General features: G+C 68.7%; 54 protein-coding genes (1 of these 54 only partly in view). 29 read left to right on the forward strand and 25 right to left on the reverse strand.

Annotated features, from left to right (window positions below):
* Positions 1 to 627 (reverse strand): GtrA family protein (locus ABZ319_RS14000; protein ID WP_354986765.1); only part of this gene is annotated, 627 nt, incomplete at its 3' end.
* Between the two features lie 111 nt (positions 628 to 738).
* Here ABZ319_RS14000 and ABZ319_RS14005 point away from each other — a divergent pair.
* From ABZ319_RS14005 to ABZ319_RS14025, 5 genes are all read left to right on the forward strand, one after another.
* Positions 739 to 1,914, forward strand: a complete 1,176-nt coding sequence (locus tag ABZ319_RS14005) for a 5-(carboxyamino)imidazole ribonucleotide synthase (RefSeq protein WP_354986851.1) — start codon at positions 739 to 741, stop codon at positions 1,912 to 1,914.
* Positions 1,907 to 2,410 carry a 5-(carboxyamino)imidazole ribonucleotide mutase gene (gene purE, locus ABZ319_RS14010; protein ID WP_354986766.1) on the forward strand — a complete coding sequence of 168 codons (504 nt, stop codon included), beginning with the start codon at positions 1,907 to 1,909 and terminating at the stop codon, positions 2,408 to 2,410. Before ABZ319_RS14005 ends, purE begins: the two co-directional genes overlap by 8 nt.
* 232 nt (positions 2,411 to 2,642) lie before the next feature.
* Entirely contained in the window at positions 2,643 to 3,377 is a 735-nt protein-coding gene (locus ABZ319_RS14015; RefSeq protein ID WP_354986767.1) for a TetR family transcriptional regulator, read from the forward strand.
* A gap of 165 nt (positions 3,378 to 3,542) precedes the next feature.
* The gene (locus ABZ319_RS14020; RefSeq protein WP_354986768.1) at positions 3,543 to 4,700 is read left to right on the forward strand and encodes an acyl-CoA dehydrogenase family protein; all 1,158 of its coding nucleotides are present in this window, start codon (positions 3,543 to 3,545) and stop codon (positions 4,698 to 4,700) included.
* A gap of 242 nt (positions 4,701 to 4,942) precedes the next feature.
* Positions 4,943 to 5,623 (forward strand): HAD family hydrolase, encoded by a 681-nt coding sequence (locus ABZ319_RS14025; RefSeq protein WP_354986769.1) that lies wholly within the window; start codon positions 4,943 to 4,945, stop codon positions 5,621 to 5,623.
* Between the two features lie 511 nt (positions 5,624 to 6,134).
* Here ABZ319_RS14025 and ABZ319_RS14030 read toward each other — a convergent pair.
* Complete coding sequence (locus ABZ319_RS14030; protein ID WP_354986770.1) at positions 6,135 to 6,680, reverse strand: hypothetical protein; 546 nt, start codon at positions 6,678 to 6,680, stop codon at positions 6,135 to 6,137.
* Positions 6,681 to 7,102: 422 nt separating this feature from the next.
* Between ABZ319_RS14030 and ABZ319_RS14035 the strand changes: the two genes are divergently transcribed.
* Entirely contained in the window at positions 7,103 to 7,789 is a 687-nt protein-coding gene (locus tag ABZ319_RS14035; RefSeq protein WP_354986771.1) for a YdcF family protein, read from the forward strand.
* 123 nt (positions 7,790 to 7,912) lie between these two features.
* Complete coding sequence (locus ABZ319_RS14040) at positions 7,913 to 9,394, forward strand: DUF222 domain-containing protein (protein WP_354986772.1); 1,482 nt, start codon at positions 7,913 to 7,915, stop codon at positions 9,392 to 9,394.
* A 635-nt stretch (positions 9,395 to 10,029) separates the two neighbouring features.
* Here the strand turns inward: ABZ319_RS14040 and ABZ319_RS14045 are convergent.
* Together ABZ319_RS14045 and ABZ319_RS14050 are read right to left on the reverse strand one after the other, a co-directional pair.
* A complete protein-coding gene (locus ABZ319_RS14045) occupies positions 10,030 to 10,833 on the reverse strand; it encodes an aminotransferase class IV family protein (RefSeq protein WP_354986773.1) in 804 nt (267 codons plus the stop codon).
* Positions 10,834 to 10,925: 92 nt separating this feature from the next.
* The gene (locus ABZ319_RS14050; protein WP_354986774.1) at positions 10,926 to 11,348 is read right to left on the reverse strand and encodes a hypothetical protein; all 423 of its coding nucleotides are present in this window, start codon (positions 11,346 to 11,348) and stop codon (positions 10,926 to 10,928) included.
* 229 nt (positions 11,349 to 11,577) lie between these two features.
* Between ABZ319_RS14050 and ABZ319_RS14055 the strand changes: the two genes are divergently transcribed.
* The 4 genes from ABZ319_RS14055 to ABZ319_RS14070 all read left to right on the forward strand — a co-directional run bounded on the left by ABZ319_RS14055 (position 11,578) and on the right by ABZ319_RS14070 (position 14,669).
* Positions 11,578 to 12,165 carry a TetR family transcriptional regulator gene (locus tag ABZ319_RS14055; protein ID WP_354986775.1) on the forward strand — a complete coding sequence of 196 codons (588 nt, stop codon included), beginning with the start codon at positions 11,578 to 11,580 and terminating at the stop codon, positions 12,163 to 12,165.
* Positions 12,166 to 12,367: 202 nt separating this feature from the next.
* Positions 12,368 to 13,087, forward strand: coding sequence for a carbohydrate-binding protein (locus tag ABZ319_RS14060; RefSeq protein ID WP_354986776.1), 720 nt, complete (start codon positions 12,368 to 12,370; stop codon positions 13,085 to 13,087).
* A 159-nt stretch (positions 13,088 to 13,246) separates the two neighbouring features.
* Complete coding sequence (locus ABZ319_RS14065; RefSeq protein ID WP_354986777.1) at positions 13,247 to 14,005, forward strand: APH(3') family aminoglycoside O-phosphotransferase; 759 nt, start codon at positions 13,247 to 13,249, stop codon at positions 14,003 to 14,005.
* Between the two features lie 328 nt (positions 14,006 to 14,333).
* Positions 14,334 to 14,669 carry a hypothetical protein gene (locus ABZ319_RS14070; protein ID WP_354986778.1) on the forward strand — a complete coding sequence of 112 codons (336 nt, stop codon included), beginning with the start codon at positions 14,334 to 14,336 and terminating at the stop codon, positions 14,667 to 14,669.
* Here the strand turns inward: ABZ319_RS14070 and ABZ319_RS14075 are convergent.
* From ABZ319_RS14075 to ABZ319_RS14085, 3 genes are all read right to left on the reverse strand, one after another.
* Positions 14,666 to 14,956, reverse strand: a complete 291-nt coding sequence (locus ABZ319_RS14075) for a GNAT family N-acetyltransferase (protein WP_354986779.1) — start codon at positions 14,954 to 14,956, stop codon at positions 14,666 to 14,668. The two genes, ABZ319_RS14070 and ABZ319_RS14075, sit on opposite strands and share 4 nt — an antisense overlap.
* 46 nt (positions 14,957 to 15,002) lie before the next feature.
* Positions 15,003 to 16,322, reverse strand: coding sequence for an FAD-linked oxidase C-terminal domain-containing protein (locus ABZ319_RS14080; protein WP_354986852.1), 1,320 nt, complete (start codon positions 16,320 to 16,322; stop codon positions 15,003 to 15,005).
* Between the two features lie 187 nt (positions 16,323 to 16,509).
* Positions 16,510 to 17,025, reverse strand: coding sequence for a DUF1772 domain-containing protein (locus ABZ319_RS14085; RefSeq protein WP_354986780.1), 516 nt, complete (start codon positions 17,023 to 17,025; stop codon positions 16,510 to 16,512).
* 112 nt (positions 17,026 to 17,137) lie between these two features.
* Between ABZ319_RS14085 and ABZ319_RS14090 the strand changes: the two genes are divergently transcribed.
* The gene (locus ABZ319_RS14090) at positions 17,138 to 17,728 is read left to right on the forward strand and encodes a TetR/AcrR family transcriptional regulator (RefSeq protein WP_354986781.1); all 591 of its coding nucleotides are present in this window, start codon (positions 17,138 to 17,140) and stop codon (positions 17,726 to 17,728) included.
* Between the two features lie 97 nt (positions 17,729 to 17,825).
* On the opposite strand, the gene ABZ319_RS14095 is transcribed toward ABZ319_RS14090, so the two are convergent.
* Genes ABZ319_RS14095 through ABZ319_RS14105 form a run of 3 tightly spaced genes read right to left on the reverse strand, consistent with a single transcriptional unit; the run spans position 17,826 to position 20,682 of the window.
* Entirely contained in the window at positions 17,826 to 19,244 is a 1,419-nt protein-coding gene (locus tag ABZ319_RS14095; RefSeq protein ID WP_354986782.1) for an NAD(P)(+) transhydrogenase (Re/Si-specific) subunit beta, read from the reverse strand.
* 2 nt (positions 19,245 to 19,246) lie between these two features.
* Positions 19,247 to 19,564, reverse strand: coding sequence for an NAD(P) transhydrogenase subunit alpha (locus tag ABZ319_RS14100; RefSeq protein WP_354986783.1), 318 nt, complete (start codon positions 19,562 to 19,564; stop codon positions 19,247 to 19,249).
* Entirely contained in the window at positions 19,564 to 20,682 is a 1,119-nt protein-coding gene (locus tag ABZ319_RS14105) for a Re/Si-specific NAD(P)(+) transhydrogenase subunit alpha (protein ID WP_354986784.1), read from the reverse strand. The genes ABZ319_RS14100 and ABZ319_RS14105 overlap by 1 nt, the downstream gene beginning before the upstream one ends.
* 328 nt (positions 20,683 to 21,010) lie before the next feature.
* Here ABZ319_RS14105 and ABZ319_RS14110 point away from each other — a divergent pair, with 328 nt between their 5' ends.
* Genes ABZ319_RS14110 through ABZ319_RS14120 form a run of 3 tightly spaced genes read left to right on the forward strand, consistent with a single transcriptional unit; the run spans position 21,011 to position 22,236 of the window.
* The gene (locus ABZ319_RS14110; protein WP_354986785.1) at positions 21,011 to 21,460 is read left to right on the forward strand and encodes an HIT domain-containing protein; all 450 of its coding nucleotides are present in this window, start codon (positions 21,011 to 21,013) and stop codon (positions 21,458 to 21,460) included.
* The gene (locus ABZ319_RS14115; RefSeq protein WP_354986786.1) at positions 21,457 to 21,591 is read left to right on the forward strand and encodes a hypothetical protein; all 135 of its coding nucleotides are present in this window, start codon (positions 21,457 to 21,459) and stop codon (positions 21,589 to 21,591) included. Before ABZ319_RS14110 ends, ABZ319_RS14115 begins: the two co-directional genes overlap by 4 nt.
* Before the next feature lie 6 nt (positions 21,592 to 21,597).
* On the forward strand, positions 21,598 to 22,236 hold the full coding sequence (locus tag ABZ319_RS14120) for a Type 1 glutamine amidotransferase-like domain-containing protein (protein ID WP_354986787.1): 639 nt from the start codon (positions 21,598 to 21,600) through the stop codon (positions 22,234 to 22,236).
* A 99-nt stretch (positions 22,237 to 22,335) separates the two neighbouring features.
* On the opposite strand, the gene ABZ319_RS14125 is transcribed toward ABZ319_RS14120, so the two are convergent.
* Positions 22,336 to 23,790, reverse strand: coding sequence for an MFS transporter (locus ABZ319_RS14125; RefSeq protein WP_354986788.1), 1,455 nt, complete (start codon positions 23,788 to 23,790; stop codon positions 22,336 to 22,338).
* Positions 23,791 to 23,850: 60 nt separating this feature from the next.
* Between ABZ319_RS14125 and ABZ319_RS14130 the strand changes: the two genes are divergently transcribed.
* Both ABZ319_RS14130 and ABZ319_RS14135 read left to right on the forward strand, forming a co-directional pair.
* Positions 23,851 to 24,372 (forward strand): MarR family transcriptional regulator, encoded by a 522-nt coding sequence (locus tag ABZ319_RS14130; protein WP_354986789.1) that lies wholly within the window; start codon positions 23,851 to 23,853, stop codon positions 24,370 to 24,372.
* A gap of 39 nt (positions 24,373 to 24,411) precedes the next feature.
* Entirely contained in the window at positions 24,412 to 24,693 is a 282-nt protein-coding gene (locus ABZ319_RS14135) for a hypothetical protein (protein WP_354986790.1), read from the forward strand.
* On the opposite strand, the gene ABZ319_RS14140 is transcribed toward ABZ319_RS14135, so the two are convergent.
* Complete coding sequence (locus tag ABZ319_RS14140) at positions 24,649 to 26,022, reverse strand: MFS transporter (protein WP_354986791.1); 1,374 nt, start codon at positions 26,020 to 26,022, stop codon at positions 24,649 to 24,651. The two genes, ABZ319_RS14135 and ABZ319_RS14140, sit on opposite strands and share 45 nt — an antisense overlap.
* Before the next feature lie 134 nt (positions 26,023 to 26,156).
* A complete protein-coding gene (locus ABZ319_RS14145) occupies positions 26,157 to 27,041 on the reverse strand; it encodes an NAD(P)H-binding protein (RefSeq protein ID WP_354986792.1) in 885 nt (294 codons plus the stop codon).
* A 73-nt stretch (positions 27,042 to 27,114) separates the two neighbouring features.
* On the opposite strand from ABZ319_RS14145, the gene ABZ319_RS14150 reads away from it, so the two are divergent.
* Both ABZ319_RS14150 and ABZ319_RS14155 read left to right on the forward strand, forming a co-directional pair.
* Positions 27,115 to 28,071, forward strand: a complete 957-nt coding sequence (locus tag ABZ319_RS14150) for an AraC family transcriptional regulator (protein ID WP_354986793.1) — start codon at positions 27,115 to 27,117, stop codon at positions 28,069 to 28,071.
* 343 nt (positions 28,072 to 28,414) lie between these two features.
* Positions 28,415 to 28,846: a thioesterase family protein gene (locus tag ABZ319_RS14155; RefSeq protein ID WP_354986794.1), complete on the forward strand. Its 432-nt coding sequence runs from the start codon at positions 28,415 to 28,417 to the stop codon at positions 28,844 to 28,846.
* A 251-nt stretch (positions 28,847 to 29,097) separates the two neighbouring features.
* Here the strand turns inward: ABZ319_RS14155 and ABZ319_RS14160 are convergent, their stop codons facing one another.
* Genes ABZ319_RS14160 through pdhA form a run of 3 tightly spaced genes read right to left on the reverse strand, consistent with a single transcriptional unit; the run spans position 29,098 to position 32,604 of the window.
* Complete coding sequence (locus ABZ319_RS14160; RefSeq protein WP_354986853.1) at positions 29,098 to 30,465, reverse strand: dihydrolipoamide acetyltransferase family protein; 1,368 nt, start codon at positions 30,463 to 30,465, stop codon at positions 29,098 to 29,100.
* A gap of 46 nt (positions 30,466 to 30,511) precedes the next feature.
* Positions 30,512 to 31,495 carry an alpha-ketoacid dehydrogenase subunit beta gene (locus tag ABZ319_RS14165; RefSeq protein WP_354986795.1) on the reverse strand — a complete coding sequence of 328 codons (984 nt, stop codon included), beginning with the start codon at positions 31,493 to 31,495 and terminating at the stop codon, positions 30,512 to 30,514.
* A complete protein-coding gene (gene pdhA, locus ABZ319_RS14170; protein WP_354986796.1) occupies positions 31,492 to 32,604 on the reverse strand; it encodes a pyruvate dehydrogenase (acetyl-transferring) E1 component subunit alpha in 1,113 nt (370 codons plus the stop codon). Before pdhA ends, ABZ319_RS14165 begins: the two co-directional genes overlap by 4 nt.
* Positions 32,605 to 32,785: 181 nt before the next feature.
* On the opposite strand from pdhA, the gene ABZ319_RS14175 reads away from it, so the two are divergent.
* From ABZ319_RS14175 to ABZ319_RS14185, 3 genes are all read left to right on the forward strand, one after another.
* The gene (locus ABZ319_RS14175; RefSeq protein WP_354986797.1) at positions 32,786 to 33,304 is read left to right on the forward strand and encodes an Lrp/AsnC family transcriptional regulator; all 519 of its coding nucleotides are present in this window, start codon (positions 32,786 to 32,788) and stop codon (positions 33,302 to 33,304) included.
* A 153-nt stretch (positions 33,305 to 33,457) separates the two neighbouring features.
* Entirely contained in the window at positions 33,458 to 34,957 is a 1,500-nt protein-coding gene (locus ABZ319_RS14180) for a benzoate/H(+) symporter BenE family transporter (protein ID WP_354986798.1), read from the forward strand.
* A gap of 61 nt (positions 34,958 to 35,018) precedes the next feature.
* A complete protein-coding gene (locus tag ABZ319_RS14185; RefSeq protein WP_354986854.1) occupies positions 35,019 to 35,828 on the forward strand; it encodes a sulfurtransferase in 810 nt (269 codons plus the stop codon).
* On the opposite strand, the gene ABZ319_RS14190 is transcribed toward ABZ319_RS14185, so the two are convergent.
* Both ABZ319_RS14190 and ABZ319_RS14195 read right to left on the reverse strand, forming a co-directional pair.
* Positions 35,825 to 36,517, reverse strand: coding sequence for an HNH endonuclease family protein (locus ABZ319_RS14190; RefSeq protein WP_354986799.1), 693 nt, complete (start codon positions 36,515 to 36,517; stop codon positions 35,825 to 35,827). The two genes, ABZ319_RS14185 and ABZ319_RS14190, sit on opposite strands and share 4 nt — an antisense overlap.
* A 112-nt stretch (positions 36,518 to 36,629) precedes the next feature.
* Positions 36,630 to 36,992, reverse strand: coding sequence for a hypothetical protein (locus ABZ319_RS14195; RefSeq protein WP_354986800.1), 363 nt, complete (start codon positions 36,990 to 36,992; stop codon positions 36,630 to 36,632).
* Between the two features lie 242 nt (positions 36,993 to 37,234).
* Here ABZ319_RS14195 and ABZ319_RS14200 point away from each other — a divergent pair, with 242 nt between their 5' ends.
* A complete protein-coding gene (locus ABZ319_RS14200) occupies positions 37,235 to 40,060 on the forward strand; it encodes a DEAD/DEAH box helicase (protein ID WP_354986801.1) in 2,826 nt (941 codons plus the stop codon).
* Positions 40,057 to 40,824, forward strand: a complete 768-nt coding sequence (locus tag ABZ319_RS14205) for an SWIM zinc finger family protein (protein ID WP_354986802.1) — start codon at positions 40,057 to 40,059, stop codon at positions 40,822 to 40,824. Before ABZ319_RS14200 ends, ABZ319_RS14205 begins: the two co-directional genes overlap by 4 nt.
* Positions 40,825 to 40,856: 32 nt before the next feature.
* Here the strand turns inward: ABZ319_RS14205 and ABZ319_RS14210 are convergent, their stop codons facing one another.
* Genes ABZ319_RS14210 through ABZ319_RS14225 form a run of 4 tightly spaced genes read right to left on the reverse strand, consistent with a single transcriptional unit; the run spans position 40,857 to position 44,768 of the window.
* The gene (locus ABZ319_RS14210) at positions 40,857 to 42,392 is read right to left on the reverse strand and encodes an NAD(P)/FAD-dependent oxidoreductase (RefSeq protein WP_354986803.1); all 1,536 of its coding nucleotides are present in this window, start codon (positions 42,390 to 42,392) and stop codon (positions 40,857 to 40,859) included.
* A complete protein-coding gene (locus ABZ319_RS14215; RefSeq protein WP_354986804.1) occupies positions 42,389 to 42,988 on the reverse strand; it encodes a hypothetical protein in 600 nt (199 codons plus the stop codon). Before ABZ319_RS14215 ends, ABZ319_RS14210 begins: the two co-directional genes overlap by 4 nt.
* Complete coding sequence (locus tag ABZ319_RS14220) at positions 42,985 to 43,908, reverse strand: ferritin-like domain-containing protein (RefSeq protein ID WP_354986805.1); 924 nt, start codon at positions 43,906 to 43,908, stop codon at positions 42,985 to 42,987. Before ABZ319_RS14220 ends, ABZ319_RS14215 begins: the two co-directional genes overlap by 4 nt.
* A gap of 23 nt (positions 43,909 to 43,931) precedes the next feature.
* Entirely contained in the window at positions 43,932 to 44,768 is an 837-nt protein-coding gene (locus ABZ319_RS14225; protein WP_354986806.1) for an SDR family NAD(P)-dependent oxidoreductase, read from the reverse strand.
* A 104-nt stretch (positions 44,769 to 44,872) separates the two neighbouring features.
* On the opposite strand from ABZ319_RS14225, the gene ABZ319_RS14230 reads away from it, so the two are divergent.
* Positions 44,873 to 45,508, forward strand: coding sequence for a TetR/AcrR family transcriptional regulator (locus ABZ319_RS14230; RefSeq protein ID WP_354986807.1), 636 nt, complete (start codon positions 44,873 to 44,875; stop codon positions 45,506 to 45,508).
* A 535-nt stretch (positions 45,509 to 46,043) separates the two neighbouring features.
* Positions 46,044 to 47,435 (forward strand): DUF2157 domain-containing protein, encoded by a 1,392-nt coding sequence (locus ABZ319_RS14235; protein WP_354986808.1) that lies wholly within the window; start codon positions 46,044 to 46,046, stop codon positions 47,433 to 47,435.
* Here ABZ319_RS14235 and ABZ319_RS14240 read toward each other — a convergent pair.
* From ABZ319_RS14240 to icmF, 3 genes are all read right to left on the reverse strand, one after another.
* A complete protein-coding gene (locus ABZ319_RS14240) occupies positions 47,432 to 48,493 on the reverse strand; it encodes an amidohydrolase family protein (protein WP_354986809.1) in 1,062 nt (353 codons plus the stop codon). The two genes, ABZ319_RS14235 and ABZ319_RS14240, sit on opposite strands and share 4 nt — an antisense overlap.
* A 119-nt stretch (positions 48,494 to 48,612) precedes the next feature.
* On the reverse strand, positions 48,613 to 49,020 hold the full coding sequence (locus ABZ319_RS14245) for a DUF3224 domain-containing protein (RefSeq protein WP_354986810.1): 408 nt from the start codon (positions 49,018 to 49,020) through the stop codon (positions 48,613 to 48,615).
* A gap of 77 nt (positions 49,021 to 49,097) precedes the next feature.
* Positions 49,098 to 52,361 carry a fused isobutyryl-CoA mutase/GTPase IcmF gene (gene icmF, locus ABZ319_RS14250; RefSeq protein WP_354986811.1) on the reverse strand — a complete coding sequence of 1,088 codons (3,264 nt, stop codon included), beginning with the start codon at positions 52,359 to 52,361 and terminating at the stop codon, positions 49,098 to 49,100.
* A 225-nt stretch (positions 52,362 to 52,586) separates the two neighbouring features.
* Here icmF and ABZ319_RS14255 point away from each other — a divergent pair, with 225 nt between their 5' ends.
* The 3 genes in view from ABZ319_RS14255 to ABZ319_RS14265 are tightly spaced (at most 3 nt apart) and all read left to right on the forward strand, a layout consistent with a single transcriptional unit that may run on beyond the window.
* Complete coding sequence (locus ABZ319_RS14255; RefSeq protein ID WP_354986812.1) at positions 52,587 to 54,086, forward strand: CoA-acylating methylmalonate-semialdehyde dehydrogenase; 1,500 nt, start codon at positions 52,587 to 52,589, stop codon at positions 54,084 to 54,086.
* Positions 54,087 to 54,089: 3 nt separating this feature from the next.
* Positions 54,090 to 55,229, forward strand: a complete 1,140-nt coding sequence (locus ABZ319_RS14260) for an acyl-CoA dehydrogenase family protein (protein WP_354986813.1) — start codon at positions 54,090 to 54,092, stop codon at positions 55,227 to 55,229.
* Positions 55,226 to 55,698, forward strand: partial view of an enoyl-CoA hydratase/isomerase family protein gene (locus ABZ319_RS14265; protein WP_354986814.1) — the 5' end (the start) only. Its footprint extends 634 nt past the window's final position; 473 of the gene's 1,107 nt are visible here — the first part of the coding sequence; its start codon is at positions 55,226 to 55,228; its stop codon lies off the right edge, out of view. Before ABZ319_RS14260 ends, ABZ319_RS14265 begins: the two co-directional genes overlap by 4 nt.

The following is a 55,698-nucleotide window of genomic DNA, read 5'->3' on the forward strand; positions in this document are numbered from 1 at the left end:
GGTCTGCACGAGCGACGGATGCAGCGCGAACGTGCCGTCGAGCCGCGTCGCGGCTGCCGTGTCGATCGCGAGCGGGCCGCGCAGCGACGCATGTCCGAGTTGCTCCTCGTTGATGAGGTCCTCGAGCTCGGATTCCATCTCGGCCATCTCGTCCGGGAAGACCCAGCGCTTCATGGCCCAGAACCGGAACGCCATCTGCAGCAGGTTGCCGATGATGAACGCGCTGATGAAGTCGGTGATGTTCTCGACGGTGAAGCTCACGTGCGGCTGGCGCAGGTCGAGCACATTGTTCGAGAGCCACAGCGGGATGCTGGCCAGCACCACGCCGATCCCGCTCACCGCGAAGAACAGCAGTGCTTCGTGATGCTTCTCTCTGCCGCCGCGTTTGTCGAAGGTCCATTCCCGATTGAGGATGTAGGACACGATGACCGCGACGATGCCCGAGAGCACCCGCGCGATGGTCGGCTTCTCGTCGAGAATCGTCCATTTCAGGACGTAGAAGATGCCGATGTCGATGACGAACGTGGTCGCACCGACAATCGCGAACTTCAACAGTTCGTAATGGCGGTCTGCGAGGTCCCGCAGGGGCTTGGGCAGGACGTTTACCACGTCGTCGACGAATGACACCTCGCGAGTCTACGTCGCCTGCGGAGGCCATGAGCAACCCGCGGCAACTGGGGGGTTGGCCACATGACAACATTTATGAACGTGAACGCACGTTCCTTCGACTCCTCCGCGATGCCCACCGTGACGATGATCGGTGGCGGCCAGCTCGCGCGCATGACCCACCAGGCGGCGATCGCCCTGGGCCAGCGGCTGCGAGTGCTGGCGGAGCGGCCCGATGACCCGGCCGCCCAGGTGACGCCCGATGTGGTGTTCGGCAGCCACGGTGATCTGACTGCCCTGCGCAAGGCCGCGGTCGGTTCGCACGCGGTGACCTTCGACCACGAGGGCGTGCCCACCGAACTGCTCGAGGAGCTGATCGCCGAGGGCGTGAACGTGCAGCCGCCGCCGAGCGCGCTGATCTTCGCTCAGGACAAACTGCGCATGCGCCGCAAACTGGCCGAGCTGGGCGTGCCGATCCCGGAATTCGCGGAGGTGACTTCGATCACCGACGCCGTCGCCTTCGGTGACGCGCACGGCTGGCCGTTCGTGCTCAAGGCGGTGCGCGGCGGCTACGACGGGCGCGGCGTGTGGATGCCCGCGGACGCGGCCGAGGCCGAGACGATCGTGGCCGACCAACTGACGCATGGTGTTTCGCTGCTGGCCGAGACCAAGGTGGAGCTGGCTCGCGAGCTGTCGGCGATGGTGGCGCGGTCCCCGTTCGGGCAGGCCGCGACCTGGCCGGTGGTGGAGACCGTGCAGCGCAACGGTCAGTGCGCGGTGGTCATCGCGCCCGCGCCGGACCTGCCCGAGCAGCGCGGTTCCGAGGCCGAGGGCCTGGCGCTGCGCCTCGCGGCCGAGCTCGGCGTCACCGGTGCGATGGCGGTCGAGTTCTTCGAGACGCGCTCGGGTGAGCTGCTGGTGAACGAGTTGGCCATGCGCCCGCACAATTCCGGGCACTGGGGGATGGACGGGGCCTGCACGGGCCAGTTCGAGCAGCATCTGCGCGCGGTGCTGGACTACCCGCTGGGCAGCACCCGCCCGCTGGCGCCGGTGACGGTGATGGCGAACATCCTCGGCGCCGCGCAGGCCCCGGAGATGTCGATGGACGAGCGGCTGCATCATCTGGCGGCGCGCCTGCCCGAGGCCAAGGTGCACCTGTACGGCAAGGGTGAGCGGCCCGATCGCAAGATCGGCCACATCAACGTGCTCGGCGACGAGGTCGAGGCCACCCGGGAGAAGGCCGAGCGCGCGGCGCACTGGATGTCGCACGCGATTTGGACCGATGGATGGGATCCGCATCATGACTGAGACCGCACAGGTTGGCCTGATCATGGGCAGCGACTCCGATTGGCCGACCATGGTCGCGGCCGCGGAAGCGCTGGCCGAGTTCGGGATTCGCTTCGAGGTCGGCGTGGTCTCGGCGCACCGCACGCCCCAGCGCATGCTCGATTACGCCCGCGAAGCGGCGGGTCGCGGCGTGCAGGTGATCATCGCCGGCGCGGGCGGCGCGGCGCACCTGCCCGGCATGGTCGCCTCGGCGACCCCGCTCCCGGTGATCGGCGTCCCGGTTCCCCTCAAGCACCTGGACGGCATGGATTCGCTGCTGTCGATCGTGCAGATGCCGGCGGGCGTCCCGGTGGCGACCGTGTCGATCGGCGGGGCGCGCAACGCGGGTCTGCTGGCCGTGCGCATTCTCGCGGCCTCGGACACGGCGCTGCGCACGAAGATGGAGCAGTTCCAGACCGACCTGGAGAAGATGGTCCTGGAGAAGGACGCCAAGCTGCGCTCGAGCCTGCTGGGCTGAGCCGGTTCGAGTTGGCCGGGCCGAGCCGGTTCGCGCCGGCCGGTTCGAGTCCGCCGGGCGGTCGTCGCGCACGACGTCCGGTTCGGGCGTTCGGCTCGGCCGAGTCGTTCCCTGGGTCATCGATTCGCCCGGACGCGCGCTGCGGATCCGCAACGCCGCTGCGAACCGCCGAGGATGCGCGCCGCAACGGCTGCATGCCGGGTGTGCGGGTTCCTATGGCTACGGTTGAGCGGTGACCGTTGACCCTTCTCCCGCTGCCCGCTCCGGTGCGGACGCGACCGCGCGGCGGCTGCGCGTCGTCGATCAGGCTCTGCGGCTCTTCTCCGACAAGGGTTACGAGGCAACGACTGTCGATGAGATCGCGGAGGCGGCGGGTATCTCGCGGCGTACCTTCTTCCGGCAGTTCCGGTCGAAGGAGGACGTGGTCTTCGCCGATCACGAGTCCCAGCTGGCGCAGGCGCGGGAGTTCCTCGATACCGCGCAGGGCGATCCGTGGGATGCGGTGTGCGAGGCCGTGATCGGGGTGTTCGAGCGGTTCACGCAGTGGCGAGAGCTGGCGGTGCGCCGGTACGGGGTGGTACGCCAGGTGCCCGCGCTGCGCGAGCGCGAGATCGTGACGGTGTTCCGCTACGAGCGGTTGTTCACCGACTATCTGCGTGAAAAGCTCGCGGGGAGTTCGGATCTGGCGCTGGTGCAGTTCACCGCCGCGGTGACGGCCACGCACAACTATCTGCTGCGGCGCATGGTGCGCGGGCAGTCGGCGGCCGGGTCGGCGGATCTGCGCGCGGCGCTGGCGACGATTCCGCGGGGTGAACGCGGGCCGGTTGCTGTGCGGTCGGAATCGTCCGGTTCCGGGCACGCCGCGAACCGGGCCGCCGATGATCAAATGGTGGTAGCCGTGTTTCCGAGGGACATGCCGCCCCGGCAGGTCGCTGACTTGCTGGCCAGTCGCCTCGATAGGCTGTAACCGGTAAACAGTGGCATATATGACACTGCGTGCCACCCCTTGATGGGGGAGTAAACGCATGTGGTCGCACTATTGCGGCGTACACTATCTCGTGAATGGCACTCAGTGCCGAGGATGCTGGGTAACCAGCGGCGATCCGATCCGACGACCAGGAGACGAACTCCCATGGCGGGCAACCCCGATTTCAATCTGTTCCAGCTCGAGGATTTCCACAATGAGCTGCGCGAGGCCATTCGCGGTCTGTCCGAGAAGGAGATCGCGCCCTACGCCAAGGACGTCGACGGCAAGTCGCGTTTCCCGGAGGAGGCGCTGACCGCGCTCAATGCCGCGGGCTTCAACGCGGTGCACGTGCCGGACGCCTTCGGCGGTCAGGGCGCGGACTCGGTCGCGACCTGCATCGTGATCGAGGAGGTCGCCCGCGTCTGTGGTTCGTCCTCGCTGATCCCGGCCGTGAACAAGCTCGGCACCATGGGCCTGATCCTGAACGGCTCGGACGAGCTCAAGCAGCAGGTGCTGCCGACCATCGTCAACGGCGGGATGGCGTCCTACGCGCTGTCCGAGCGTGAGGCAGGCTCCGACGCCGCCTCGATGCGCACCCGCGCGAAGGCGGACGGCGACGGCTGGATCATCAACGGCTCGAAGTGCTGGATCACCAACGGCGGCAAGTCCGACTGGTACACCGTGATGGCCGTGACCGACGCCGACAAGGGCGCGAACGGCATCTCGGCGTTCATGGTCCACAAGGACGACGAGGGCTTCGTGGTCGGCCCGCTGGAACACAAGCTGGGCATCAAGGGTTCGCCCACCGCCGAGCTGTACTTCGAGAACTGCAAGGTTCCCGGCGACCGGATCATCGGCGAGCCCGGCACCGGCTTCAAGACCGCCCTGCAGACCCTGGATCACACCCGCCCGACGATCGGCGCGCAGGCCGTCGGCATCGCCCAGGGCGCCCTGGATGCCGCGATCGCCTACACCAAGGACCGCAAGCAGTTCGGCAAGACGATCGCGTCGTTCCAGAACACCGAGTTCATGCTGGCCGACATGGCGATGAAGATCGAGGCCGCCCGCCTGATGGTCTACACCTCCGCGGCCCGCGCCGAGCGCGGCGAGAAGAACCTCGGGTTCATCTCCGCCGCCGCGAAGTGCTTCGCCTCCGACGTGGCGATGGAGGTGACGACGAACGCGGTCCAGCTGTTCGGCGGCGCCGGCTACACCACCGACTTCCCCGTGGAGCGGATGATGCGCGACGCCAAGATCACCCAGATCTACGAGGGCACCAACCAGATCCAGCGCGTCGTGATGAGCCGCCAGATCCTGCGCTGATCCCCTTCCGCGGCAGCAAGTTTCCCGAGGGCGGTACCGGATTCGGTACCGCCCTCGGTCTTTGCCTGCCTACCCGGTAGCTTCGAGGTTCTGGATCATTCCAGGTGCTCGGCTACGCTCGGGCACGTGGACGCCCTCGACTCGAACTATCCGCGCCCGGCCTCGGCGCAAATCCAGTTCGTCCCCCGGTCTCGGGCCTGGTTCGACAGCATTTGGAACTCGGTCGCCGAGGACTACCGACCGTGAATGAATTGCTGGATCTGCTCTGGCAACGATCGGTTCTGCTCCTGGACTTCGATGGGTCGGTTTGTTCCGTGTTCTCGGGTCTTTCCGGCCGGGAAGCGGCCGACACCCTCGTCAAAGAGATCAACTTGCCTGTACCGGAAGGCATCGCCAGGACGAGAGACCCCTTCGATGTCCTTCATTACGCGGCCTCGCTCGGACGGGCGACCGGCGAGAGAATCGAACGCCGATTCGCTGAGATCGAGGTCGAGGCTGTCCAATCAGCACAGGCAACACCCTATTTCGGCAATTTCATGCGGCTCGTAGATCAGACCCACTACGAAACTTGCGTGGTCACCAACAACTCTTCGGAAGCCGTCAGCGTGTACATCGCTGCTCACGATGAGTTGCCGGACTACCTCCGGCACAGCATCTTCGGTCGAACGATGATCAATGTCCCGCTGCTGAAACCGAATCCATACCTGCTGACCCGGGCAATCGAGTTCACCCAGGAAACGCCTGACCAATGTGTCTTCATCGGGGATTCGGTCAGCGATATCCAAGCCGCCCGCGCTGCGTCGGTGGCGGTCATCGCTCTCGCGAACAGCCCGGAGAAAATGCAACTCTTCGCCGAGTACGCGCCCGACGCTGTCGTCGCGACCATGCACACCCTCTCCGAGGCAGTGAGCTACATGCTCTGAGCGCCAGCCGGTTCCGGACTCGTCGCCGAGTTTCGCTACATAGGTTCAAGGGCGGCGCGTGCGCGCCGCCACCACGCTGACGCCGCACAACGGCTGGGCTCCGCTCCGCCCGCCGGAGCGTCGGCGCGTCGGCGGCTCGCCCACACCGCCAAACCTAGTGAGCTCACCAGCATCAGACCCGACGTGAAGGGCAGGGCGGACCGAGCATCGACACCGATCGCCGGTCCCGCTCACCGTCGACGAATCGGCCGGCACTCTCACCGCGGACTCCGACATCAAGTGACTCTCGCGCCGGACTCTCGCCATCGAGGTTGGAGCTCCTACGGTTGGTAGCTTCCCGCCTCCTCATCGGCCCGATTGTCTCGCTCCGGAAGGACGAGTCAAGGACCAGCTGCCGCTGTCCGCTACGCGGTGCCTACGGCATCCTTGCCACGCCCTCCCTCCACAGAGGATGGCCTGTATGAGGAAGCGGGGAAAGAGAAGTCCCCGGACACCCGAGCGATCAGCGGCACTACGGGATGTCCGGAAGGTTATAGATGCTGCAGAACCGATTGGCCAGCTGATCCAGCCGGTCCGCCAGTTCCTCTATCTCTGAGACAGCCCATGCCTGTTCCAGCGACCATTTTCTGTACCGACTACCCTCCACGTGACAAACGGGTCCGGCCTGTGCATACGTGTCTGCTGAATGAGGTGTGCACATTAAGGCGGCATCCTCTGGATGCGGGTAGCTGCACTCGGGGTACCACTGGCCATGGATTACCAAGTTGCGCTCAGCCTTCAGGCGTTCAGCCTGCCGAAATAGGTTGGGGAGGTCACCATGGCCGTGCCTGCGAGCTGAATCGAACTCATCGGACACCAACACCTTCCCGTTCTGTATGAGCCAGTCCATCGACTGCCCTTCGAAGACGAGCCATGTCCCGTTGACTGGGTCGGCGTTACAGAGGTCTGCAACGACTCGACGTACGGCACCTTCGAGGTCAGCGCTCGCGATCGCAACAGATCCAACTGCCAGCACAAGAGCTTGAGGAAGCCCTGACCGTTTTGCGCTCGTGTCCATGCACGCAAGTTTGCTGAACATCGTCCGCTGATGCTCTCCAATTTCGTGGTCACTGGTTGCTGGATCGAACCAGCAACCCAGAGAGCCACGGCGAATCCGGCATTCGGTATCAGGATGCCTGAGGGAGCCCTGGCCAGGCCGTCAGGAGCTCCGAACGCCCCAGAACCGGGTAGAACTCACCAGATCTCGTCTCGCAGCTCAGCGCCTCATTCGCTGGCGTTTCCGGAGGTGACCGACACGCGCCGCGAGATCACCCAGATCTACGAGGGCACCAACCAGATCCAGCGCGTCGTGATGTCGCGCCAGATCCTGCGCTGAGGTTTCTCGCGTCGACGGATTTCCCGCAGGGCGGCACCGGGTTCGGTGCCGCCCTGCGGCGTTCTGGTAGCTATGAGGTCACGTTTGCCGGTGGAGGAGAGCTCGTGGCGTCGACGGTCATTCCCGTGGAACTCCGTGCGGAGGTCGAGGTGCTGTGGGACCACGCGCAGATGCATCATGAGGCACGGACCGTCGATGCCGGGATCGGGTTGGGGAGCCATGATCTGGACGTGCCGGTATATACGGCGGAGCTCTATCATCGCGGGCTGTTTCCGCGGATCGTATTCTCCGGCGGGAACGCGCCCGGTACGACCGAACTCTTTCCGCGCGGGGAGGCGGTGCATTTCCGGGAGCGGGCAATGGAATCGGGTGTTCCTGGTGATGCGATTCTGGTGGAGCCCGACGCCACGAACACCGGGGAGAACATCGATTTCACCCGTGCTCTCTTCGAAAGTACTGGGACCCTTGGTGATATCCGGTCGGTCACGCTGATTTCCCGGCCGTATCAGCAGCGCCGGGCCTACGCCATCTGCCGGAAGCGGTGGCCGGAGGTCGAGGTGACCTGTGCGTCGCGGGCGGTCCCGCTCGACGACTACGTCGCCGGGATCGGTGACGTCGACCGCGTCATCAACACGCTGGTGGGGGATACGCAGCGGCTTTGGGTCTATCCCGCTTTGGGATGGGCTATCGAGCAGCCGGTACCGGATCGGGTTCGTAAGGCGTTCTCGCGCTTGGTTGATGCGGGATTCGTTCGGCGGCTTCATCCCGAGCAGGTGGGAATGCGGCGGTAGGTTGCCGGCGTAGGGGAAGGGGGCGAGTTTCGTGCGGATCTGAACCGCCGTTTGGTCTGAATAACGTTGTATCACAATGCAATTGGGCTATTGCGGGTGGCTATCGAGGAGTAGAATAGGGGTATGAATTCGGGAGGGGAATCCAGCATCGCGCACCATGTTGAAGGACATGGCGTCGCAGTGGAGGGCCTGCTCGAATCGCCCCTGTTTTCCTCATCCGATGACCAGGTCATCGAGATGATGCACAAGCTCGAAGCGGACTACCGCAAACTCGAAGCGGTGAAGCAACGCTTCGCTCTCGAATGCGCGGCACGAGGACTGCCCGCGCGGGCCGGGATCAAGAGCCCGATCGTGTACCTGCAACAGACCCTGCGGATCTCCCATTTCGACGCCGCTGCTCGGGTGCGGAACGCGGACCGGCTCTCGACCGTGTCCGAAGGCAGTTTCCAGCGGCCACCGGTGTTCCCGCATATCGCCGCCGCTCAGCGCGCGGGAGAGATCTCCGCTGAGCACGTGCAAGCGATCGTGAAGGTCCTGGACCGGATTCCTGCCAGCGTGGAAACGGAACTCCAGGAACTCGCCGAACGCTCCCTGACCGACTTCGCGCGCGCCGGCGACCCCAAAGGCGTGACCCAACTCGGGGTCCGGGTACTGGCCTATGCCGACCCCGATGGGGTGTTGACCGCGGACAAGGACCGGCAGCGGATGCGCGGGATCTGCATCGGACGTCAACGCGCGGATGGCATGTTCCCGATCTCGGGTCTGCTCACTCCGGAGTTGGGTGCGGTGTTCCTGCCGATGTTCGCCAAGTTCGCCCGCCCCGGCATGTGTAACCCCGACGACCCGGACAGCCCGCACACCACCGCAGAACTCGGGATCGACACCGAGTCCGACGCCGATGACAGTGACGCCGATGCTGCGACCGTCGCTGCTCGGAACGTGTTGCGGGCTGCTGCCAAGCGTGATCACCGCAGCGAAGCCCAGCGCAATCATGATGCGTTGCTGCGGTTCCTGCACCCGGATATGGGGCCCACCAAGCTCGGGTACCACCGGGGGCTGCCGGTCTCGACTGTGGTCACCATGCGGTTGACCGACCTGGAGCAGCGTACCGGGCTCGCTACCACGAACACCGGGGGCACGCTCTCGATCACCGAAGCGATCAAGTTGGCCGCGCGTTCCACCCCGTACCTGGTGATCGTGGATGCCACCGGCCGCCCCCTGCACCTCTCCCGTGGTCAACGCCTGGCATCGGCAGAACAGCGCCTCGCACTCACCGCGGTCGAACGCGGCTGCACCCGCCCTGGATGCGACGCCCCCGCCACCCGCTCCGCAGTCCACCACATCAAGGAATGGGCTGATGGTGGCGAAACGGACATCGAGAACCTGACCTTCGCGTGCGATGCCTGCCACGCACAAGTCAATTCTGGTCCGAACGGCTGGAAAACGATCGTGATGCCCGATGATTCGGAGCATCCGGGCAAGACCGGGTGGATACCACCACCGCATATCGACCCCGCTCGCAGACCACGCGTGAATTTCAGTCATCACCCGCGTGTGCGAGGTCCCTCGGGGATTCCGGGTATCCCAGCGCGGCGACTCTGCTAGAGCACTGCCCCGCAGCCGAAACCCCAAAGCCCAACCCCAAAGAGCGGCATCGGTGTTCACGCCAGTGGCCGACGTAGCCGAGACCCACACGCACCCTTCATCTTCCGACGGGGTTCGGGAGAACAAGCAAGAACAACGAGGCAATGCTGGTTACCTCGCCTGCCGTACCCGACCTCGGCTCCCCAGCTGGGAGCCTGTTCACCCTCCCAGCCTGGCTGGATGGCCGTGGGAACCTTCTCGAGCCCTACAGACACAAGATCCGCCATCGCTCCATGCTGGTACTGCTTCAGAGGGTGATTGTGTTGAGCGGTAGTCGATTCGAGGCTTGCTCGTACCCCCGCTGGTGGTGGATCACGTTTTTCGGCCCGGTAGGGCTGGTACCGCCGTCGAGTCTCCCAACCGGTCCACGCTGCTACTCCGTTATCCAGGCTGCTCTTTCTCCGGTAGGCCACCCAACCGCAGCCGAGTTCCCCCACCGCACAACGCTGGTATCTCGTTATCCAGTCGTCCCGAACCGCAACCACCCACCCAACGCTTCGATTCCCGGAGACTCTGCCACGCATACACGGAAGCAGCTCCGGCCTTCGCCTCCGTAGCGATGGAACCGCAACCCCCGCCCCCAAAACCTCAGCCTCCTAAACCAAGACAGCCGGTTCAGCGTCATAGGCCCGCTGCAAAACCTCCGTGAATTCGACAGCCCGAGGAAACGCCGTCCCCCCGATCCGATGAACCGAGATCCCAGGATTCCAGGAGTTCATGACCACCGCGCCGGACAACCCTGGAAGATCAGCGGCGGTGACAACTTTCGTGACCTGCGGAACGCCGAGCCGCTCCAACTGCCGCTGAACAATCCCCATCGTGGTCCCGCGCAACATTTCCGCCTCGGGCCACACCACAGCGGATCCGTCCCAGAACGCCAGATTCCAGATCGTGGCCTCACTGAATCGCCCGTTGCGGTCGATGAACGCCGCATCGTCGAATCCCCGCGCGACGGCTTCGCGAAGGTAATACGTCTTGGCGACTTCACCGACATGCTTGATGGACGGCAACGCGCGTTCGTGTTCGACAACGTCGAGAGCGAGTGGCCCGCTCGGCCCGCTGGCGGGCGGCCCGGTCCGGATCAGAACCTGCGGCTCGATATCGGTTCCGGCCACTGTGAATTCGCCCGCGGGTGAGAACACCGTCGCTGTGAGTGACAGATCAGCGGGCCCATCCGCGAGAGCGGTGCGCAGGTGCTCGCGGATCCGCTGGTCCGGTAGTGCGTGGCCGAACATTCGCATCGAAGCGTTGCGCAGCCGGTCCAGATGAAGGTCCAGTCCGCGAATTCCTTTGTCACGCACCTGCATAGCGGTGAAGTGTGCATAGCCGGCGAAGGCCACCGGAGTCAGATCGGACGCTGTGGCAGGTTGGCCGTTGAGCTGTGCGACGTAGGAGTTCATGCGATCGAGCCTGCCGCCGGGGAAGCCGGCCAACCAGTGCGCGGCTATCCGGGGTGCGCCAACACCACCCTTCTCGATATCCGCCGCATCGACTATTCGGAATCCGGCCCCTGTATCCGCACCGGTACCGCGCACGTCACCGCGCCGACTACGAATGTCACCGTGGTCGGCTCCTCGGATGCCTCCGCATCCGCTGTGATCTCCACGGACAGTTCGGGATTCGCCGATGTGTCCAGCTCGATGCCGTCGAAGCTCAGCACATCCGCACGCGAGTCGGCTCCCGGCTGGTAGCTGACGCCCGTACCACTGGACAGTTCGTGCCGCGTGAAGCTCAGCCCCGAATCGGCGATGACACCGACAACGATGCGCACTTCACCGATGCCGCCCTCGTCGGCCGGCGTGATACGCACTCCCGCTCGAACGGCTCCGCCGCCCGGTGTGACGGTGACGTCCTCCGAGCTGGGTTCGACCGTGAAGGGATGCTCGATATCGCCGGTGAGCCCGATCGCGCTCATGGTCTGCTCCTACCTGCGTCAGCCAATGGGATGCACTGATCGACTACCCGCTGTCGCCGTCGCCATGCGCTCCCCCGCCGAGGTCCCGAGATTCCCCGCACTGCTCGCCCGACACGCCGCACGTCAGCGTGGATCAGCAACCAACTCGGTGACCTGCGCAAACCTCGATACTCTTCGCCGAGGTCATCCGGTAATTAACCGCTTACTTATCTGGAGAGCGCAGGTACTGATGACGAAACCAGCCGAACCACGAGATGCCGATGCGACGCGCCGTCGAATTCTCGACGCTGCCACTATCGAGTTCGCTGCCTTCGGCCTGGCCGGCGCTCGCACCGCTCGCATTGCCGAGGCGGCGCGCTCGAATCCCCGCATGCTCTACGCCTACTACGGCAGCAAGAATGCCCTGTTCACCGCGGTTCTGAATCACCATGCGGCGGCGCACACGACGATCCCCTTCGATGCCGAGGATCTACCCCGCTACGCCCAGCACCTCTTCGATCACTATCGCGGTGCTCCGCACCTGGCACGCCTGCTCCTCTGGCAGTCTCTCGAACGCCCCGACCTCACGAATGCCTCCCCCACTCTCCGGGCCGCTACCGAGCACAGGATCGCCGCGATCGAATACGCACAATCCACCGGCCATGTCACTCTCGCGGTCCCGGCCGCCTCCCTCCTGGATCAGATCCACACCCTCGCCCGCGCCGATGCCACGGACTCCACACTCTCGTCCCGGCGAACAGCCGACCAACGCCACGAATTGGCCCTCGCCGTCGCCGCTCTGATCGACCCGCGCCGTGTTGCGGTCACCACCGCGTGATGTCGCTGGGATTGCGCTGCATCATCACATGTGCCAACCCGTCTGAATGGAATTTCGCTGTGTCGCACTAGAAGTCGATCTTCCACACCCGGCGATTCGGTAGCCGATTCGATGCCCGGTTTTCTGTCGCCCCCGGCTGTTAGCTTTCTGCGTGTTCGCCTCCGCGAACGAATCTTATTGCTGGAACGCAGGAGATCTACGCATGGCATCTGCTCATGTACGCCGGGCGAGCGCCGGAGCCGTCCTCATGGCGGCTATGGCTACGGCGGCCGGTGTCGCCGCCACGCCCGCGACTGCCGGATTGACCACGATCACGGTGTCCGACACCGATATCCGTGTCGGCCGGCCGATTACGGTCACGGTGCACTGTGAGGTTCGCAGCACCGTCGCCGTTGCCATTGATGTCGATCCCTATTCGGCCGAACCGGGTGACATCCTGGAGGGCCGGGCGGTCGCACCGGATGAGAATCTGCTGGCCACCGTGCAGTGGACGCCGGCCACGGCCGGGACCCACACGATTCAGGCCTACGGTTGCGCGCTCGGTTCGCCGCCGGACTACCGCCCGCCGACTTCGACTCTCACCGTGACCGTGCAGGCTGCGCTGCCCACCGTGCCCGCGTGGCAGCAGGGTGCGGTCTACAACGTGGGTGACGTCGTCACTTTCGACGGTGCGCAGTATCGGGCGATTCAGGCGCACACCGCGCACGATGCCGGATGGACTCCCGCCGCGACGCCCGCACTCTGGCAGAAGTTGCCCGCGCCCGGCGGACCGGCCGTCTCGGCCTGGGCTCAGGGGCTGGCGTACAACGCCGGTGATGTGGTCACTTTCGACGGTGCGCAGTATCGATGCCTGCAGGCGCACACCGCTCATGATGCCGGATGGACTCCGGCAGCGACTCCCGCTCTGTGGCAACGACTCTGAGCGCGTCTCGCTGATCCGTGCTCGTCCTCGATGCCCGGGGCCGGGCACGGCTCGAACCCGGGCACTGCACTTTCCCGGAGGGTCGGACCACCCTCGGCGCACTCGTCGCCGCCGAATTGCGGAGGCCCGAGCGGTGTCCCGCCTGGCAGACTCGGGCGCATGGGTGACTGGGAAGTGGTGACCGTCGGGTGTAGTGACGCCGTCGTACGACGCAGTGCCGATGGCAGCCGGTTCGACAAGACGGCTACGACGGCCGCCGCGCGGGCGGAGTTGGTGGATGAGCGGGACCGGCTGCTGTGGCTGGAGAGCATCGGGGTGGGTGCGCCGCGGGTGCTGGACTGGCGTGCGGGGGAGGGTGGGGCGACGCTGGTCAGTTCGACGCTGGCGGGGATTCCGGCGAGCGATGTTCCCGGAGACCGGGCTGCGGCAGTGGTCGAGGCGCTCGTCGAGTTCTCGCGGACGTTGCACGCGTTGCCCATTGGTGAATGCCCGTTCGATCGCACGCTGGCGGTGACCGTTCCGGCCGCGGCGGCGAATGTCGCGGCGGGGCTGGTCGACGAGGACGATTTCGATGGTGAGCGTGCAGGTTTCACCGCGGCAGAGCTATTGGGCGAGTTGGAGGTCGATCGTGCCCGGGCCGAGGTGCTCGAAGCCGCCGATCTCGTGGTCTGCCACGGTGACTTCTGCCTGCCGAACGTTCTCCTCGATCCGCAAACCCTCACGGTGACAGGCATTCTCGACGTCGGCCGGCTGGGGATCGCCGATCGTCACCTGGATCTGGCGCTGCTCACCCGATCGGTGGCGGACCCCGATCTCAATCCCGCCTACGGTGCGGAACTGGCGGAGTGGGTCGCCGATCGCACCGGCGCGGACCCCTGGCGGCTCGACTACTACCGCCTGCTCGACGAGTTCTTCTGAGCGCGGATATCGACCGTCTCCGACTCGGTCGCGCCGATCCCCGGGTCTGCCCCACGCGTTGATCCCGCATCCCCGCTGCGCGAGGATCCCACAGATCCCGGCGCCCACCCACCGGCGACCCCGCTCGCTCGGATTTTGCGGACCCGCATTCCCGCAGTACAACAGCGCCTCCGCGTGTCGCCGCGAAAACCCGTTAATAGCTGACTGATTGCCACAGCCCCTGCGTCCCCGGTCGCCGGGTGAACGGGAAGTTCCCGCCACGGTTTCATCAGGTAAAGCACGGCTTTCGGGACTGTCGGCCCGGGGACGACGGGTGCACTATGGACCCATGGCCGGAGTCGAAATCAACGACACCTTCGTCCGGCGCACGCTGGCCAACGGACGGGTGGAAGAGGTCGCGTGGACCGAGTTGGCCGAGGTGCGCATCATTACGACGGCGGATGGACCGTTCGCCGAAGATGTGTTCTTCGTGCTGATCGGAGCCACGGGTAAGGGCTGTGTCGTGCCGCATTCCGCGGCCGACACCGGCTTCCTCGCGCGACTACAGGCGCTCCCCGGCTTCGACAACGAGAAGGTGATCGAGGCCATGATGAGCGTGGCCGACCGCCAGTTGCTGGTGTGGCGGCGGCCGGAGTCCTCGGGTGGCGGCTATCGCGCGAATTAGCCGACCAGATCGGCGTATTCGGGATGCTCGGCGATGTACTTCTCGACGTACCAGCAGGTGGGGATGACCGAGAAGCCCTCCGCGCGTGCATCGTTCAGCGCGAATTCGACGACCTGTGCGGCGACGCCGCGGCCGCGGAACTCCGGGAAGGTGAGTGTGTGCTGGATATCGCGGACCTTGCGATCGCCGGTGGTGCTCTCCGCGTAGTCGGCGTAGCCCGCGAGGGTGTCGTCGAGGTAGATCTCGTAGCGCGTGGCGTCGGCGTTGTGTTCCAGCCTGGTACTCATAGTCGGTGTGAACTCCCTTGTCGTGCGGATTGTTCCGGCCGGCGGTTCAGAGCACGGCTCCCGGGTTGAGTATCCCGTGCGGATCCAGGGCTTGTTTGATGCGCCGAGTGAGTGCCATCACATCGGGTCCGACCTGATCGGGCAGCCAGTCCTTCTTCAGCCGTCCGACGCCGTGTTCCCCGGTGATGGTGCCGCCCAGCGCGATGGCCAGGTCCATGATCTCGCCGAAGGCCAGTTGGGCGCGCGCGGCTTCGTCGGCGTCGTTGGGGTCGTGCACGATGAGCGGATGGGTGTTGCCGTCGCCCGCGTGCGCGATGACCGAGATGAGCACGCGGCGTTCGCGCGCGATGTCGGCCACGCCGGTGATGAGTTCCCCGAGCCGGGGCAGTGGCACGCCGACGTCCTCGAGCAGTAGCGGTCCCTTGCGCTCCACGGCCGGGATGGCGAAGCGCCGCGCGGCGCAGAAGGCCTCGCCCTCGTCCGGATCGTCGGTGCGGAAAGCCTCGGTGGCACCGGCCTTCTCGCAGGCGGCGAGCATGATGTCCGCTTCGTGTCCGGCGTGTTCACCGGGTGCGTCCGAGCGTGCCACCAGCAATCCCGCCGCGTCCCGGTCCAGGCCCATGCGGAGTTCGTCTTCGACGGCGTTCACCGCGACGGCGTCCATGAATTCGAGCATCGACGGCCGCAGTGCGCCGGTGATGGCGAGAATCGCGTCGGTGGCCGCGGTGAGGGTGGGGAAGGTGGCCACCACCGTCGATTGCGGCGGCTGCGCGGGCAGGAGTCGTAGCGTGAGTTCGGTGATGATGCCGAGTGTGCCCTCGCTGCCCACGAAGAGTTTGGTGAGCGAGAGCCCGGCGGAGTCCTTGAGTCGCGGTCCGCCCAGCCGCACCGCGGTCCCGTCCGCGAGCACCACTTCCATGCCGAGCACGTAATCGGTGGTGACGCCGTACTTCACGCAGCACAGTCCGCCCGCGTTGGTGGCCGCGTTGCCGCCGATCGAGCAGATCTCGAACGAGGACGGGTCCGGCGGATACCACAGTCCGTGCTCGGCCACGGCTCGTTTGACCTCGGCGTTCAGCAGGCCCGGCTGCACGATCGCGGTCCGCGTGACCGCGTCGACGGTGATGTCGCGCATTTTCTCGGTGCTGAGCACGAGCGCCCCGTGCTGCGCGGTGGCTCCGCCGGACAACCCGGTCCCCGCTCCACGCGGCACGATCGGCACGCCCCTTTCCTGCGCCCATCGCACCACGGTCGCAACCTGTTCGGTGGTCAGCGGCCGCACCAGGGCCAGCCCGATCCCGGCGTTCGGGTCGAAGGCCCGGTCCTGCCGGTATCCCGCCAGCACGTCGGGGTCGGTCACGACCATCCCCTCGGGCAGCAGGGATCGCAGCGAATCGAGGTCGACGCCAGAGCTGTTCGGTTCCACCCTCAGAAACTACGTGTATCGCCAGAATCGGGCACCCGATACGGACCGATGTCGCGTTGCGAGTGTCGCTGACCTGCGCGGCGGCGGGCCTGCCACCCGGCCCGATTCGGACATCGGCGCGCCGAGGTCAGGCGGTAACCGGCGCGCGGTGAGCGCCGTCGAGCTGCCGCCCGGCTTTCGCGCTCGCCCGCGGCTGCCACACCGTGAGCGCGGTCATCAGCCCGAACGCCCCGAGTCCGGTCAGCGTGCGCAGCGCGTGGAACAGATCCCAGCGCGCGAGGATCTCGGCGTAGTCGGCGGGCGCACCGGTCAGCGCCCATTCGTTGATCCGGTGATTGATCGGCACATTGCCCAGTCGCGTGATCGCGAACGATGCCGTCACCAGCGCCGTCGCGCTCGCCGCGAGCCGCCGGTCCCGCCCGCGCGCGAGCCATGCGAGCGTGAGACAGCTCAGCGCCGCGGCGGCCATGGTGGCCTGCATGCTGATGCTGTTCATTTTCATGAGTTCGGTGTGGAACTCCAGCCGCATCTGCAGCGGCACCCGGTGGAACGTGGGCGCGAGATTGACCGCGCCGTAGCCGAAAGCCCCGGCGAGCAGTCCGGTGGACAGCAGTGCGACGGTCCGTACGAGTCGATGCGACACGAAATCTCCTGGGGCGCTGACGAAGCGGAGCGCGTGCCGCCGCTGTCGTATAATTCTGACAACGCTGTAAAGGTTAAGCCGCCATCGACAACTTTGACAAGGGTGTAAGAGTTTGTCCGCTGTATCCGAGCCCCGCCGCCGCGCCGATGCCGAGCGCAGTCGCGCCGCCATCCTCGACGCCGCCCTCGCCCTGCTGCCGGATCAGCCCGGCGCGGGCATGTCGGCGATCGCCGCGGCCGCCGGCGTGAGCAGGCAAACCATCTACGCGCACTTCCCCTCTCGCGACGACCTGCGCGTCGCCGTCGCCGATCGCCTCGCCGCCACGACGGCCGCCGCCATGTCCGACGCCGATCTCACCGCGGGCTCGCCCACCGCCGCCCTGCTCCGGGTGCTCGACATCAGCTGGCGCGCTTTCGAAGCCAACACCCCCGTCATGCGCAACCTCGGCCCCGTCGCCCCCAAAGACGGCTACGCCCGCCACATCCCGGTCACCGACCACCTGCTCCCGCTCCTGCGCCGCGGCCTCGACTCCGGCGAATTCACCTGCGCCACAACCCCGGAATGGCTCGCGACCGCCATCGTCTCCGTGGGCGCCGCCGCCAAGCAGGAGGTGAAGACCGGCCGCATGACCCGCCCGGAAGCCGAAGCGGCCCTGCGCGAGAGCGTCCTGCGCCTCGCGGGAGCGCCCGCCCCCGGTACGTGACCCCCACCCGAGTACCAACACCACCCCGCGAACGACGATGGCCCGCACCCCTCATCGGGTGCGGGCCATCGGTTGCCTTGCGGGCGTAGGGAATCCCCTACAGCTGCTTCAGCTCTTCGGTCACCGAGCTGACCGACTTCTTCGCGTCGCCGAACAGCATGGAGGTGGTGTCCGCGTAGAACAGTGGGTTGTCGATGCCGGCGAAGCCGGAGTTCATCGAGCGCTTCAGCACGATGACCGACTTGGCCTTGTCGACGTCCAGCACCGGCATGCCGTAGATCGGCGAGGAGGCGTCCTCGCGCGCAGCCGGGTTGGTGACGTCGTTCGCGCCGATGACCAGGGCGACATCGGTGCGGCTGAACTCGCCGTTGATGTCGTCCATTTCCTTCATGGCGTCGTACGAGACCTCGGCCTCGGCCAGCAGCACGTTCATGTGGCCGGGCATACGACCGGCGACGGGGTGAATCGCGTACTTGACCTCGACGCCCTTGGCCTCGAGCAGCGCCGCCATCTCCTTGACCGCGTGCTGCGCCTGGGCGACGGCCATGCCGTAGCCGGGCACCACGATGACCTGGTTGGCGTAGGCCATCTGGATCGCCGCGTCAGCCGCGGAGGTGGCCTTGGCCTGCTTCTGCTCGCCACCGGCGCCGCTGGGCGCGGTGCCGCCGCCGCCGAAGCCACCGGCCACGATGGCCGGGATCGAGCGGTTCATGGCCTTGGCCATGAGGTTGGTCAGAATGGTGCCGGACGCGCCGACGATCATGCCCGCCACGATCATGGCGGTGTTGTTCAGCGCCAGACCCGCGGCCGCGGCCGACAGGCCGGTGAGCGCGTTGAGCAGCGAGATCACGACCGGCATGTCCGCGCCGCCGATGGGCAGCACGACCATCAGGCCGAGAATGCCCGCGAGCACGAGCACCAGGATCATCCAGTACTGCGGCACACCGTCTTTGGTCGCGCCGATGCCGATGACCACCGCGCCGGCGATAGCGCCGAGCAGCAGCAGCAGGTTCAGCGGCTGCTGCAGCTTGCCGATGCCGATCGGGCGGCCCGGCAGGGTCTCCTGCAGCTTCAGGAACGCGATGATCGAGCCCCAGAAGGAGATCGAGCCGATGATGGCCGCGAAGAGCGAGCCGATCACGATGTGCACGGTCGGCTCTTCGCCGTGCTTGAACGCGGAAAAGCCGGTGGTGTCGATGAATTCGGCCCACGCGATGAGCGCCACGGTGCCACCGCCGACGCCGTTGAACGCGGCGACCAGCTGGGGCATGGCGGTCATCTTGGTGAAGCGGGCCGGGGGCACGCCCAGGCCGATGCCGACCACGAGACCGGCGACGATGATGATCCAGTTGCTGGTGTCGCGAATCGAGATGAAGGTCGCGATGACCGCGATGACCATGCCGATCGCGGCGATCCAGTTGCCGCGCACCGCCGTCTTCGGGCCCGTCAGGCCCATGAGGCCGTAGATGAAGAGCGCGAACGAGACGATGTAGAGAATATTGACGAGATTGTCCATGGCTACTTACCGGCCTTCTCGGTCGCGGCGGGCTTCTTGGCCTTGAACATGCCGAGCATGCGGTCGGTGACCACGAAGCCACCGACCACGTTCAGCGTGCCGAAGACGACCGCGACGAACAGGATGATCTGCATGAGGATCGAGGGGTCCTCGACCTTGCCGAACACCACGAGCGCGCCGAGCACGACGATGCCGTGAATGGCGTTGGTGCCCGACATCAGCGGTGTGTGCAAGGTGTTGGGCACCTTGGAGATGACGGCGAAGCCGACGAACCCGGATAGCACCAGGATCGCGATGTTCGCGAGAAGTTCGGTGTACATCAGGCTTCCTTCTCACGCGTGACGCAGGAGTCGGCCAGCACCTGATCGCTGAAATCGGGGGCCAGGGCGCCGTCCTTCAGCATCAGTTCCAGCAGGGCCGAAATGTTCTTGGAGTACAGCTCCGAGGCGTGCTCGGGCATGGTCGCCGGCAGGTTCAGCGGCGAGCAGATCGTGACGCCGTGGCGCACAACGGTTTTGCCGGGCTCGGTGAGCTCGCAGTTGCCGCCGGTCTCGCCCGCCATGTCGATGATGACGCTGCCGGGCTTCATGCCCTCGACGGCGGCGGCGGTGACCAGGCGCGGTGCGGGACGACCCGGAACGAGCGCGGTGGTGACGACCACGTCGAATCCCTTGATGGCGTTCTCCAGCGCGGCCTGCTGCTGCTCTTTCTCCTCGTCGGTGAGTTCGCGGGCGTACCCGCCCTCACCGGCGGCGTCGATGCCGAGGTCGAGCCACTGCGCGCCGACCGAGCGCACCTGATCGGCGACCTCGGGACGGACGTCGTAGCCGGTGGTCCGGCCGCCGAGGCGCTTGGCGGTGGCCAGGGACTGCAGTCCGGCCACGCCGACGCCGAGCACGAGCACGGTCGCGGGCTTCACGGTGCCCGCGGCGGTGGTGAGCATCGGGAAGAAGCGCGTCGATTCCGACGCGGCCAGCAGCACGGCCTTGTAGCCGGCGACGTTGGCCTGCGAGGACAGCGCGTCCATGACCTGGGCGCGGGAGATACGCGGAATCGCCTCGACGGCGAACGCCTGGACGCCGGCCGCCTTGAGGGCACCGATCTTGGTGTCGGCGTTGCGGGGCGCGAGGAAGCCGATGAGGGTCTGCCCGCTGGAGAGCTTGGCGATCTCGGCGTCGTTCGGCGGCGCGACCTTGACGATCACATCGGCCGACCACGGATCGCCCACGGTGGCGCCCGCTTCGACGTAAGCTTCATCCGGGATGAGCGCGCCCAGTCCGGCCCCGGCCTCGACGATCACTTCCACGCCCTGCTTCAGCAGGGAGGGAATGATCTTCGGCACCAATGCGACGCGGCGTTCGTCCGAGTTCGTCTCTCGAACCACGCCGACGCGTGCACCGCGGGGCGCAGCCGTCTGTGCGCTCTGCGTTGTGTCCACTGTCAATCTTCCTTCTCGATGATGAACCGGGACCATCGTTGTGCAGGTGATGGGCCGGTCACCGGTCCAAACGGTGAGGCCGAACTTACTGACAAGTAAGTTCGTGAGAATTCTCGCAACTGTACCTGGTCCGGCGTGAGCGTAGCGGAGATAGCGATCACATGGTGTTGCTAGAAACGCTCACCCGGCAATCGTCCGCAAGCCCGCTACCGGCCACAAGTACGCACGACGGTGTTTGCTACTTACTGGTAGGTGTGTTTCCAGTTGGGGCGAACGGTGTCTGCGAATGGGGTGTCGCGGCTCACTCGTACGCCGTAATGTCTGGCGGGTGAGTGGCTGTATCTTCTGCCGGATCGTGGCGGGGTCCGATCCCGCGACCAAGATATTCGAAGACGACCTCCTGCTGGCGTTCCTCGACATCCGGCCCATCACGCGGGGGCACACGCTGGTGATCCCCAAGTCGCACGCGACCGACCTGACCGAGCTCGACCCCGCGCTGGGCGCGAAGGTGTTCGAATTCGGGCATCGGCTCGCGAAAGCGGTGCGCCGCAGCGATCTCGGGGCCGACGGCGCCAATCTGGTGCTCAACGACGGCAAGGCCGCCTTCCAGACCGTGCATCACGTGCACCTGCACGTCGTGCCCCGGCGCAAGGGCGACACCCTGACGTTCGCGAAGGGTTTCGTCATGCGCCGCCCGCACGACAGGGAGGCCACCGCCGCGGCCATCCGGGCGGGGCTGGAGCGGCTGACCGCGGAGGAAAGGGAAACCAGCGCATGACCGACACGGTGCCCGACCACACCCTCCGCGCGGCCACCGCGCCCGGCCAGTGGGACGCCGGCACCCGGCCAGTGGACGGGCGCCGCCCGCGGCGCAATGCCCTGGTCCGCGGCCTCGACAGCGCCTGCTGAGGCCCGGTGCGACTCTTTCTGTCCAGCTATCGGTTCGGCGCGCACGCCGATCGGCTGCTCGCCATGATCGGTGAGCCCGGCCGGGTGGCGGTCATCGCCAATGCCTGCGACGCCTGGCCCTCGGCCTGGCAGAGCGCGGTCACGAGTGATCTGTTTCCGTTGCGCCGCATGGGCTTCGCGCCCGAGGTGGTGGACCTGCGCGAATACGTCGGCCGAGCCGCGGCCCTGGAGCGCACGCTGACCGGGTTCCCCCTGGTGTGGGTGCGTGGCGGCAACACTTTCGTGCTGCGCGCCCAATTCGCCCGCAGCGGAGCCGATGTCGTCCTGACCCGCCTGCTCGAGCGCGACGCGCTGGTCTACGCCGGCTACAGCGCGGGCGCGTGCGTCATGACCCCGGACCTGCACGGCCTGGAGTCCATGGACGATCCGGGGGAGGTGCGCACGGCCTGCGGGGTGGAGCCGCGCTGGGACGGACTGGGCCTGGTGGACCGGCCGATCGTTCCGCACCTGGATTCGCCCACGGATCCGGACGGGCTGTCCCGCAAGCTGGTTCGCGACTATCTGGCCGCCGGCACACCGCACTGGGCGCTGACCGACGATCACGTGGTCGTGGTGGACGGTGAACGCACCGAGGTGCTGACCTAGATCGCATCGGAGTCTCGGTCCGGGCCGGCGGCGCGGGTTCGGCCCGGCCCGGACGAATGGGCGCGTGCCCGGTCGATGACCGCGCACGCACCGTGACCGCTACTCGCCCTTGTGCCGCAGTCCGTGTCCGAGCGCCACGGCCGAGGCCGCGAACGCGCCGATCGACAGCACCGCGAAGCTCGCCACGTAGGCGCCGACGCTGGGCGCGTGGGTGCCCGCCATGACGTGCGCGGAAAGGATGGACGCGGTGACCGCGCCCGCGATGCTGCCGCCGGCGGTGCGCACCAGGGAGTTGATGCCCGAGGCGATGCCGCTCTCGCTCATGGCCACGTGCTGCACCGCGAGGGTGCCCAGGGCCGCGTACCCGATGCCGAACCCGGTGCCCTGCAGGACATTCGCGATGATCATGTCGTAGCCGTGATCGTGCGAGAAGGTCAGCCAGCCCATCGAGAGTCCGGCGAAGGCCGAGCCGATGGCCAGGGTGTACGCCGGGCCGATCTTGGCGGCGATGCGGCCGGTGCGGAAGGAGAAGAAGGTCATCAGCGCCGAGCTGGGGATGCCGTACAGGCCCACCGCGAGCACGGAACCGGACAGGCCGTAGCCGACCTTGTCGGCGGGGGTCTGGATGAAATTCGAGATGAGCGTGAAGGATCCGAACATCGAGAAGCCCAGCAGCGCCGAGGCCAGGTTCGCCGAGAGCGACTGCGGGCCGACCAGCAGTTGCAGGCGCACCAGCGGCTGCTCCACCTTCAACTCGACGAACACCCAGATCACCGCGAGCACGATGGCCGCGCCGAACAGTGCCAGCACCGAGCCCGAACCCCAGCCCCAGCGCGGGCCCTCGCTGATCGCGAGCAGCAGCGAGACGAGCAGTCCGGCGAGCAGGGCCGCGCCGATGTAGTCGGGCTTGCCGCCGTGTCGCACGCCGTTGTTCTTGGCGCTCACCTGGATCAGGACGGTGGCGACCACGCCGAGGGCGGCGGTCAGCCAGAACACCGGGTGCGGATCGGTGGTGTGATCGGCGATGACGCCGGTGATGAGCAGGCCGACGGTGCCGCCGACGCCCATGGTGCCGGACACGACGCCGATCGCGCCGACCAGTCGCTCCCGCGGGAACGTGTCGCGAATGATGCCGATGGCCAGCGGGATCATGGCCGCCGAGATGCCCTGGAGTGACCGGCCGACGATGTAGACGCCGAGCGTCGTGGCGAAGGCGCAGATCACCGACCCCGCGATGAGCACGCCCATCGTGATCATGACCATGGGCTTCTTGCCGTACATGTCGCCGAAGCGCGCGAGCAGGGGAGTGGCGACCGCGCCGGTGAGCAGCGAGGCGGTGAACAGCCACGTGACGCCGGCGACGTCGGTGTTCAGCTGCACGATCATGCGCGGCAGCAGCGGGATGACCACGGTCTGCTGCAGCGAGACGACCAGACCGGCCGCGCACAGCGCGAGCAGGGTCAGGCCGAGATGCGCCGGCTGCTTGTCCGGGACGGGGTTCGTCGCGGCAGCGGGGATGCTCCCACCGCCCTGACCGACTGCGGTCGAAGTCATGCCTGATCCTTTTTGTATTACTTACCAAAATTAAGTAAATGGGTTTCGTAAGATAACCACATGCCGCCGCCGGAAGCCATCTCCCCCCACGAGGTTGACGAGGGTCACATCGTGGAACTCGAGCGTGCGCTGGCCCGCGTCGCCTATCTGCTGACCCGGGTCCGCCGCCACGACCGGGCCATGCACGAGTGCGGCCTCACCATGGATCGCGCCAGCGTCCCGCTGCTGCGCGTGCTCGTCGACGCCGAGGAGCCCATGCGCCTGGGTGAACTCGCCACCCGCCTGGATGTGGAGGCTCCGCACGTGAGCCGCCAGATCCAGCGCCTGGAGAAGTCCGGCCACGTAGAACGGGTCCCCGATCCGGACGACCGCCGCGCCCAGCGCGTACGCCCCACCCCCAAGGCCCGCGAGGCCGTGGAGGCGATCCGCGTGGTCCTGCGCGGCTGGATGCGAGAAGCCCTGTCCGACTGGACTTCCGAGGATCTGAAGGCCCTGGCCGTTCTCAACCACCGGATGGTCGACGACTTCCTCGACCACGCGGAACAGATCGGCGACCTGACCCCGGCCGTCCGCCCCCGCTGACCCGCTCCACCGCGGGGCGAGTGCGGCTACGGTCGGATCGTGAGAAGTGCGCCGCGCGTGGCCGATCGGATCGTGCCGACGCTGGTGATCGTGGTCGGCGTCGCGGTGTTCGCGGTGTTTCTCGTGGCGAGCCTGGGCATCCTCGGGCTGATCGTCGGCCCCTCGCACCCGGATTGCGCGAGGCTGCCCACCGAGGTGGGGCCCTGTGGGATAGGGGAGAAGTTCCGGGTCTTCAGCTATCTGGCGGTGCCGATCTGGTTGCTCACAGCCGTGTCCCTACTTCTGCTCCTGTCCGGAATTCGACTGATTCGCCGGCGCTGATCCGGCGACCGCGCGAGCGCCCCAGCCGCACAGCAGTAGTGCGAGCAGCGGGACGACCATCGCGGTGGTGAGGGGCACCAGCTGGGTGAGCCAGCCGATGATCGCGGGGCCGGCGAGCAGGCCCACGTAGCCGAGGCCGAAGACGCGGGACATGTCGGTCGCGGATGTGGACGAGCCGAGATTGCCCGCGGCGGTGAAGACCTGGGGGACGCCGCCCGCGAGGCCGATGCCGCACAGGGCCCAGCCGAGGATGGTCAGGGGGAGCCAGCCGGACAGGGTGATCAGCGCGAATCCTGCTGCGGCCAGCAGGGTTCCCCAGCGCAGGACCGCCACCGGGCCGAACCGGCCGGCGACCCGGTCCGCGCCGAAACGGCCCGCGGTCATGGTCGCGGAGAAGGCGGCGAAGGCCAGGCCCGCCGTGCCGACCTCCACGTCGAGGCGGTCCCGCAATTGCAGCGCGCTCCAATCCGCCGCCACCCCTTCGGCCATGAGCAGCACGAAGGCTATGCCGCCCAGCGCCAGTACCTTGCGGGTCGCGCTCGCGCGCCCGGCCGAAGCGCGGCCGCCGGGCCCGGCCGAGGCGTGCTCGACCTGCCCACCCGCCGCGATCCCCGGGCCGTCCGGGTCCGTGCCGTCCCGCGTCGTCGCGTCCGCCGCCCCCGCGGTGTCCAGGGTGGCCCCGGCCGCCGCGGAGCCGGGCGGGATGTCCGGTACGGGCTCGGTCCGCTGTGCGCCAGGGGAATTCGACGCGGCGGGGGTGCCGGCCAGCAGGCGCGGCGCGCACACCGCGACCATGACGAGGCCGAACCCCGACGCCGCCAGGAACGTGGTGTGGATGTTCCAATCGGCTCGCTGTGCGGCAGCCCCCGCGAGCGAGCCCGCCAGCCCGCCGAGCGAGAACAGGGCGTGGAACGCCGCCATGATCGGGCGGGAGTAGGCGCGTTCCACCTGCACGGCCTGCGCGTTCATCGACACGTCGAGCATGCCGTTGCCGAAACCGTAGGCCACCAGGGCGAGTGCGAGGGTCAGCGGTGAGGTGGCGAACGCCAGGCCGGGCAGGGTCAGGGACAGCAGGGTGGCCGCGGTGGCGGTGAGGGTGCGGCTGCCCAGTCGGTCGGCGAGTGGTCCGGCGGTCTGCATGCCCACGATGGCGCTGGCGGCCATCAGCAGGATGAGCATGCCCAGCAGGCTGTGCGAGACGCCCGTGCGTTCGGAGACCGCCGGAATGTGCACGATCCAGATGGCCGAGAGCAGACCGTTCAGCCCGAACACCACGAACAGCGCGGCGCGTGCGATTCGAATCGGGGGAGCGGGCGACGCAGCGACCATTGGTACGACGCTACCGGCACAACCGGCAGCTCCCCGTGACCCCGGCGATCGCGGCTTCGTCGACACTCCCGGCCGGGCTTCGAATCAGGACCGGATCCGGGTTCCGAATCCGATGAACTACAACCTGTTTCGTCTCAATTGTAGGCCCGGGCACCGACAGATCTACCCCGCTCTGTGACCGAGAAGACACCGGAAACCGCCACGTCGCGGGCATACTCGGCGAAATCCCGCGGTTCGCGGCCCAGCGCCCGGCGCACCCCGTCCGCGGGCCGGGAGTTCCGCCCGTCCAGCAGCACCCCGAACAGATAGTCCAGCAGGCTGATCTCCGCGCCCGGCACGCCGCGCATGCTCAGCGCCGCAATGTAATCCAGGCGCGAGACGGAGGTGAACGACAACTCTCGCCCGCATGCCGCGCCGAGCTCGGCCACCGCCTCGGCGAAGGACAGCGCGCGCGGGCCGGTCAGCTCGTACACCTGCCCCCCGTGCCCGGCCGCGGTCAGCGCCGCCACCGCCACGTCGGCGATGTCGTCCGCGTGCACGAAGGGTTCGGGCACCGGCCCCGCGGGCAACGTCAGTGTCCCGGTGCGCAATTCGCCGGCGAAGATGCCCTCGCTGAAGTTCTGGGCGAAGAACGCGCAGCGCGCGATGGTCCACTCCGGACCCGAATCGCGCACGATCTCTTCGCATTCCAGCGCCTCGGGTTCGGCCCGCCCGGACAGCATGACCACCCGCCGCACCCCGGCCGCGGCGGCTCGCGCGGTGAACGTCTCGAGCGCCGCGGTCGCGCCCGGCATCGCCAGGTCCGGTGCGTAGGCGAGGTAGACAGCGTGCATCCCGTCCAGCGCCGCCGCCCAGGTGCCCCGGTCGTTCCAGTCGAAGGGCGGCTCGCCGTGGCGCGACCCCGCGCGCACCGGAACCCCGAGCGCGGTCAGCCGGGTGCGCACCCGGCTCCCGGTCTTGCCGTTCGCGCCCAGCACGAGAACGGCATTCGTGCTGCTGGGGGAGTCTTTATCGGTCATGGCACCAGTACATCGAGAAGCCCTGAGACTGAACATGGTTGAGAAGCGCCCGCACATTTGCCATCGTCTTGGTATGGATGCGTTGGCCAGCTTGCTCGAAGGACCACGCGCGCGGGCCGCGTTCGTCATGCGATCGTCCTTCGACCCGCCCTGGTCCCTGCGGATCCGGGACGAAGCCCCGCTCACCCTGGTGGCCATGGTGCGCGGCGGCGGCTGGATCGTGCCGGATTCCAAGGGCGGCAAGCAGATCGCGCCCCGCCGGTTGCGCGAGGGCGACATCGCGATCTTCCGCGGTCCGGACCACTACACCGTCGCCGACGACCCGGAGACCGAGCCGCAGGTGATCATTCACCCCGGTCAGATCACCACCACCCCCGACGGCGAGGTGCTCTGCGAGACCCTGAGCCTGGGCATGCGCAGCTGGGGAACCAGCGCCACCGCCGCGAACGTGCTGGTCACCGGCACCTACGAACAGGAGTCCGCGGCCAGTCGCCGGCTGCTGCGCGCGTTGCCGCCCATCGCGGTGCTGGGCCGCGACGAGGTCGACACCCGGGTGCTGGACCTGCTGGTGGAGGAGGCCGCCAAGGATCTGCCCGCCCAGGGGGCCATGCTGGACCGCCTGCTCGACCTGCTGCTCATCGCCACACTGCGGGCCTGGTTCTCCCGGGCCGACGCCCCCGCCTGGTATCACGCCTACGCCGATCCGCTGGTGGGCAAGGCGCTGCGGCTCATGCAGCACAATCCCGCCCACGGCTGGACCGTGGCGTCGCTGGCCGCCGAGGTGGGCGTCTCCCGCGCGGCCCTGGCGCGCCGCTTCACCGAATTGGTCGGCGAGCCCCCGATGGCCTTCCTGACCGATTGGCGCCTGGCGCTGGCCGCGGATCTACTGCACGAATCCGACGCCACCCTGGAATCGATTGCCCGCCGGGTCGGCTACGGCAGCGCCTTCGCCCTCAGCACCGCCTTCAAACGCCACCACGGCATCAGCCCGCGCGATCACCGCAACGCCACCGATCAGCGCACCGCCTGAGTGTCCGACTGTCTGCCCGGATCGTGCCGCGGTTCGCCACGACTCGGGAGCGGGTCGGTGACGACTCGGCCCCGAGCGTGATTCAGCGCGTCGAGCAGGGCCGATCCCGGCGGTTTCGGCCGGGATCCCGGCGGTGCGCGGCAGGATCTCTCCTGTTCACCGTCGGTGGCCGTGAGGCTCTGGCCGAGCCGGCCGTCTGATCTCGCAGCACCGCGCGGCCGCGAAGCCGCGCCGACTTCGGCGAGGTCGGGGCCGGCCCGTCGGCCCGGCACACCGTGAGGGGCGCGCCTCGGCCCGAACCCCGCCGTATCGCCCGGCGCGGAAATCCCCTACCGTCCGTGGGGTGACGGATGAGCGATACCCGGTGCTCTGGCCGGTGCCGACCCGCTGGGCGGACAACGACCACTACGGCCACGTGAACAACGTGACCTACTACAGCTACTTCGATACCGCGGTGAACGCGTGGCTCATCCACGCGACCGGAACCGATATCCGGGATCTGCCCGCCATCGGCGTGGTGGCGCAGACCTCGTGCAAGTTCGTCGGATCGATCAGCTTCCCGGATCAGCTCCGCGTGGGCATTCGCATCGCGCGCCTGGGCAATTCGAGCATCAATTACGACCTGGCCATCTTCCGGGAGGCTGGCGGGACGCTGGAGCTCGCGGCCACCGGCACCTTCGTGCACGTCTACGTCGACGAGGTCACTCGCAAGCCGGTGCCGATCCCCGCGGTCATCCGCGAAGCCGCCGAACCCCTCGTGGTCACCTACTCCTAGCCCGGCTCGGCACGCCCGGCGGCTGCGTCGGGCCGGTAGTCGAGTCGCCACGCATCCTGCGAGTCGCGCGTTCGCCGGGGCATCGGCGGCCTGCCTGCCGCCGAGACCTCGGATGCCGGGACGGGCGCGCTGCCCACGTCCTCGCGGTTGCCCGAGCGGATGACCCGCTCGAATCGGCTGCTCGTCCGGTCGTGGATCCGGCGGTGGCGGCTACGCAGCCGCCGCCACCGCCGTGCCCCCGGGTCGCGCGTCTACACGCGACCCAGCAGCGTGAGCGGATCCTCCAGCAGCGCGGCGACGGCCGCCAGGAACCGCGACCCCTGTTCGCCGTCGATCATGCGGTGGTCGAAGCTCATGCCGAGCGTGGTCACCCAGCGCACGGCGAGCTCGTCCCGGTGCACCCAGGCCCGTTTGCGGATGGAACCCAGGCACAGGATCGCCGCCTCGCCCGGATTGACCAGCGGCACACCGGCATCCACACCGAACACCCCGACATTCGAGATCGTGAAGGTGCCCCCGGTGAGATCGGCCGGGGTGGCCGTACCGGACCGCGCCAGCTCCGCGACCCGGCCGATGTCCTGGCACAGATCCCGCAGGCTCAGGGCCTGTGCCTCTTTGAGATTGGGCACCAGCAGCCCGCGCGCGGTGGCCACCGCGATGCCGAGATTGACGTAGTGCTTGGTGACGATCTCCTGATCGCCCTCGTTCCAGGTGGCGTTCAGCTCCGGGAATTCGCTCAGCGCGACCAGCGTCGCCTTGGCGACCAGCGCCAGGGGGGTGAGAGTGAGCCCGGCGAAGGTGGGGGTCGCGCGCAGGTGATCGAGCAATTCCATCGACCCGGTGAAATCGGTGGTGACGAAGGCGCTGGCCTGTGGAATGTGCTGTGCGCTGGCCACCATGGCCGCCGCCGTGCGCTTGCGGACACCGGTGATGGGGGTGCGGGTTTCGCGCTCGCTGGGCTGCCTGCCCGGGCCCGCGTCCGGGTTGGGCGGCGTGCCGGGCGGCGCGGTGTGGATCGGAATATGTTCCGCGCCGGGGCTTTGCGCGCGACCGCCGCGCAGATCCCGCGCGGTCACCGCGCCCCCGGGACCGCTCCCGGCGACCGCGCCCAGATCGACCCCGGATTCGCGGGCCAGCCGGCGCGCGCCGGGGGTGGCCGCGGGCCGGCGGCGGGCCAGACCCTCGTGACCGGTGTCCGGGCCGGAAGCGCCGGTCCCGGTCGCGGCGGTACGGCCCCGGCGCGAGACGGGTTCGCTGTCGGGTCCGTAGCCGACCAGCACGGCCTGGCGGCCGCTCGCCTGTTGCGGCGCAGCGGAATCCGGGACTCCCGCGTCGGCGGCCCCGGAATCCGCGGGGGTCCCGGTCGCCGGCGAGGCCCCGGCTTCGACCGCCGTCCCGATCCGGATCAACCCGGCCCCCACCGGCACGGTCTCACCGGGCTGCGCGAGCAGCTCCAGCACCGTGCCGGCGTACGGACTCGGTAGCGCCACCTGAGCTTTCGCCGTCTCGACCTCGGCGATGACCTGGTTCAGTTCCACCGCGTCGCCGACTCGCACCGCCCACGACACCAATTCGGCATCGGCCAATCCCTCACCGAGATCGGGCAATTGGAATTCCATGACCTGACGCTGTTCTTCCACCGAGCTTCCTCCGAAGGCATGACCGTTAGGCGGCGAGCGTGCGATCGACCGCGGCGAGAATGCGGTCGGGGTCGGGCAGGTGGTGCCGTTCGAGCTTAGCGGGGGGATAGGGGATGTCGAAGCCGCCGACCCGCATAACCGGAGCTTCCAATTCATAGAAGCAGCTTTCGGTCACGCGCGCCGCGATTTCCGCGCCGAGACCGCCGAATACCGGCGCTTCGTGGACCACGACCAAACGACCGGTTTTGCGGACGGAGGTCTCGATGGTGTCGAAATCGATCGGCGACAGGCTGCGCAGATCGATCACCTCGAGCGAATGTCCCTCCGCCGCCGCGATATCGGCCGCGCTCAGCGCCGTGGCGACGGTGCCGCCGTAGGCGACCACCGTGGCATCGTCCCCGGTGACGCAGACGCGGGCCCGGTCCAGGGCCAATCCGCCGTCGCGATCGAGCTGCGCGAAGTCGACCTCGGCCTTGTCCCAGTACCGCCGTTTCGGCTCGAAGAACACCACCGGATCGTCCAGTGCGATCGCCTGGCGGATCATCAGGTACGCGTCGGCTGGATTGCTCGGCGACACCACCCGTAATCCAGCGGTGTGCGCGAAATAGGCTTCGGGAGATTCGGAATGGTGTTCGACCGACCCGATGCCGCCGCCGAACGGAATGCGAATGGTGATGGGCGCGGTCACTTTTCCCCGTGTGCGATAGTGGATTTTCGCCACCTGGCACACGATCTGGTCGAAAGCCGGATACACGAATCCGTCGAACTGTATTTCGCACACCGGGCGCAGCCCGCGCAGCGCCATTCCGAAAGCTGTTCCGATGATGCCGGATTCGGCCAGCGGCGTATCGATCACCCGGTTGTTGCCGAAGTCCTTCTGCAAGGTGTCGGTGACCCGGAAGACACCGCCCAGCCTGCCGATGTCCTCGCCCATGAGCAGGACCTTCGGATCGTCCTCGAGTGCCCGGCGCATTCCGAGGTTGATCGCTCCCGCGAAGGTGGTCTTCATGACCGGACTCCCTCCAGATAGGCAGCGTACTCGGCACTTTCGCGTTCGATCAGGGGGTGCGGGGTGGCGTACACGTGCTCGAACAGCGCACTCGGCTCCGGATCCGCCATGCCGAGGGTGGCGCTGCGCAGGCGGGCGGCCACCGCGTCGGCGGTCACCGTGACCTCCTGTGCGAAATCGCTGTCCCACAGCCCTTCTCGCTCCAGCAGCCGGTGCATCCGGTCGATCGGGTCGCGCCGGCGCCACAGCTCGATCTCCGCGGCCGCGCGGTAGCGGGTCGGATCGTCGGCGGTGGTGTGCGGGCCCATGCGATAGGTGATGGCCTCGATGAACGACGGGCCGCCGCCCGAACGCGCGCGCACGATCGCCTGCCGCGTCACGGCCAGGACCGCGAGGGCGTCGTTGCCGTCCACCTGCACCGCGGGAATCCCGTAGCCGGCGGCGCGGCGGGCGATCGGGGTGGCGCTCTGCACCCGCACCGGCGCGCTGATGGCCCAGTGATTGTTCTGGCAGAAGAACACCACCGGCGCGCCCCAGGACGCGGCGAAGCCGAGCGCCTCGGCGATGTCGCCCTGACTGGTCGCGCCGTCTCCGAAGTAGGCGATGGTGGCGATCTCCGCGCCCTCGAGCTGCGCGGCGTAGGCGTAGCCGGTGGCATGCAGGCCCTGCGCGCCGACCACGATGGCCGGATTGGTGATCTTGACCGCGTCCGGGTCCCAGCAGGAGTGCGCCACCCCGCGCCACAGGGTGGTCATCTCCTCGGGCGGTACACCGCGGCAGTAGGCGACCCCGGCCTCGCGGTAGCTGCAGAACGCGTAGTCGTCCGGGTGCAGGGCGTGCGCGGAGCCGATCTGGGCGGCTTCCTGGCCGAGCAGCGGGGGCCACAGGCCCAACTGGCCCTGTCGTTGCAGGGCGGTGGCCTCGGTGTCGATCCGCCGGGCGACGACCATGTCGGTGTACAGCGCGCGCAGGCGGTCACCGCCGATGTCGGCGACGAGCGGGGCGTGTACCCGGTCGTGGACGCGGCGTCCGTCGGGCTGGACGAGCTGCACCGGGTAGGGGATCTTCTCGACGTCGGCTCGTGTGGCAGGGATGCGCTGTTCGGGCATCGATATCGCCTCCTCGGAACACCGGGTACACCGTGGGCGCCGGGGGATCGTGTCCGGATCGGCGGCGGTGTGTGGCCTGTACCACACAGCATCCTCCGCTTGGCGATATGCGCAAGTACCAAGGTCAAAACTGAGCAGAATGCGCGGTTGTGACCCCAACCGGCGTGTCATACTGCCTCCCATGAGCAGCAGGGAACCCTTCACCGGCCCGCTCGACGCCACCGACGCCCGGCTGTTGCTGGAGCTGGTGGGCAACCCGCGCGCCACCGGCGTGGAACTCGCGGCCAGACTGGGGATGTCCCGGAACACCGTGCAGGCCAGGCTGACTCGCTGGGAAGCGGCGGGCGTCCTGGCCAGCGTCGAACGCCGCGTCGAGCCCCGCGCCCTCGGCTACCCCCTGGCGGCCTTCGTCGCCGTGGTGGCCGATCAGCACCGCCTGGACCCGCTCGTCGCCGCCCTGTCCGAGATCCCCGAGGTCACCGAGGTCTGCGGAACCACGGGCGCGACCGACCTGATCGTCCGCGTGGTGGCGGCGGACGCCGACGACCTCTACCGCATCGCCGGCCGGATCCTGGAGATCCCCGGCGTGGAACGCACCACCATGTCCCTGGTCATCCGCTCCCTGGTCGGCCCCCGCACCACCCCGCTGCTCGAACGCCTCGCCGGCGCCAACGGCGTCGCCGGGTTCGAATCCGACTGAACCCCGGACGAATTCGAACCCGATACCGGATCGCGGGGTCTCTCGGCTCCGACCGTGTCCTTCCGTGGCCGACGCGCGCCACCTCGGGATTTCAGTCCAGTTTCGGTCGATTGGCCACTGACCACGCCCCGACTGGACCGGGACTATGACCTGATGGGCACTTCCACCGGAACCGGCAGACCGTCCGACCGCACCGGGTCGGACGGCGCCGGGCCCGATGGCGTCGCGGCCCCGGGCACCACCGGTGACCTCGCCGTAGTCGGCGCACCCGGTGCGGAGAACTCGCCGGCCGGTTCGGTCGTGCGTGCCGCGGATTCCGGGCAGGCCGCGGCTGGGCCGCCGCTCTCCGATGCCGATGTGCCCGCGGTGTCCGGCGCTACAGCAGCAGCGGACCCGGCCGCCCGGCCCGGAGCACTGCCGCACGACCCCGGCCGGGTTCCGGCGGCCGACCCCGGGGTGGGGCAGCCGATCGGGGCCGGAATCGTCACCGCCCTGGTGGGATTCACGAGTTCGTTCGCGGTGGTGCTGGCCGGGTTGACGGCCATGGGAGCCACCGCGGCGCAAGCGGCGTCGGGGTTGCTGGCGGTGTCGGTGACGATGGGCGCGGGAATCCTCGTGCTGAGTCTGCGGTTTCGGATGCCCATCACCCTCGCCTGGTCGACGCCCGGGGCCGCGCTGCTGGCGAGCACCGGGGCGGTGACGGGCGGGTGGCCCGCGGCCGTGGGCGCGTTCGTGGTGACGGGATTGCTGATCGTGCTGACCGGATTCTGGCAGCGCCTGGGCGCGCTCATCGCCGCCATCCCGGTCGAGATCGCGCAGGCCATGCTCGCGGGCGTGCTGCTGCCGCTGTGCATCGCGCCGATGAAGGCCCTGGCGGTCAGCCCGGCGGTGGTGGGCCCGGTCATCCTCACCTGGCTGGTGTTGCAGCGGTACGCGGCGCGGTGGGCCGTGCTCGCCGCCTTCGCGGTCGCGGCGATCGGCGCGGGCATCGACATCGCGGTGACCCATCGCGGCGTCGACGTCGCGGCCATGGCACCGCGGCTGGAATTGACCGTGCCGCACTGGAGTTGGCAGGCGCTGATCGGCGTCGCGGTCCCGCTGTACGTGGTGACCATGGCGGCGCAGAACATTCCGGGCACCGCGGTCATGAGTTCGTTCGGCTACCGCGTGCCGTGGCGCGCGGCCATGACGGTCACCGGTCTGGGCACCGTGCTCGGTGCGCCCGCGGGCGGGTACGCCATCAACCTGGCCGCCATCAGCGCCGCACTGTCCGCGGCCCCGGCCGCACACCCCGATCCCCGGCGCCGCTGGATCGCCGCCGCCACCGCGGGTGTCACCTACCTGCTGCTGGCCCTGGCCTCGGGCGCGCTCGTCGCGCTGGTCGCCGCCGCCCCGCCCGGCGTCCTGGAAACCGTTGCGGGCCTTGCCCTCATCGCCACGCTGGCGGGCGCGCTCACCGCCGCCCTGGCCCCGCCGGAGCACCGCCTCGCGGCGGCCTTCACCTTCATGACCGCCGCCTCCGGCATCGGCCTGCTCGGCATCGGCGCGGCGTTCTGGGCGCTGGCCGCGGGCCTGCTGGTGCGCTGGTTCCTGAATCCGCGCGAACCGGTCGCATCGGCCGCGCCGAGTGCGAGTGTGAACCCCGCTCAGTAGGGTGAGGGTGTTCCATTCGGAGTGCGGATTCTGCGAAGAGGAGTTTGCGTTGGGCACGGTGCTGATCTCGGCCGAGGAGCTGCGGGAACGACTGGGCGGCGGTGATTCTCGGGTGCGACTGCTGGATGTGCGGTGGGCGCTGGGGGATCCGGATGGGCCGCAGCACTATCTGAACGGGCACATCCCCGGCGCGGTCTTCGTGGATCTGGAGACCGAACTGGCCGCCCCGCCGTCACCGGCGCGCGGGCGGCATCCCATGCCGGAGATCGGCCACCTGCAGAAGTGCGCCCGCAGCTGGGGCGTGCGCACCGGTGACACCGTCGTGGTCTACGACGCCACCGGCGGCATGGCCGCGGCCCGGGCCTGGTGGCTGCTGCGCTGGGCGGGCGTGCCCGAGGTACTCATCCTGGACGGCGGGTTGCCGGCCTGGGAGCGCGCGGGCGGCGCCCCGGCCACCGGTGAGGAACCCGATCCCGCCCCCGGTGACGTGGTCCTGAACCCGGGCGCGATGCCCATGATCGACGCCGATGCCGCCGCGGGCTGGAGCGGCCTGCTGCTGGACGCCCGGGCGGGCGAGCGCTATCGCGGCGAGGTCGAGCCCATCGATCCGCGCGCGGGCCACATTCCGGGCGCGGTCAGCGCACCGACCGCCGAAAACCTCACGCCCGAGGGACATTTCAAGTCCGCTGACGAATTGCGTTCGCGCTTCACGGAATTGGGCGCCGGGCCGGTCGCGGTGTACTGCGGCTCGGGTGTCACCGCGGCCCACCAGGTGGCCGCGCTGGCGGTGGCGGGCATCGACGCCGCGCTCTACCCGGGCTCCTGGTCGCAGTGGTCGCACGACCCCAAGCGCCCGGTCGCGACCGGCTAGTTCGCCGGGCATCCGCGCGCGACGCGTTGCAGCGCGGTCTTGTCCGCCTTGGTGACGGGCAGGCCGTAGTGCACCGCGACGGTCAGGTACTTGCCCGCGTAGAAGCAGTGATTGGCCCCGGCCGGCGGTAGCCACGACGCCGGGGTCCGATCGCTTTTGGCCTGGTTGGTCTTGCCGTCCACCGCGAGCAGATTCAGCGCGGTGTCATTGGCGAAGACCGTGCGCCGCGCGGGCGTCCACCCCGCCGCGCCCATGTCCCACGCGGCCGCCAGCGGATAGACGTGATCGATCTGCACCGCTTTGGCATCGGCCTTGGCGAAGACCAGCCGCCGCCCGGTGTACGGATCGATCAGCGTGCCGCCCACGACCACGCAGGTGCCCGCCCCGGCCCGGTAGGCCACGTCGGCGAGCTGCGCGGCCAGCACATTGTTGCGGGTGTCGCACCCGTCGTGCCCGCCCGGGCCGTCGTGGTCGTCACTCCACGCGGGCCCGAACACGCAGCCCTGCCCCGCTTTACAGCCGCGCTCGTAGCCACCCGGATGCGGCCGCGCGGTGACGGTCAGCACCCGGGACAGCAGCTGTTCGAGCGTGGCGCGGGTGGGACTGCCCGGTGCGGGCGCGTCGTGTCCGCCCACCGCGGCACAACCGGATGCGGTGAGCGCCAGCAGAACCGCGAGCAATACGCGCACCGCTACACAATTACTCCCGCATGCGGAAGTTATGGCGTAAGGACGCGGCCTCGCACCCCCGCGTACACACGACATCGCGATGTACGGGTGGGTGGAACGGGGTGGAACAGAGCTACAACCAGGCGTGAGCGAGCAGATCGTCTGCCGCGGTCTCCGACAGCTGTGGTGGGAAGCGGGTGGCGGCGATGGAATCGGCGCGCACGCCGTCGTGGCCGATGAGCCACGAACCGCCCCGCTCTTCGCACTCGGCGATTTTGGCGAAGGTGGAAAGCAGGAAATTGATGGCGTCACGTGGATCGGCGACGCGGGCCAAACGCTGGGATTCGCCCGGACGGGACAGATCGAGCCATACGCCCGATTGACCGTCCAAACGCATTCCGACGATTTTCGTCGTGTCCACGAAGGTGAACTTTCGTCGCTCCCACGGCGTTGTCGGCGTGAAGCTCTGCTCGAGCACTTGGAGCAGAATCGTCATCTTCACGGCCTCCCTCGGTATCGAAATTGCCACGGCTCCGGAATGAGTCGCAGTGGATTATCAGGGTGCGCCCCGCCAGGCTGTCACTAGGCACAGCCGTTACCGCGATACGCGGTGACCTGGGGTTATTCCAGTATGTGCTGTCGGCGCGCAGAAATAAAGACCCGGTAGGGGTCGTGATTGAGCGGATTACGGAGAGAGTGCCCGCCGGGCCTGTCGGGCCGGGCTGCTTGGATGGGGCAATGCTGCACGGACTGTGGACGCCGGGGTCTGGCCTGGTGCTGTGGCACGACCCGGAAACGGCCCCGGACCCGTCCGGGCTGCCCGAGCCGACCGCGTCGATCGTCGCCGCCGCGAAGTTCCGTCATCGGGCGAACGTGCTGGTCCCGGGCCCGGACGGGCCGCGGGAGCGGGAGGTTCGGGCCCACGCGCTGGCCCCCGAGAAGGCGGTGCGGGTGCTGCTGAGCGAGTTGCCCGCGCCCGCCGTCGCAGGTGATCTGCGGTATCTGTCGCACGTCGCACACGGTGTGGATCGCTGGGTGCGTGCGGGTCGCATGGTTCCGGAAGTGCGCCGCGACGAGGGCGACTGGTGGGTGCGCTGGCGGCTGGTGGGCGGTCAGCGGCAGCGCGCGTGGCTCGCCGAGCTCGCGGTGGCCATGCCGGCGGCTTTGCAGACCGCCGGTCGCCCCGCCGAGATCCTGGAGAATCTGCTCGACGAGCTGACCGATCCCATGGTCCGGCAGCGGCTCGCCGCGCACCCGGACGTGGTCGAGACCGCGTCGCATCCGCTGCTGACCGCCCTGCTGGATGCCGAACCGCTGGAGGCGGGTTCGCCGCGGCTGGCCGCGGTCCTCGGCGACTGGCGCACGAGTCTGACCGTGGACGAACCGGAATTGCTGCTGCGCCTGCTGGAACCCGATACCGAGGACGACGGCGACGCGCTGTGGCGGCTGGAGGTGTGCCTGCGCACCGAAGGCGAAGCGCCGCAACCGGTCCTGCTGCCGGGCGATCCGCAGCTGGTGCGGATCGCGGGGGAGAAGCTGGCCGCGGCCAAGCTCGCCTACCCGCGCCTGCGGGATCTGCCCGGCGACAACCGGAGCATGGATCTGTTCCTGCCCAGCGAGGTGGTGCTGGATCTGGTGGCGCACGGCGCCGGCGCGTTGCAGGCGGCCGGGGTGCGACTGCTGCTGCCGCGCGCGTGGCGGGTCGCCGCGCCCGCGCTGCGCCTGCGGGTGCAGAGTCCGGCCGCCACCGAAACCGCCGTCGGGCTCAAGGGTTTGGTGTCCTTCCGCTGGGAGTTGGCGCTCGGGGACACGACGCTCTCACCCGCCGACATGGCGCGCCTGATCCGCGCCAAATCCGATCTGGTGAAGCTGCGCGGGGAGTGGGTGCAGGCCGATCACCGCATGCTCGCCGCGGCGGCGGAGTACGTGTCGGGGCGCGCCGCGCCGGTGTCGAGCACGATCGCCGGGCTCTTCGCCGAGCTCGCCGCGCAGCCGGTGGCCGGGGTGCCGATCGAGGAGGTGTCCGCGACCGGTTGGGCCGCGGAGCTTCTGGAGACCGAGCGCGGGTCCGAGCCGGTCGCCGAGCCGGTCGGATTGAAGACGCAGCTGCGGCCCTACCAGCTGCGCGGGCTGAGCTGGCTGGCCACCATGAGCAGGCTGGGCTGCGGCGCGATCCTGGCCGATGACATGGGCCTGGGCAAGACTGTGCAGGTGCTGGCGCTGCTCGTGCACGAGCGCGAGAATGCCTCCACCACCGTGGATTCGGCAGCGGTGGGTCCGACGCTGCTGGTCTGCCCGATGTCCGTGGTCGGCAACTGGCAGCGCGAGGCCGAGAAGTTCGCGCCCGATCTGCGCGTGCTCGTGCACCACGGCGCCGGCCGGCGCTCGGGCGCGGAATTCGATGCGGCGGTGGCGGATTCGGATCTGGTGGTGACCACCTACGCCCTGCTGGCCCGGGACGTCGAGGAACTCAAACGGCAGTCGTGGCAGCGCATTGTGGTGGACGAGGCACAGCACATCAAGAACGCCGGCACCCGCCAGGCCCGCGCGGCCCGGCAGGTGCCCGCTCCGCACCGGCTCGCACTCACCGGCACCCCGGTGGAGAACCGGCTCGAAGAACTGCGCTCCATCATGGATTTCGCGAACCCGGCGCTGCTGGGCAAGGCTTCGGAGTTCCACGCGCGCTTCGCGGTGCCCATCGAGCGCGAACAGGATCAGAACGCGATCACCCGGCTGCGCGCCATCACCGCGCCCTTCGTGCTGCGCCGGGTGAAGACCGATCCCGCGGTGATCTCCGATCTGCCGGACAAGATCGAGATGACGGTGCGCGCCAACCTGACGGCCGAGCAGGCCGCGCTCTACCAGGCCGTGCTCGACGACATGACCGCGAAGCTGAAGTCGGCGAAGGGTATGGAGCGCAAGGGCGCGGTGCTGGCCGCGCTGACCAGGCTCAAGCAGGTCTGCAACCACCCCGCGCACTATCTGCGCGACGGCTCCACGCTGCTGCGCCGCGGTCATCATCGATCGGGCAAACTCGCACTGGTCGAGGACATTCTGGAGTCTGTGCTCGCCGACGGCGAGCGGGCGCTGCTCTTCACCCAGTTCGCCGAGTTCGGGGAGCTGGTCGCGCCCTACCTGACCGAGCGCTTCGGCGCCCAGGTGCCGTTCCTGCACGGCGGGGTGAGCAAACAGCGCCGCGACGACATGGTCACCCGGTTCCAAGGCGAGGACGGTCCGCCCATCATGGTGCTCTCGCTCAAGGCCGGCGGCACCGGCCTCAACCTCACCGCCGCCAATCACGTTGTGCACCTGGATCGCTGGTGGAATCCGGCGGTCGAGAACCAGGCCACCGACCGTGCCTTCCGCATCGGGCAGCGTCGGGATGTGCAGGTGCGCAAGCTCGTCTGCGTCGACACCATCGAGGAGCGTGTGGACGACATGCTGCGCGGCAAGAGTCAGCTCGCGGATCTCACGGTCGGCGCGGGCGAGAAGTGGATCACCGAACTCGGCGATGCGGAATTGCGGGCGCTGCTGGCCCTGGGCGACGCGGCGGTCGGCGAATGAGCTTCCCCGATTTCAGCGAATTCGGCCCGCGCCGGGCGGTCAAGGGCGCGGTGCCCGCCCGCAGTCGCGGCGGCGCGGCGTTCGCCCGCACCTGGTGGGGCCGTGCGTTTCTGGGCGCGGTGGAGCAGGTGGCCGACGCGGGCCGCCTCACCCGCGGCCGGTCGTATGCCCGCAGCGGCCAGGTCATCAGCTATCGGCTCGAGTCCGGCGCGGTCACCGCGGAGGTGCAGGGCAGTCAGCCGCGCCCGTTCATCGCGGTGCTCACCCTGCGCGAGTTGCGCGACGAGCGCCTGGACGAACTCGCCGATCTGGTGCGCTCGACGCCGGGGATGCTCGGTGAGATCGCCGCGGGCACGCTGCCGCAGGCGCTCGCACCGCTGCTGCTGCCCACCACCGCCTCCGAACTCGACTTCTCGTGCAGCTGCCCGGATTCCGGCTGGCCCTGCAAACACGTGGCCGCGGTCTGCTACGTCGTCGCCGAGCGGCTGGACGAGCACCCCGACGATCTGCTCACCCTGCGCGGGGTGGCCCTGGACGATCTCATCGGCCAGGTGCAGCGCGAGCCGGCCCCGGCCGACCCGGTGGATCTCTACGGTGACACGACCGCCTGGCCCGCGCTGCCCGCGCCCGCCTATCGCGCGGCCCCGGAGGACCTCGACGCCATGCTGCTGCGCCAAGGCCTGCGCATGACCGCCGAGGACGAACAGGTCGCCGAATCCGGTCTGCGCCAGTTGCGCGCGCTCTACCGGGCACTCGAAACCTGACCGCCGTGCCCGCCGGTGTTCGCCGTGCGGGTTCAGCGTGCGCGGCTGCGATCGGCTACACCCGCGGGAGCGGTCCGGGGGGCCAGAGACTCGAATCGATAGTCGTTCATGTCGAAATGACCTGCCCGCCAAGCGGCCTCGGGTGTGCTCATCGGGCGCAACGGCACATCGCCGTGCTGGTCGAAGTAATAGCTGTTGGAGAGCGCGCAACTGTCCTGCCAGAAGACCTGACCGCCGCGCCGGGCGAGCATTTCCCGGAAATACCTGTCATTGGCATCGGCGGTGACTTCCACGCGGGTGGACGCGTGCCGCCGGGCTCGGCGCAGCAGGCGCAGAATATGCCGGGTCTGAATCTCGATGAGCGCGAAATACGACGAGCCGTTGTAGCCGTACGGCCCGATTATGCTGAAGAAATTCGGGAACCCGGGCACGCTGACGCCCTCGTACGCCTGCAATCTGTGGGTATTCCACCAGTCCTCGAGCCGGCCGCCACCGGTGCCGCGCAGGTCGAAGGTCGGCATATTGCCCGACTCCATCACTTTGAACCCGGTCGCCATGATGAGCACGTCGAATTCGTGATGCGTTGCCCCGGTGCGCAATCCGGCAGGCGTCAGCTCGGTGATGGGATCGGTTTCCAGGGTGACGTTCGCGCGATTGAATGTCTTCAGATAGTCGTTGGAGAACGAGGGGCGCTTGCAGCCGAGCGCGTAGTCGGGGGTGAGCGCGGCGCGGGTCGCCGGGTCGCGCACCTGGTCCCGCAGATGAGCCCGCCCGGTGCGCTCACCGAGCTTGGCCACCGGCAGGACCCCGTAGTAGTGCGCGGCCAGTGGGAAGGTGAGTTCCACGAATGCCTGGCTGAGCCAGCGGGTGAGCCTCTGCCCGCCGGGCAGGCTCATCACGCGCCGCACCGCGCCGGGCACCGGTGCGTCCGGCCGCGGCAGGCACCAGATCGGAGTGCGCTGGAACACAACGAGTTCCGCGACCTCGGGGGCGATCTCCGGAATGATCTGCACCGCGGAGGCGCCGGTGCCGATGATGCCGACCCGCTTGCCGCGCAGATCCAGCTCGTGGTCCCAGCGGGCGGTGTGCACGACCGCGCCGGTGAAACTGTCCGCACCCGGGATCTCCGGCAGCTTCGGCCGCGTCAGCACCCCGGTCGCGCCGATGACGAAGCGGGCGGTGAGCTCGTGCCCGTCGGCGGTGCGCAGCCGCCACACGTGCACGGTGTCGTCGAAGTCCGCGCTCGCGATCGTGGTGTTGAACCGAATACGCGGGCGCAGGCCGTATTTCGCCACGCAGTGCTCGGCGTAGGCCTTGAGTTCGCGCCCGGGCGCGTACACGCGGGACCAGTCGCGCTGCTGCTCGAACGAGTACTGATAGCTGAACGAGGGGATGTCCACGGCGATGCCGGGATAGGTGTTCCAGTGCCACGTGCCGCCCACGCCGTCCGCGTCGTCGACGAGCAGGAAGTCCTCGAATCCGGCCTTGCGCAGGGCGATCGCGGTGCCGATACCGGAGAATCCGGCGCCGACGATGATGATCTCGTGGTCGACCACGGTGCTGGTCATAGGGTGTCCTCCGCGAAGATGATGCAGTCCACCCGATGCTCGACGCCGTCCACGGTGCGAATACCGAGGGGTGCGAGCCGGGCGATGGGCCAGGTGACGAGGCTGCACCCGGCGCGTCGCAGCGCCGGGTAGTAGTGGTTGTGCAGGCGGACCCCGGCGGTCGTGTCGGGCGTCAGTTGCCGTCGCTGCCAGCTGTCGCGCACCTGCACCCGCAGGTTCGCCAGTGCGGCCAGGCGCAGCGCCTCCCCGGTGACGCGGCGCAGCAGCGAGTTCGGTGTGCTCGTGACCGTTTCACCGGCGAGTGGAGCCGAGGTGTGCGCGGGCAGCGGGCCCAGCAGGTCGGCGGGCAGCAGGCGTAGCAGGCGCGCCCCAGGCAGCGGGGGAGCGGGCAGCACCCAGACCGGATCGCGCTGGAAGACCGTCACCCGGCGGGCCCGCACGGCGACCGCGGGGAGCACGCGCGCGATCGCCGCGCCGCTGCCGATCACCGCGACGTGCAGGCCGGTGAGATCGTGGTCGTCGCGCCAGCGGGTGCAGTGGATCCGCGGCCCGGCGTAGCCGGTGCTCGAATCATGCTGCCGCGCAGCGGAGCTCATTTCGCCACCGGGTCGTAGGTCAGGCCCTTGGACCAGGCGGGCGGTTTGCCGAGCAGCCGGACCGGGAAGTGATCGATGGCCCGGTTCAGCGCGGTGTTGATGCCCTGGATCGGCTGCACCCCGTTGATGGTGGCGCGCCCGTGCAGGCGGACCACGTGGAACAGCGGCACGCGCTTGATGCTCGGACTGCGATCGCCCGCTTTCTCATAGCGGCGCACCGCGTTCCAGAGCTTCTCCTCGTCCAGGCCCATAGCCATGATGTTCGCGGACATGCGCGAGAGCAGCGGGGTGTAGAGCAGCGCGCCCAGCAGCAGGGTCGGCCGCAGCGCGAAACCCGCGGTCTCGATGGCGATCCGGCGCACGGGGCCGGCCCCGAGCTGTTCCAGGACCTGGAAGCCCACCGCCAGGTGCCGCGACTCGTCGCTGTTGATATGCCGGAAGACCTGGTGACACAGCGGATCCCGCACCTCGTCCAGCAGGAACTTCACCAGCGCGCCGTCGAGCGCGCATTCCAGCGAGGGGATGACCGTGCCCAGCACCGGTAGTGACAGCTCGTCGCCGTATCGGTCCAGCCATTCGATGACGAGCCGGATGTTCTTGTTGGGCTCGGGCATCGAATCGCCGTCCAGCATGCCCCAGCGCCGCATGAGGGCGAGTTCGGCGTTGGCGTGCTTCTGCTCCTCGGCGTGGAAGTAGCGGTAGATCTCCTTGAGCGGGCCTTCGGGCGCGCATTTGGTGAGCGCGGCGAAACCGCGCGCGCCCACGTGCTCGATCCAGACCAGGTCCGCCATGAAGGCCGCCAGCCGTGGCCGCTGCTCCTCGGTGATCAGCTCGGCTCCCGGTGCGTCCCAGTCGATGTCGGCCAGGGCCCACTGTCGCTCCTGGATCACCGCGAGCATGTCGGGATAGGTGAACGCCATTGTTCAGCTCCTTGTCGGAAGTGCTACCGCACCAGCCGCTCCAGTAGGCCGGCGGCGCGGGTGTAGGACTCGGGGAGCAGTCGTTTGGACTGCCAGAGGAATTTGGCCTCCAGCTGCGGGACCACGTACAGCTCGCCGCGGTCCACGGCGTCGAGGGTGGTGCGGGCGATGGCCGCGGGCGGGCGGCCGGTCCAGCGCAGCAGGCGGTCGCCCCACAGCTGCACGGTGTCGTCGCCGATCGAAACACCCTCGAGGATGCGGGTTTTCACCGCGGTCGGGCACAGTGCGGTGACCACGACGCCGGTGCCGGACAGTTCCGCGGCCAGGGTCTCCGACAGCGCCAGCACCCCGGCCTTGCTGACGTTGTAGGCGGCCATGCGCGGGGCGACGCCGAAGGCCGCGGCCGAGGCCACGTTCACGATGGCGCCCTGGCCGGCCGCGCGCAGGCGCGGGGCGAAGACGTGGCAGCCGTGCACCACGCCCCACAGGTTGATGTCCAGGACCGCATGCCATTCGTCCAGGGGCGTTTCGCCGATCACCGTGCCGCCCCGGCCGATTCCGGCGTTGTTGACCACCACGTCCGCCGGTTTGCCGAACCACTGCTCGGCGGTGTCGGCGAGCTCGGTGACCTGATCGAGGTCGCGGACATCGCATACGACATCGAAGCCCTTGCCACCCGCCGCGACGACCGCTTCGACGGTCTCGCGGGCGCGTTCGGCGTCGATGTCGGAGCAGATGACCCGCCCGCCGCGGCGGCCCAGCTCGATCGCGAAGCCGCGGCCGATGCCGCTGCCCGCGCCGGTCACCACGGCATCCGCCTGCTGGGTGCGGCGAGAACCGCCGAAGGGATTGAGTCGCATGGGAACTCCCGGAGAGTGTGGTCCGGGGCAGTCAATTGGTGGCATCTGCCACCACTGGCCGCGCCTGCCACCAATTAGGCGCGTGATGGGGCAAAATGTCAACCATGAACGTGCGCGCACCGGCCCGGACCTGGGGCGGCCGAACCCGGGACGAACGCCGCGCCGAACGCCGCAGGCGACTGGTGACGGCGGCGCTGGACATCTGGCTCGAAAACGGCTGGGCCGCAGTGACCATGCGCGGGGTCTGCACCCGGGCCGGGCTCAACGACCGCTACTTCTACGAGCACTTCGCCGACCGCGACGAGCTGCTCGCCGCGGTCTGGGACGAGGTGTGCTTCGAGGTCTTCGGCGAGCTCTCGGCGGTGGTCGCCGAGCACCTGGATCGTTCACCCCTGGACATCCTGGACCTGGCGATCGCCCGCGCGGTGGGCCTCCAGATCGACAGTCCCGCACGCATTCTCTTCGGCGATCACGCGGGCAGCCGCGTGCTGGAGGAACGCCGCAAATCCATGCTCACCGAGGCCGCCGATCTGCTGATCGCCACCGCCCGCCCCTACCTGCGCCCCGGGTGCGACGAGTCGGACCTGCGCATGGGCACCCTGATGGGCATCGGCGGCTTCGTGGAGCTGCTCACCGCCTGGCGCACCGGAGCCATAGAATCCGACACCTCCCGGATCGTCGACCACGTGTCCCGCACCGCCCACCTGCTCGGCACCCAGTACCTGGCCCTACCCGGTTGAGCCCGCGGGCCTCCGCACCCCGCACCCGTTCGGGGCCGAGTATCTGGCCCGGCCTGGTTGAGTCCCCGGGCCTCCGCATCGCGCACCTGTTCGGGGCCGAGTACCTTGCCCTGGCCGGTTGAGTTCCAGAGCCTCCACAGCACGGTGGCAGTGAATTCGTCCGGGGGATAGCGGAGTTCGATGGCGAGGGCGGACTACCTGACGTAGGGCGCCGGCCACCCGTACACCGATATGGCCGAGGCCGCGCTGAACATCCCGCGATGAGGGCGAGGTCGGTGATGTCGGTGCTGGTGAGGGCCGAGGTGAGCGAGGCGGTGACGGAGGCGGGGTGGGGGCCTGCATGGTGTGCCAGCGGGCGCGCCGAGGGTCGCCGTGACGCTGAACAGGACGCGCGCGTCGGCCGGGGGTACAAACCTGCGGGGGACCTGGTCCCCGCTCCGGATGCGCGGGCTCGGAGCTGACGGCTGGTGAGAGCGCATTGCGGATACCTTCGGCGTCCCTCGCCGTGCGCGGGTGCGCGCGCATACTCGGTGGCATGGCCGGTGATCGTTCTGTGGGCGTGGCTTTGGCGCGGTTGGTCGAGCGGGGGGTGCTGACCGCGGGGCAGCGGGACGCCGTGGTGGCGGAGATCGACCGGGTGCGGGATTCGCGGGGGGCGGGGGTGCGGTGGGGGGCGGAGGTCGCGGCCTATGCGGGGGCGGGGCTGGTGCTGGGCGGGGTTGTGCTGCTGCTGGATTCGGCTTGGGAGGATCTGGGGCGGGTCGCGCAGCTCGGGGTCATGGCGGTGGTGATCGCCGGATTGATCGCCGGGGGGTACCTGGTGGCGGGCGGGCGCGCCGGATTGTTCCGCGGGTTCGATACGGGGCGGACCGTGCGCCGGGGACTGGATTCCGGTCCGGGAAGGAGTGAATCCGCTCCGGCGGGAATCGGTGGCGCGACGGCGGCACCCGGCGGTCCGCGCGAGGAATCCGGTGGTTCGCGCGAGGAGTCCGGTGGTTCGCGCGAGGAGTCCGGTGGTTCGCGCGAGGAGTCCGGTGGTCCGCGTGGGGAGTCCGGTGGTCCGCGCGAGGAATCCGGCGATCTGCGCGAGGAATCCGGCGATCTGCGTGGGGAATCCGGTGGTCCGCGTGGGGAATCCGATGGTGTGCGTGGAGAATCCGGCGATCTGCGTGGGGATCCCGATGGTCCGCGTGGGGAATCTGGTGGTGCGCGTAGGGAATCCGGCGGGGCTCCGGTCGCGCTCGAACCCACTTCCGGCGGGGGCGGGGCCAGCTCTCCGGGGCCGGGTACCTCGCGGGTGCGGCTCGGGGCGGCGCTGTTCGCGTTGGCGGCCGGGTGTGTGGCCGTGTTCGTGGGGATCGCGGTGAACGGGGAGGCGGGGGACGTGTGGGTGTGGCCGGTCGTGGCGGGGCTGGTGGCAGCTGTCGTAGGGTACGCGGCATTGCCTTCGGTGGTGGGGCTGCTGGTCTGTGCGGGGTTCGCGCCTGCCGCCTGGGCGGGGGTGTTGGACGCGGCGGGGGGATCGCACGACGTCGTTTTCGGGGCGGGACTGCTCGTGCTGGCCGGGATCTGGTTCGGGGTCGCGTATTTCGGGTTCGCCGTGCCGGCGTGGGCGGGGTACGCGGCGGGGATCGTGACGGGGTTGATCGGCGCGCAGACGGCCGGGGACGCGGGGCGGCCGTGGGCCTACGGGCTCACGGGGCTGGTGGCGGTGGCGTGTTTCGCGCTGTACCGCGTGCGGCGGAGCGCGGTGCTGGTGCTCGGTGGCGCGCTGGCGCTTGCCATCGGCGTGTCCACCGCGGTGTGGGACTGGACCGGCGGCACCGCGGCCGCGTTCGTGATCGTCCTGCTGGTGGGCGCGGTCGTGCTCGGTGCGGGTGTCGCCCTGCTCGTCCGGGAGCGGGGCGACACCGGCACGCCGGGTTAGAGGCCGGTGACCCCGTACACCCGCTGGGCGTTGAGCCGGAACACCTGTTCCAGCGCCTTCTCGTCGGCGCCGTGCGCGGTGAGCGCGGTCGCCACCGCCTCGGCCGCGTTGCCGATACTCGTGATCGGCTTGTCCACCGGGAAATTCGACCCCCAGATCAGCCGATCCGCGCCGAACACTTCGAGCGCGTGCCCGACCATCGGCGAAATGCGTTCCAGCAGCACCGGTACCGGGGTGGGCCGGCCGCGCGGTGGCACCGGATGCCCGAGGATCGGCATCATCAGCCCGCTGACCTTCGCCACCACGTTCGCATGCGTGGCCAGTTCGGCGATATCGTCCCGCCAGCGCAGGAACAGCTCCCGGCGCTGCCCGGGATTGCGCCCGGTGTGCTTGCCCACCGGCCCGAAAATGCCCGCGGGCGTGGCGAGATGGTTCAGCACGATGGTGGCGTCCGGATACCGCCCGGCCAGCGCGGTCACCTCGGGCAGCTGCCCGGAGTACACCCACGCCTCGAAGGACAGCCCGCGTTCGGCCAGCGCCGCGAAACCGTCCAGGAAGCGCGGGTCGGTCAGCCGGCCCGGCGCCTTGTTGTGCGCGCGCACAGCGGGATCCGGGTGGTACTCCACGCGTGTGCGAATCCCCCGGAACAGCGGTGAGGCCGCCCGGTGCGCGTCGAGCAGTTCGGCGAAATCCGGCGCGGACGGATCGCCCGCGCCGATGATCGCGCCCAGCGCCGGGGTGTCCACCCCGAACGGCAGGCTCGCCACCCAGCGCGTTTCCGCGACCGGCGCCAGCGGTCCCCTACCCGACCACTCCACCTCGATGTGCACGATCGCTTCCACCGGCACGTCGCCGGCGTCGTCGCGGTACTGCGCGGGCAGATACGGCTGGACGAAAGGCGCGGGGTCGCCGACGAATTCGCGATCACGCCGGGGCGCGACTCTCTTGGCCCAGTCGATGGGTACCGGAACGTATCGGAAGAGCTTGGCCAATGAACTGAACTCGCGCGGGGTGCTGAGCGGATCCCACTGGTGGATATGCGCGTCGACGACTGTCATTCCCGCAAGGTCCATCTTGTCCCTTCCGTCCGGGTCGGTCTGCCCCCGGATTGTTCCACGCGCCCTCGCGCCCGGTGGCTCGAATCGACAGGAGCCGAACGGGAACGGCGGTGCGCGGTTCAGCTCAGCTCGTAGTCCAGCCGAATACGGTGGGTGCCGTCGGCGTCGATCTCGATGTCGCCGGTGCCGGTGATGCCCGCCAGTTCGCCGGTGCCGCTGCCCGGCACGATGACGAAGAACGGGGCGCTGCGATCGGAGCCGGTGGTGGTCGCCGAATGCGCGAAGTTGAAGCTGCCCGGCCGCCCGTTCAGGGTGCCCTCGAACGACTCCAGCGCGAGATAGGTGCCCGCGCCGGTGTTCTGATCGAAGGCGGAGGTGAACAGCGTCGACGCGCGGCCGGCGATGTCGCCCTCGAAGAGCTTCTCCATGACCGCCGCGCCGACCGGGGCCGCCGTGGCGATCCGCGGCTCGAGCACGAGTTCGGTCGGAGTGAACGATTTGACGCTGAAAGTTCCCTGTGCCTGCACGAATCCGAGCCTAGCCAGCACCCCCGACAAACTGGCAGCGCGGGCAGTCGCATACCGAGCCCGCGCGTCCCGCCACCTCACACGTTGCGGCGATACTGCCCGCCCACGGTGAAGAACGTATCTGTCACCTGCTGCAGCGTGCACACCCGCGCCGCGTCCATGAGCACCTCGAACACGTTGGCATCGCTCCCCGCGGCCTCGGCGAGCCGGGCCAGCGCGGCCGCGGACTCGCCGCGATGCCGTTCGCCGAACTCGCGCACCCGCCGCAATTGCGACTGCTTCTCCGCCTCGGTCCCGCGCGCCAGCTCCAGCACCCGGTGCTCCTGCTCGTGCGGGCTCCGGAAGGTGTTCACCCCGATGATCGGCAGCGAGCCGTCGTGCTTGCGCCGCTCGTACAGCATGGACTCGTCCTGGATGCGCCCGCGCTGGAACCCGGTCTCCATGGCCCCGAGCACCCCGCCGCGCTCGCTGATGCGATCGAACTCCAGCAGCACCGCCGCCTCCACGAGATCGGTCAGCTCGTCGATGACGAAGCTGCCCTGCAGCGGATTCTCGTTCATCGCCAAACCCCATTCGCGATTGATGATGAGCTGAATCGCCAGGGCGCGCCGCACCGATTCCTCGGTCGGGGTCGTGACCGCCTCGTCGTAGGCGTTGGTGTGCAGGCTGTTGCAGTTGTCGTAGACCGCGATGAGCGCCTGCAGCGTGGTGCGAATGTCGTTGAAGCTCATCTCCTGTGCGTGCAGCGAGCGGCCCGAGGTCTGCACGTGGTACTTGAGCTTCTGCGACCGCTCGTCCGCGCCGTACCGATCCCGCATGGCCACCGCCCAGATGCGCCGCGCGACCCGCCCGATCACCGAGTACTCCGCGTCCATGCCGTTGGAGAAGAAGAACGACAGGTTCGGGGCGAAGTCGTCGATTCGCATCCCGCGCGCGAGATACGCCTCCACGTAGGTGAATCCGTTGGCGAGGGTGAAGGCCAGCTGGCTGATGGGATTCGCCCCGGCCTCGGCGATGTGATACCCGGAGATGGAGACCGAGTAGAAGTTGCGAACACCGTTGCGCACGAACCACTCCTGGATGTCCGCCATCATGCGCAGGCTGAACTCGGTGGAGAAGATGCAGGTGTTCTGCCCCTGATCCTCCTTGAGGATGTCGGCCTGCACGGTGCCGCGCACGGTGGCCAGCGTGCGCGCCCGCAGCTCGGCGGTTTCGGCGTCGGTGGGCGCGCGGCCCTCGGCCTCGGAGAACTGCTGTGCCGCTTGATCGATGGCGGCGTTGAGATAGAACGCCAGAATGGTCGGGGCCGGCCCGTTGATGGTCATCGACACCGAGGTGCTCGGCGCGTCCAGATCGAAGCCGTCGTAGAGCGCCTTCATATCGTCCAGCGTCGCGATGGACACCCCGGAGGTGCCGACCTTGCCGTAGATGTCGGGCCGCTCGGCCGGATCGTGCCCGTAAAGCGTCACCGAGTCGAACGCGGTCGAAAGCCGTTTGGCCTCCGCGTGTTCGGACAGCACCCGGAACCGCCGATTGGTACGGAACGCGTCGCCCTCCCCGGCGAACATGCGCGCGGGATCCTCGCCCTCGCGCTTGAAGGGGAAGACCCCGGCGGTGAAGGGGAAGCGACCGGGCAGATTCTCCGCGCGCAGGAAGCGCAGCAGCTCACCGTGGTCGGTGTAGCGGGGGAGCGCGACGCGCGGAATCGAGCTGCCGGACAGGGTTTCCCGGCGCAGGGTCGTCCGCAGTTCGCGGTCCCGCACCCGGACCACCTGCTCCTCGCCGCGGTAGGACTCGGCCACGGCGGGCCACTCGGCCAGCAGGCCGGCGGCGTCGGGGGCGAGCTCGCGGCGCGCGCTCTCGAGCAGAGCGGTCACCGCGGCCACGCCGTCGCCCGGCGTACCGTCCACGCTCGTGCCCGCCGGGCCGGCGTCCGTCGACCCGGCCAGCTCCGCCAGGACCAGCTCCAGCCGCTGTACCCGCTGGGCCGCCGCGACCTGCAGCTCGGTCGCACCGTGGTACGCGCGCACCGTCTCGGCGATCTCGGCCAGGTACCGCACCCGCGCGGGCGGGATGATCTGCGCGAACCGGGTCGAGGCCCGGGTGTCCACGCGCGGCAGCACGCCCGGCTCCAGCGGCAGTCCGTGTTCGCCGAGCCGTGCGGAGACGTGCTGGTACAGCGCCGTCACCCCGTCGTCGTTGAACGTGGCCGCGCTGGTGCCGAATACCGGCATGTCCTCGGGCAGGGCGTGGAACTCCTCCCGATTGCGCAGCAGCTGACGGGACACGTCGCGCAGCGCGTCGGCGGCCCCGCGCCGCTCGAACTTGTTGATGGCCACCACATCCGCGAAATCCAGCATGTCGATCTTCTCCAGCTGGGAGGCCGCGCCGAACTCCGGCGTCATGACGTACAGCGCCACGTCCACGTGCTCGGCGATCTGGGCGTCGCCCTGCCCGATGCCGGGCGTCTCCAGCACGATCAGGTCGTAACCCGCCGCCTTGCAGGCGATCACCATCTCGTCGATGTTCACCGGCACCTCGCGCGCGCCCCGGGTGGCCAGCGACCGGAAGAACACGCGCTCGGGATCGAGCGCGTTCATGCGGATGCGATCGCCGAGCAGCGCGCCGCCGCCGCGCCGCCGGGTCGGATCCACCGCGAGCACCGCGACCTTCAGCTTGTCCTGCTGATCGGTGCGCAGCCTGCGCACGAGTTCGTCGGTGAGCGAGGACTTTCCGGAGCCGCCCGTGCCGGTGATGCCGAGCACCGGCACCTGCCGCGCGGCCGCGGCGGCGGCCAGATCCGCCAGCTCCGCCGACCCGAGCGTGTCCTGCTGCAGGCAGGTGAGCGTGCGTGCGAGCGCGGCGCGATCCCCGCCCAGCACCGCCTCGATCGGCGCGGGCGTGCGCGACAGATCGACGTCGCAGTCCCGGATCAGCCGATTGATCATGCCGGGCAGCCCCAGCCGCTGCCCGTCCTCGGGCGAGAAGATGGTGACCCCGGCCGCGGCCAGGCGCTCGATCTCCTCGGGAATGATGACCCCGCCGCCCCCGCCGAAGATCCGTACGTGCCCGGCCCCGGCCTCGCGCAGCGCGGTCGCCAGGTATTCGAAGTACTCCACGTGCCCGCCCTGGTACGAGCTGACCGCGACGCCCTGCACGTCCTCGCTGACCGCGGCGTCCACGACGTCGAGCACCGAACGGTTGTGCCCGAGGTGCACGACTTCGGCGCCCTGCGATTGCAGGATCCGCCGCATGATGTTGATGGCCGCGTCATGCCCGTCGAAGAGCGCCGCCGAGGTCACGAACCGGACCGGGTTCACGGGAACGTGCAGATCGGGCATGGATTCCTCCGCCTCGACGACCGTGGGCGCGCGGCCCGGCGGCTCGTACCGTTGATAACCCAATAGTAGGACGTCAAAGCAAAGTCCAGGTGATATCCGACACAGCAAACACTCTGGAAATACTTGGATGTCCAACTATATGGTGGCCTAGCACCGCGCGATTCGCGTGCGGCGCCGGCATCGGCCCTCGGCCATGCGACGGCGGCGATTCGAGACAGGACTGGCATGGTTCGCGAACTCACCCACTTCATCGGCGGACAGCACGTCCCCGGCGCCTCCGGCAACTTCAAGGACGTGTTCAACCCCAGCACCGGACAGGTGCAGGCGCGCGTACCGCTGGCGAGCAAGGCCGAGGTCGAGGCCGTCATCGCCAACGCCGCCGAAGCGCAGCGCGAGTGGGCCGCGTTCAATCCGCAGAAGCGGGCCCGCGTCCTGATGAAGTTCCTGACCCTGGTGCAGGACGAGATGGATTCGCTCGCCGCGCTGCTGTCCAGCGAGCACGGCAAGACCATCCCGGATGCCAAGGGCGATATCCAGCGCGGGCTCGAGGTCATCGAATTCGCCACCGGCATACCGCATCTGCTCAAGGGCGAATACACCGAGAGCGCCGGCACCGGCATCGACGTCTACTCCATGCGCCAGCCGCTCGGCGTGGTCGCGGGCATCACGCCCTTCAACTTCCCGGCCATGATCCCGCTGTGGAAGGCCGGGCCCGCGCTCGCGTGCGGAAACGCGTTCGTGCTCAAGCCTTCCGAGCGTGACCCGTCGGTGCCGCTGCGCTTCGCCGAGCTGTTCCTCGAGGCCGGGCTGCCCGCGGGCGTGTTCAACGTCGTCAACGGCGACAAGGAAGCCGTCGACACGATCCTGCACGACGAGCGGATCAAGGCCGTCGGCTTCGTGGGCTCGACCCCGATCGCGCAGTACATCTACGAGACCGCCACCGCGAACGGCAAGCGCGCCCAGTGCTTCGGCGGCGCGAAGAACCACGCCATCGTCATGCCGGACGCCGATCTCGACGACGTCGCCGATCAGCTGGTCGGCGCGGGCTACGGCTCGGCCGGTGAGCGCTGCATGGCCATCTCGGTCGCGGTGCCGGTCGGCGAGGAGACCGCGGATCGCCTGCGCGCCAAGCTCATCGAGCGCGTGGAGAAGCTCAACGTGGGCGCCTCCGACGACCCGGGCGCGGACTTCGGCCCGCTCGTCGGCCAGGACGGCGTGGATCGGGTGAACAGCTACGTGCAGATCGGCGTCGACGAGGGCGCGGAACTCGTCATCGACGGCCGCGGTCTGGTGGTCGAGGGCGGCGAGGACGGATTCTTCGCCGGGGCAACGCTCTTCGACCATGTCACCGCGGACATGCGCATCTACAAGGAAGAGATCTTCGGCCCGGTCGTCACCATCGTGCGCGCCAAGGATTACGAAGAGGCCCTGCGGCTGCCGAACGAGCACGAGTACGGCAACGGCGTCGCCATCTTCACCCGCGACGGCGACACCGCCCGCGACTTCGCCGCCCGCGTGCAGGTCGGCATGGTCGGCATCAACGTGCCGATCCCGGTGCCGATCGCGTACCACACCTTCGGCGGCTGGAAGCGTTCCGGCTTCGGCGATCTGAACCAGCACGGCCCGGACTCGATCCGCTTCTACACCAAGACCAAGACCGTCACTCAGCGCTGGCCCTCCGGTCTCAAGGAGTCCAACGCGTTCGTCATCCCGACCATGGACTGATCGATGTTCACACTCGACGAAGACGAACAGGCGATCGTGCAGACCGCCCGCGCCTTTGCCGACGAGCTGCTCGCCCCCGACGCGCTGGATTGGGATGAGCGCAAGCACTTCCCGATCGATGTGCTGCGCAAGGCCGGGCAGCTCGGCCTGGGCGGCATCTACGTCCGCGAGGACGTGGGCGGCTCGGAGCTGCGCCGGCTGGACGCCGTGCGGATCTTCGAGGCGCTGTCCACCGGCTGCCCCGCCATCGCCGCCTACATCTCCATCCACAACATGGCGGCGTGGATGATCGACAGTTACGGCGATGAGGCGCAGCGCAATCGGTGGCTGCCGGGCCTGACCTCCATGGATCTGCTGGCCAGCTACGCGCTCACCGAACCCGGTGTCGGCTCGGACGCGGCGGCCCTGAGCACCAGGGCCGTTCGCGACGGTGAGGACTATCTGCTCACCGGCGTCAAGCAATTCATCTCCGGCGCCGGCAGCACCGACGTGTACATCGTCATGGCGCGCACCGGAGACGAAGGCGCGCGGGGCATTTCGGCGTTCATCGTGCCCGCCGACACCCCCGGGCTGTCCTTCGGCGCGAACGAGAAGAAGATGGGCTGGAACGCCCAGCCCACCCGCGCGGTCATCATGGACGAGGCCCGGGTGCCCGCCGCCAATCTGCTCGGCGCGGAGGGCAACGGTTTCCGCATCGCCATGAACGGGCTCAACGGCGGGCGGCTCAACATCGCGGCCTGCTCGCTCGGCGGCGCGCAGTTCGCCCTGGACAGGACCGTCGGTTACATGGCCCAGCGCAAGGCCTTCGGCGCGCGGCTGCTGGACAACACGGCCCTGCAATTCGACCTGGCCGACATGCGCACCTCCCTGGAGGCCGCGCGCACCCTGCTGTGGCGCGCGGCGGCCGCCCTGGACGCCGGCGCACCCGACCGGGTGGAGCTCTGCGCGATGGCGAAACGGTTCGCCACCGACGCCGGATTCGACGTGGCCAACAAGGCCCTGCAACTGCACGGTGGCTACGGTTACCTGGCCGAATACGGGATCGAGAAGATCGTCCGCGACCTGCGGGTGCATCAGATTCTGGAGGGCACGAACGAGATCATGCGGGTGGTAGTCGCCCGCTCGGTGGTAGGAGCGGCATGAGCGAAACAGTGGGAACACCCGAGGCCGAGGTGCTCATCGACAAGCGCGACGGGCTCGGCCTGATCACGCTGAATCGGCCGCGTGCCATCAACGCCCTCAATCATTCGATGGCGCTGATCATTCTGGACGCGCTGCGGGCCTGGGCGGCCGACGACGAGGTGCGCACCGTGGTGCTCACCGGTGCGGGCGAGCGCGGGCTGTGTGCGGGCGGGGACATCGTCGCCATCCACAACGACGCGAAGCACGCTGTGGCCGAAGGTGATTCGGCCTACATCGCCGCCGATTCGCCCAGCGGCAGGTTCTGGCGTGACGAGTACATCCTCAACGCCCTGATCGGCGCCTACCCCAAGCCGTACGTCGCCATCATGGACGGCATCGTCATGGGCGGCGGCGTGGGCCTGTCCGGGCACGCCAGCCACCGGGTCGTGACCGAACGCTCCATGGTCGGCATGCCCGAGACCGGCATCGG

The sequence above is a fragment of the Nocardia sp. NPDC005978 genome, assembly GCF_040614455.1.
Classification (GTDB): domain Bacteria; phylum Actinomycetota; class Actinomycetes; order Mycobacteriales; family Mycobacteriaceae; genus Nocardia.

Bases quoted from the DNA above. Each gene is read 5' to 3' on its own strand.
- ABZ319_RS14160 (WP_354986853.1), bottom strand. From the start codon at position 30,465: ATGGAATTCCAATTGCCCGATCTCGGTGAGGGATTGGCCGATGCCGAA.
- ABZ319_RS14130 (WP_354986789.1), top strand. From the start codon at position 23,851: ATGCCGCCGCCGGAAGCCATCTCCCCCCACGAGGTTGACGAGGGTCAC.
- ABZ319_RS14150 (WP_354986793.1), top strand. From the start codon at position 27,115: ATGGATGCGTTGGCCAGCTTGCTCGAAGGACCACGCGCGCGGGCCGCG.
- ABZ319_RS14030 (WP_354986770.1), bottom strand. From the start codon at position 6,680: ATGGACACGAGCGCAAAACGGTCAGGGCTTCCTCAAGCTCTTGTGCTG.
- ABZ319_RS14060 (WP_354986776.1), top strand. From the start codon at position 12,368: ATGGCATCTGCTCATGTACGCCGGGCGAGCGCCGGAGCCGTCCTCATG.
- ABZ319_RS14050 (WP_354986774.1), bottom strand. From the start codon at position 11,348: ATGAGCGCGATCGGGCTCACCGGCGATATCGAGCATCCCTTCACGGTC.
- ABZ319_RS14045 (WP_354986773.1), bottom strand. From the start codon at position 10,833: ATGAACTCCTACGTCGCACAGCTCAACGGCCAACCTGCCACAGCGTCC.
- ABZ319_RS14255 (WP_354986812.1), top strand. From the start codon at position 52,587: ATGGTTCGCGAACTCACCCACTTCATCGGCGGACAGCACGTCCCCGGC.
- ABZ319_RS14225 (WP_354986806.1), bottom strand. From the start codon at position 44,768: ATGCGACTCAATCCCTTCGGCGGTTCTCGCCGCACCCAGCAGGCGGAT.
- ABZ319_RS14075 (WP_354986779.1), bottom strand. From the start codon at position 14,956: ATGAGTACCAGGCTGGAACACAACGCCGACGCCACGCGCTACGAGATC.
- ABZ319_RS14095 (WP_354986782.1), bottom strand. From the start codon at position 19,244: ATGGACAATCTCGTCAATATTCTCTACATCGTCTCGTTCGCGCTCTTC.
- ABZ319_RS14240 (WP_354986809.1), bottom strand. From the start codon at position 48,493: ATGACAGTCGTCGACGCGCATATCCACCAGTGGGATCCGCTCAGCACC.
- ABZ319_RS14220 (WP_354986805.1), bottom strand. From the start codon at position 43,908: ATGGCGTTCACCTATCCCGACATGCTCGCGGTGATCCAGGAGCGACAG.
- ABZ319_RS14115 (WP_354986786.1), top strand. From the start codon at position 21,457: ATGACCGACACGGTGCCCGACCACACCCTCCGCGCGGCCACCGCGCCC.
- purE (WP_354986766.1), top strand. From the start codon at position 1,907: ATGACTGAGACCGCACAGGTTGGCCTGATCATGGGCAGCGACTCCGAT.
- ABZ319_RS14070 (WP_354986778.1), top strand. From the start codon at position 14,334: ATGGCCGGAGTCGAAATCAACGACACCTTCGTCCGGCGCACGCTGGCC.
- ABZ319_RS14100 (WP_354986783.1), bottom strand. From the start codon at position 19,564: ATGTACACCGAACTTCTCGCGAACATCGCGATCCTGGTGCTATCCGGG.
- ABZ319_RS14195 (WP_354986800.1), bottom strand. From the start codon at position 36,992: ATGACGATTCTGCTCCAAGTGCTCGAGCAGAGCTTCACGCCGACAACG.
- ABZ319_RS14125 (WP_354986788.1), bottom strand. From the start codon at position 23,790: ATGACTTCGACCGCAGTCGGTCAGGGCGGTGGGAGCATCCCCGCTGCC.
- ABZ319_RS14175 (WP_354986797.1), top strand. From the start codon at position 32,786: ATGAGCAGCAGGGAACCCTTCACCGGCCCGCTCGACGCCACCGACGCC.
- ABZ319_RS14215 (WP_354986804.1), bottom strand. From the start codon at position 42,988: ATGAGCTCCGCTGCGCGGCAGCATGATTCGAGCACCGGCTACGCCGGG.
- ABZ319_RS14235 (WP_354986808.1), top strand. From the start codon at position 46,044: ATGGCCGGTGATCGTTCTGTGGGCGTGGCTTTGGCGCGGTTGGTCGAG.
- ABZ319_RS14080 (WP_354986852.1), bottom strand. From the start codon at position 16,322: ATGGTCGTGACCGACCCCGACGTGCTGGCGGGATACCGGCAGGACCGG.
- ABZ319_RS14230 (WP_354986807.1), top strand. From the start codon at position 44,873: ATGAACGTGCGCGCACCGGCCCGGACCTGGGGCGGCCGAACCCGGGAC.
- ABZ319_RS14260 (WP_354986813.1), top strand. From the start codon at position 54,090: ATGTTCACACTCGACGAAGACGAACAGGCGATCGTGCAGACCGCCCGC.
- ABZ319_RS14140 (WP_354986791.1), bottom strand. From the start codon at position 26,022: ATGGTCGCTGCGTCGCCCGCTCCCCCGATTCGAATCGCACGCGCCGCG.
- ABZ319_RS14210 (WP_354986803.1), bottom strand. From the start codon at position 42,392: ATGACCAGCACCGTGGTCGACCACGAGATCATCATCGTCGGCGCCGGA.
- ABZ319_RS14200 (WP_354986801.1), top strand. From the start codon at position 37,235: ATGCTGCACGGACTGTGGACGCCGGGGTCTGGCCTGGTGCTGTGGCAC.
- ABZ319_RS14145 (WP_354986792.1), bottom strand. From the start codon at position 27,041: ATGACCGATAAAGACTCCCCCAGCAGCACGAATGCCGTTCTCGTGCTG.
- ABZ319_RS14165 (WP_354986795.1), bottom strand. From the start codon at position 31,495: ATGAAGACCACCTTCGCGGGAGCGATCAACCTCGGAATGCGCCGGGCA.
- ABZ319_RS14205 (WP_354986802.1), top strand. From the start codon at position 40,057: ATGAGCTTCCCCGATTTCAGCGAATTCGGCCCGCGCCGGGCGGTCAAG.
- ABZ319_RS14020 (WP_354986768.1), top strand. From the start codon at position 3,543: ATGGCGGGCAACCCCGATTTCAATCTGTTCCAGCTCGAGGATTTCCAC.
- ABZ319_RS14055 (WP_354986775.1), top strand. From the start codon at position 11,578: ATGACGAAACCAGCCGAACCACGAGATGCCGATGCGACGCGCCGTCGA.
- ABZ319_RS14065 (WP_354986777.1), top strand. From the start codon at position 13,247: ATGGGTGACTGGGAAGTGGTGACCGTCGGGTGTAGTGACGCCGTCGTA.
- ABZ319_RS14005 (WP_354986851.1), top strand. From the start codon at position 739: ATGCCCACCGTGACGATGATCGGTGGCGGCCAGCTCGCGCGCATGACC.
- ABZ319_RS14040 (WP_354986772.1), top strand. From the start codon at position 7,913: ATGAATTCGGGAGGGGAATCCAGCATCGCGCACCATGTTGAAGGACAT.
- pdhA (WP_354986796.1), bottom strand. From the start codon at position 32,604: ATGCCCGAACAGCGCATCCCTGCCACACGAGCCGACGTCGAGAAGATC.
- icmF (WP_354986811.1), bottom strand. From the start codon at position 52,361: ATGCCCGATCTGCACGTTCCCGTGAACCCGGTCCGGTTCGTGACCTCG.
- ABZ319_RS14180 (WP_354986798.1), top strand. From the start codon at position 33,458: ATGGGCACTTCCACCGGAACCGGCAGACCGTCCGACCGCACCGGGTCG.